At 65.5% G+C, this 53,414-nt stretch carries 65 protein-coding genes, 1 tRNA gene and 1 pseudogene (1 of these 67 running past the window's edge); 15 read left to right on the top strand and 52 right to left on the bottom strand.

What is annotated here, in order from left to right; genetic code table 11:
- Both ACTJI6_RS15990 and ACTJI6_RS15985 read left to right on the top strand, forming a co-directional pair.
- Positions 1-181, top strand: the end of a protein-coding gene (locus ACTJI6_RS15990; protein WP_440802034.1) for a glycosyltransferase family 4 protein. Its footprint begins 923 nt before the window's first position; the window shows 181 of its 1,104 coding nt (coding positions 924-1,104); its start codon lies beyond the left edge, outside the window; its stop codon occupies positions 179-181.
- A gap of 13 nt (positions 182-194) precedes the next feature.
- On the top strand, positions 195-2,399 hold the full coding sequence (locus tag ACTJI6_RS15985) for an amylo-alpha-1,6-glucosidase (RefSeq protein ID WP_440802033.1): 2,205 nt from the start codon (positions 195-197) through the stop codon (positions 2,397-2,399).
- A 167-nt stretch (positions 2,400-2,566) separates the two neighbouring features.
- On the opposite strand, the pseudogene ACTJI6_RS15980 reads toward ACTJI6_RS15985, so the two are convergent.
- Positions 2,567-2,788: pseudogene (locus tag ACTJI6_RS15980) on the bottom strand (transposase domain-containing protein); the annotation flags it as partial.
- 146 nt (positions 2,789-2,934) lie between these two features.
- Here ACTJI6_RS15980 and ACTJI6_RS15975 point away from each other — a divergent pair.
- Positions 2,935-3,447: a hypothetical protein gene (locus ACTJI6_RS15975; RefSeq protein ID WP_440802031.1), complete on the top strand. Its 513-nt coding sequence runs from the start codon at positions 2,935-2,937 to the stop codon at positions 3,445-3,447.
- The gene (locus ACTJI6_RS15970; protein ID WP_440802046.1) at positions 3,417-3,884 is read left to right on the top strand and encodes a transposase; all 468 of its coding nucleotides are present in this window, start codon (positions 3,417-3,419) and stop codon (positions 3,882-3,884) included. Before ACTJI6_RS15975 ends, ACTJI6_RS15970 begins: the two co-directional genes overlap by 31 nt.
- 254 nt (positions 3,885-4,138) lie before the next feature.
- Here the strand turns inward: ACTJI6_RS15970 and opgC are convergent, their stop codons facing one another.
- The 11 genes from opgC to ACTJI6_RS15915 form a co-directional block, all read right to left on the bottom strand.
- Positions 4,139-5,272, bottom strand: a complete 1,134-nt coding sequence (gene opgC, locus ACTJI6_RS15965) for an OpgC domain-containing protein (protein ID WP_440802029.1) — start codon at positions 5,270-5,272, stop codon at positions 4,139-4,141.
- Positions 5,269-7,368 carry a glucans biosynthesis glucosyltransferase MdoH gene (mdoH, locus tag ACTJI6_RS15960; protein ID WP_440802026.1) on the bottom strand — a complete coding sequence of 700 codons (2,100 nt, stop codon included), beginning with the start codon at positions 7,366-7,368 and terminating at the stop codon, positions 5,269-5,271. The genes opgC and mdoH overlap by 4 nt, the downstream gene beginning before the upstream one ends.
- Entirely contained in the window at positions 7,365-8,942 is a 1,578-nt protein-coding gene (locus ACTJI6_RS15955) for a glucan biosynthesis protein (protein ID WP_440802025.1), read from the bottom strand. Before ACTJI6_RS15955 ends, mdoH begins: the two co-directional genes overlap by 4 nt.
- 135 nt (positions 8,943-9,077) lie before the next feature.
- Positions 9,078-11,324, bottom strand: coding sequence for a phosphoenolpyruvate--protein phosphotransferase (gene ptsP / locus ACTJI6_RS15950; protein WP_126156043.1), 2,247 nt, complete (start codon positions 11,322-11,324; stop codon positions 9,078-9,080).
- 63 nt (positions 11,325-11,387) lie between these two features.
- Entirely contained in the window at positions 11,388-12,644 is a 1,257-nt protein-coding gene (locus ACTJI6_RS15945) for an aspartate kinase (protein ID WP_126156042.1), read from the bottom strand.
- Positions 12,645-12,744: 100 nt separating this feature from the next.
- Positions 12,745-13,377, bottom strand: a complete 633-nt coding sequence (locus ACTJI6_RS15940) for an SDR family NAD(P)-dependent oxidoreductase (RefSeq protein WP_440802023.1) — start codon at positions 13,375-13,377, stop codon at positions 12,745-12,747.
- Positions 13,377-13,781 carry a DUF1178 family protein gene (locus ACTJI6_RS15935; protein WP_440802021.1) on the bottom strand — a complete coding sequence of 135 codons (405 nt, stop codon included), beginning with the start codon at positions 13,779-13,781 and terminating at the stop codon, positions 13,377-13,379. The genes ACTJI6_RS15940 and ACTJI6_RS15935 overlap by 1 nt, the downstream gene beginning before the upstream one ends.
- Positions 13,781-15,007, bottom strand: a complete 1,227-nt coding sequence (locus tag ACTJI6_RS15930) for a 3-deoxy-D-manno-octulosonic acid transferase (RefSeq protein ID WP_440802019.1) — start codon at positions 15,005-15,007, stop codon at positions 13,781-13,783. Before ACTJI6_RS15930 ends, ACTJI6_RS15935 begins: the two co-directional genes overlap by 1 nt.
- Before the next feature lie 341 nt (positions 15,008-15,348).
- Positions 15,349-15,513, bottom strand: coding sequence for a hypothetical protein (locus ACTJI6_RS15925; RefSeq protein WP_440802017.1), 165 nt, complete (start codon positions 15,511-15,513; stop codon positions 15,349-15,351).
- Positions 15,514-15,757: 244 nt separating this feature from the next.
- Positions 15,758-15,834 (bottom strand) — tRNA-Arg (locus tag ACTJI6_RS15920).
- Positions 15,835-15,911: 77 nt separating this feature from the next.
- The gene (locus tag ACTJI6_RS15915; RefSeq protein WP_126156038.1) at positions 15,912-17,333 is read right to left on the bottom strand and encodes a sensor histidine kinase; all 1,422 of its coding nucleotides are present in this window, start codon (positions 17,331-17,333) and stop codon (positions 15,912-15,914) included.
- Positions 17,334-17,606: 273 nt separating this feature from the next.
- Between ACTJI6_RS15915 and rpmH the strand changes: the two genes are divergently transcribed.
- From rpmH to ACTJI6_RS15870, 9 genes are all read left to right on the top strand, one after another.
- Positions 17,607-17,741 carry a 50S ribosomal protein L34 gene (rpmH, locus tag ACTJI6_RS15910; RefSeq protein WP_126156037.1) on the top strand — a complete coding sequence of 45 codons (135 nt, stop codon included), beginning with the start codon at positions 17,607-17,609 and terminating at the stop codon, positions 17,739-17,741.
- Between the two features lie 110 nt (positions 17,742-17,851).
- The gene (gene rnpA, locus ACTJI6_RS15905; RefSeq protein ID WP_440802044.1) at positions 17,852-18,202 is read left to right on the top strand and encodes a ribonuclease P protein component; all 351 of its coding nucleotides are present in this window, start codon (positions 17,852-17,854) and stop codon (positions 18,200-18,202) included.
- Positions 18,199-18,462, top strand: a complete 264-nt coding sequence (gene yidD / locus ACTJI6_RS15900) for a membrane protein insertion efficiency factor YidD (protein ID WP_440802016.1) — start codon at positions 18,199-18,201, stop codon at positions 18,460-18,462. The genes rnpA and yidD overlap by 4 nt, the downstream gene beginning before the upstream one ends.
- Complete coding sequence (ttcA, locus tag ACTJI6_RS15895) at positions 18,446-19,321, top strand: tRNA 2-thiocytidine(32) synthetase TtcA (protein WP_440802014.1); 876 nt, start codon at positions 18,446-18,448, stop codon at positions 19,319-19,321. Before yidD ends, ttcA begins: the two co-directional genes overlap by 17 nt.
- Before the next feature lie 88 nt (positions 19,322-19,409).
- Positions 19,410-21,236: a membrane protein insertase YidC gene (gene yidC, locus ACTJI6_RS15890; protein WP_126156034.1), complete on the top strand. Its 1,827-nt coding sequence runs from the start codon at positions 19,410-19,412 to the stop codon at positions 21,234-21,236.
- The gene (locus ACTJI6_RS15885; protein ID WP_440802012.1) at positions 21,233-21,994 is read left to right on the top strand and encodes an MOSC domain-containing protein; all 762 of its coding nucleotides are present in this window, start codon (positions 21,233-21,235) and stop codon (positions 21,992-21,994) included. Before yidC ends, ACTJI6_RS15885 begins: the two co-directional genes overlap by 4 nt.
- On the top strand, positions 21,991-22,641 hold the full coding sequence (yihA, locus tag ACTJI6_RS15880; RefSeq protein WP_440802011.1) for a ribosome biogenesis GTP-binding protein YihA/YsxC: 651 nt from the start codon (positions 21,991-21,993) through the stop codon (positions 22,639-22,641). Before ACTJI6_RS15885 ends, yihA begins: the two co-directional genes overlap by 4 nt.
- A gap of 76 nt (positions 22,642-22,717) precedes the next feature.
- Entirely contained in the window at positions 22,718-23,617 is a 900-nt protein-coding gene (gene argB / locus ACTJI6_RS15875; RefSeq protein WP_164555313.1) for an acetylglutamate kinase, read from the top strand.
- Between the two features lie 79 nt (positions 23,618-23,696).
- The gene (locus tag ACTJI6_RS15870; protein ID WP_126156030.1) at positions 23,697-24,215 is read left to right on the top strand and encodes a SixA phosphatase family protein; all 519 of its coding nucleotides are present in this window, start codon (positions 23,697-23,699) and stop codon (positions 24,213-24,215) included.
- 70 nt (positions 24,216-24,285) lie between these two features.
- Here ACTJI6_RS15870 and ACTJI6_RS15865 read toward each other — a convergent pair whose 3' ends face one another.
- The 18 genes from ACTJI6_RS15865 to rplO all read right to left on the bottom strand — a co-directional run bounded on the left by ACTJI6_RS15865 (position 24,286) and on the right by rplO (position 40,096).
- Positions 24,286-25,074, bottom strand: a complete 789-nt coding sequence (locus tag ACTJI6_RS15865; RefSeq protein ID WP_126156029.1) for an amino acid ABC transporter ATP-binding protein — start codon at positions 25,072-25,074, stop codon at positions 24,286-24,288.
- An 11-nt stretch (positions 25,075-25,085) separates the two neighbouring features.
- Positions 25,086-26,540 (bottom strand): amino acid ABC transporter permease, encoded by a 1,455-nt coding sequence (locus ACTJI6_RS15860; protein ID WP_440802008.1) that lies wholly within the window; start codon positions 26,538-26,540, stop codon positions 25,086-25,088.
- Between the two features lies 1 nt (position 26,541).
- Positions 26,542-27,798, bottom strand: coding sequence for an amino acid ABC transporter permease (locus ACTJI6_RS15855; protein WP_440802006.1), 1,257 nt, complete (start codon positions 27,796-27,798; stop codon positions 26,542-26,544).
- A 107-nt stretch (positions 27,799-27,905) separates the two neighbouring features.
- Entirely contained in the window at positions 27,906-28,922 is a 1,017-nt protein-coding gene (locus ACTJI6_RS15850; protein ID WP_126156026.1) for an amino acid ABC transporter substrate-binding protein, read from the bottom strand.
- A gap of 159 nt (positions 28,923-29,081) precedes the next feature.
- Entirely contained in the window at positions 29,082-29,795 is a 714-nt protein-coding gene (locus tag ACTJI6_RS15845) for an ATP12 family chaperone protein (protein ID WP_440802004.1), read from the bottom strand.
- On the bottom strand, positions 29,792-30,448 hold the full coding sequence (locus tag ACTJI6_RS15840) for an HAD-IA family hydrolase (protein WP_440802002.1): 657 nt from the start codon (positions 30,446-30,448) through the stop codon (positions 29,792-29,794). The genes ACTJI6_RS15845 and ACTJI6_RS15840 overlap by 4 nt, the downstream gene beginning before the upstream one ends.
- Positions 30,445-31,497 carry an RluA family pseudouridine synthase gene (locus tag ACTJI6_RS15835; RefSeq protein WP_440802001.1) on the bottom strand — a complete coding sequence of 351 codons (1,053 nt, stop codon included), beginning with the start codon at positions 31,495-31,497 and terminating at the stop codon, positions 30,445-30,447. Before ACTJI6_RS15835 ends, ACTJI6_RS15840 begins: the two co-directional genes overlap by 4 nt.
- Positions 31,494-31,859 carry a fluoride efflux transporter CrcB gene (crcB, locus tag ACTJI6_RS15830; RefSeq protein ID WP_126156022.1) on the bottom strand — a complete coding sequence of 122 codons (366 nt, stop codon included), beginning with the start codon at positions 31,857-31,859 and terminating at the stop codon, positions 31,494-31,496. Before crcB ends, ACTJI6_RS15835 begins: the two co-directional genes overlap by 4 nt.
- 31 nt (positions 31,860-31,890) lie before the next feature.
- Positions 31,891-33,207 (bottom strand): replication-associated recombination protein A, encoded by a 1,317-nt coding sequence (locus tag ACTJI6_RS15825; protein WP_126156021.1) that lies wholly within the window; start codon positions 33,205-33,207, stop codon positions 31,891-31,893.
- Between the two features lie 48 nt (positions 33,208-33,255).
- Positions 33,256-33,846, bottom strand: a complete 591-nt coding sequence (locus ACTJI6_RS15820) for an acyl-homoserine-lactone synthase (RefSeq protein WP_126156020.1) — start codon at positions 33,844-33,846, stop codon at positions 33,256-33,258.
- Between the two features lie 62 nt (positions 33,847-33,908).
- Entirely contained in the window at positions 33,909-34,520 is a 612-nt protein-coding gene (locus ACTJI6_RS15815; RefSeq protein ID WP_126156019.1) for a helix-turn-helix transcriptional regulator, read from the bottom strand.
- A 317-nt stretch (positions 34,521-34,837) separates the two neighbouring features.
- The gene (gene rplQ / locus ACTJI6_RS15810; protein WP_126156017.1) at positions 34,838-35,257 is read right to left on the bottom strand and encodes a 50S ribosomal protein L17; all 420 of its coding nucleotides are present in this window, start codon (positions 35,255-35,257) and stop codon (positions 34,838-34,840) included.
- Positions 35,258-35,369: 112 nt separating this feature from the next.
- Positions 35,370-36,386: a DNA-directed RNA polymerase subunit alpha gene (locus ACTJI6_RS15805; protein ID WP_103173011.1), complete on the bottom strand. Its 1,017-nt coding sequence runs from the start codon at positions 36,384-36,386 to the stop codon at positions 35,370-35,372.
- 118 nt (positions 36,387-36,504) lie between these two features.
- Entirely contained in the window at positions 36,505-36,894 is a 390-nt protein-coding gene (rpsK, locus tag ACTJI6_RS15800) for a 30S ribosomal protein S11 (RefSeq protein WP_089386342.1), read from the bottom strand.
- A 12-nt stretch (positions 36,895-36,906) separates the two neighbouring features.
- Complete coding sequence (gene rpsM, locus ACTJI6_RS15795; protein ID WP_089386341.1) at positions 36,907-37,275, bottom strand: 30S ribosomal protein S13; 369 nt, start codon at positions 37,273-37,275, stop codon at positions 36,907-36,909.
- Between the two features lie 154 nt (positions 37,276-37,429).
- Positions 37,430-38,101, bottom strand: a complete 672-nt coding sequence (locus tag ACTJI6_RS15790) for an adenylate kinase (RefSeq protein ID WP_126156016.1) — start codon at positions 38,099-38,101, stop codon at positions 37,430-37,432.
- 35 nt (positions 38,102-38,136) lie between these two features.
- Positions 38,137-39,507, bottom strand: a complete 1,371-nt coding sequence (secY, locus tag ACTJI6_RS15785) for a preprotein translocase subunit SecY (protein ID WP_126156015.1) — start codon at positions 39,505-39,507, stop codon at positions 38,137-38,139.
- Between the two features lie 109 nt (positions 39,508-39,616).
- Complete coding sequence (gene rplO / locus ACTJI6_RS15780) at positions 39,617-40,096, bottom strand: 50S ribosomal protein L15 (protein WP_126156014.1); 480 nt, start codon at positions 40,094-40,096, stop codon at positions 39,617-39,619.
- A 192-nt stretch (positions 40,097-40,288) separates the two neighbouring features.
- Here rplO and ACTJI6_RS15775 point away from each other — a divergent pair, with 192 nt between their 5' ends.
- Entirely contained in the window at positions 40,289-40,897 is a 609-nt protein-coding gene (locus ACTJI6_RS15775; RefSeq protein WP_440801997.1) for a hypothetical protein, read from the top strand.
- Position 40,898: 1 nt separating this feature from the next.
- Here the strand turns inward: ACTJI6_RS15775 and ACTJI6_RS15770 are convergent, their stop codons facing one another.
- Positions 40,899-41,627, bottom strand: coding sequence for a hypothetical protein (locus ACTJI6_RS15770; protein ID WP_440801995.1), 729 nt, complete (start codon positions 41,625-41,627; stop codon positions 40,899-40,901).
- Positions 41,628-41,830: 203 nt separating this feature from the next.
- Here ACTJI6_RS15770 and ACTJI6_RS15765 point away from each other — a divergent pair, with 203 nt between their 5' ends.
- Positions 41,831-42,514 (top strand): VPLPA-CTERM sorting domain-containing protein, encoded by a 684-nt coding sequence (locus ACTJI6_RS15765; RefSeq protein WP_440801992.1) that lies wholly within the window; start codon positions 41,831-41,833, stop codon positions 42,512-42,514.
- 67 nt (positions 42,515-42,581) lie between these two features.
- Here the strand turns inward: ACTJI6_RS15765 and rpmD are convergent, their stop codons facing one another.
- From rpmD to tuf, 21 genes are all read right to left on the bottom strand, one after another.
- On the bottom strand, positions 42,582-42,767 hold the full coding sequence (gene rpmD / locus ACTJI6_RS15760) for a 50S ribosomal protein L30 (RefSeq protein WP_103173018.1): 186 nt from the start codon (positions 42,765-42,767) through the stop codon (positions 42,582-42,584).
- Between the two features lie 12 nt (positions 42,768-42,779).
- Positions 42,780-43,358, bottom strand: a complete 579-nt coding sequence (rpsE, locus tag ACTJI6_RS15755; RefSeq protein WP_126156010.1) for a 30S ribosomal protein S5 — start codon at positions 43,356-43,358, stop codon at positions 42,780-42,782.
- A gap of 124 nt (positions 43,359-43,482) precedes the next feature.
- Positions 43,483-43,842 (bottom strand): 50S ribosomal protein L18, encoded by a 360-nt coding sequence (gene rplR, locus ACTJI6_RS15750; RefSeq protein WP_126156009.1) that lies wholly within the window; start codon positions 43,840-43,842, stop codon positions 43,483-43,485.
- A gap of 12 nt (positions 43,843-43,854) precedes the next feature.
- Positions 43,855-44,388 (bottom strand): 50S ribosomal protein L6, encoded by a 534-nt coding sequence (rplF, locus tag ACTJI6_RS15745; protein ID WP_440801990.1) that lies wholly within the window; start codon positions 44,386-44,388, stop codon positions 43,855-43,857.
- A 10-nt stretch (positions 44,389-44,398) separates the two neighbouring features.
- Complete coding sequence (rpsH, locus tag ACTJI6_RS15740) at positions 44,399-44,797, bottom strand: 30S ribosomal protein S8 (RefSeq protein ID WP_126156007.1); 399 nt, start codon at positions 44,795-44,797, stop codon at positions 44,399-44,401.
- 9 nt (positions 44,798-44,806) lie between these two features.
- Positions 44,807-45,112, bottom strand: a complete 306-nt coding sequence (gene rpsN / locus ACTJI6_RS15735) for a 30S ribosomal protein S14 (protein WP_126156006.1) — start codon at positions 45,110-45,112, stop codon at positions 44,807-44,809.
- Positions 45,113-45,129: 17 nt separating this feature from the next.
- Positions 45,130-45,690, bottom strand: coding sequence for a 50S ribosomal protein L5 (gene rplE / locus ACTJI6_RS15730; RefSeq protein WP_126156005.1), 561 nt, complete (start codon positions 45,688-45,690; stop codon positions 45,130-45,132).
- Positions 45,690-45,995 (bottom strand): 50S ribosomal protein L24, encoded by a 306-nt coding sequence (gene rplX / locus ACTJI6_RS15725; RefSeq protein WP_126156004.1) that lies wholly within the window; start codon positions 45,993-45,995, stop codon positions 45,690-45,692. Before rplX ends, rplE begins: the two co-directional genes overlap by 1 nt.
- Entirely contained in the window at positions 45,995-46,363 is a 369-nt protein-coding gene (rplN, locus tag ACTJI6_RS15720) for a 50S ribosomal protein L14 (protein ID WP_010400243.1), read from the bottom strand. Before rplN ends, rplX begins: the two co-directional genes overlap by 1 nt.
- 78 nt (positions 46,364-46,441) lie before the next feature.
- Positions 46,442-46,687, bottom strand: a complete 246-nt coding sequence (rpsQ, locus tag ACTJI6_RS15715; protein WP_440801985.1) for a 30S ribosomal protein S17 — start codon at positions 46,685-46,687, stop codon at positions 46,442-46,444.
- Positions 46,688-46,697: 10 nt separating this feature from the next.
- Positions 46,698-46,904 carry a 50S ribosomal protein L29 gene (gene rpmC / locus ACTJI6_RS15710; RefSeq protein ID WP_126156002.1) on the bottom strand — a complete coding sequence of 69 codons (207 nt, stop codon included), beginning with the start codon at positions 46,902-46,904 and terminating at the stop codon, positions 46,698-46,700.
- 192 nt (positions 46,905-47,096) lie between these two features.
- Entirely contained in the window at positions 47,097-47,510 is a 414-nt protein-coding gene (rplP, locus tag ACTJI6_RS15705) for a 50S ribosomal protein L16 (protein WP_126156001.1), read from the bottom strand.
- Positions 47,511-47,521: 11 nt separating this feature from the next.
- Complete coding sequence (gene rpsC / locus ACTJI6_RS15700; protein ID WP_126156000.1) at positions 47,522-48,238, bottom strand: 30S ribosomal protein S3; 717 nt, start codon at positions 48,236-48,238, stop codon at positions 47,522-47,524.
- Positions 48,238-48,618 carry a 50S ribosomal protein L22 gene (gene rplV, locus ACTJI6_RS15695; RefSeq protein ID WP_440801981.1) on the bottom strand — a complete coding sequence of 127 codons (381 nt, stop codon included), beginning with the start codon at positions 48,616-48,618 and terminating at the stop codon, positions 48,238-48,240. The genes rpsC and rplV overlap by 1 nt, the downstream gene beginning before the upstream one ends.
- Before the next feature lie 5 nt (positions 48,619-48,623).
- Positions 48,624-48,902, bottom strand: coding sequence for a 30S ribosomal protein S19 (gene rpsS / locus ACTJI6_RS15690; RefSeq protein ID WP_126155998.1), 279 nt, complete (start codon positions 48,900-48,902; stop codon positions 48,624-48,626).
- A 3-nt stretch (positions 48,903-48,905) separates the two neighbouring features.
- On the bottom strand, positions 48,906-49,745 hold the full coding sequence (rplB, locus tag ACTJI6_RS15685) for a 50S ribosomal protein L2 (protein ID WP_126155997.1): 840 nt from the start codon (positions 49,743-49,745) through the stop codon (positions 48,906-48,908).
- Positions 49,746-49,838: 93 nt separating this feature from the next.
- Entirely contained in the window at positions 49,839-50,135 is a 297-nt protein-coding gene (locus tag ACTJI6_RS15680) for a 50S ribosomal protein L23 (RefSeq protein WP_126155996.1), read from the bottom strand.
- Positions 50,132-50,752: a 50S ribosomal protein L4 gene (gene rplD / locus ACTJI6_RS15675; RefSeq protein WP_126155995.1), complete on the bottom strand. Its 621-nt coding sequence runs from the start codon at positions 50,750-50,752 to the stop codon at positions 50,132-50,134. Before rplD ends, ACTJI6_RS15680 begins: the two co-directional genes overlap by 4 nt.
- Positions 50,749-51,645 carry a 50S ribosomal protein L3 gene (gene rplC / locus ACTJI6_RS15670; RefSeq protein ID WP_440801979.1) on the bottom strand — a complete coding sequence of 299 codons (897 nt, stop codon included), beginning with the start codon at positions 51,643-51,645 and terminating at the stop codon, positions 50,749-50,751. Before rplC ends, rplD begins: the two co-directional genes overlap by 4 nt.
- Before the next feature lie 10 nt (positions 51,646-51,655).
- Entirely contained in the window at positions 51,656-51,964 is a 309-nt protein-coding gene (gene rpsJ / locus ACTJI6_RS15665) for a 30S ribosomal protein S10 (RefSeq protein WP_089386317.1), read from the bottom strand.
- Positions 51,965-52,238: 274 nt separating this feature from the next.
- On the bottom strand, positions 52,239-53,414 hold a 1,176-nt coding region (tuf, locus tag ACTJI6_RS15660; RefSeq protein WP_440801977.1), incomplete at its 5' end, for an elongation factor Tu.

The following is a 53,414-nucleotide window of genomic DNA, read 5'->3' as shown; positions in this document are numbered from 1 at the left end:
GGGTGAACTGGACCGGGCAAAGGTCCGCGAAACCTTCGAAAGCCGCTTCACGGTCGAGCGGATGGCGAATGACTATGTGGCCCTCTACCGCGAACTGCCCCACATGCGGCGAAACATGCTGCGCAGTGCCGGGATTGCCTCGGTCATGGGGCAGAATGGCGGGCAGCAGATCCATGCCTGAGGAGACAAGCGCCATGACGCATGTTCATGCCGAACAGGGGCTGTTGGCTCCGGGGGCCCCGGACGGGGCCTCGCAGATCCTGATGCCGGTGGCGACCTCGTTGCAGGACCGGCGCCCGCGCACGCTGAAACACGGTGATACATTCGCTGTGTTTGACCACAATGGCGATGCCGTGTCGTGGCCGGGCAGTCCCGAGGGGCTGTTTCACCGCGACACGCGCTATCTGTCGCATTTGCGTCTGACGATCGAGGGCCTGCCGCCGATGCTGCTGTCCTCGACCCTGCGCGACGACAATGCGACGCTGACCTGCGATCTGACCAATCCCGATATTTCGGATGGCAACGGGCAGATCGCGCTGGAACACGACCTGCTTCATTTGCGGCGGTCGCGTTTTCTGTGGCGGGCGGCCTGCTATGAACGCCTTGCGCTGCGCAATTTCGACGAACGCCCGCACCGGATCACCCTGAAACTGGCCTTTTCGGCCGATTTCGCGGATCTGTTCGAGGTCCGGGGCGCACGGCGCGCAAAACGGGGCCAGATGCTGCCGCCGCAGGTCGAGGGCGACCGGGTCACGCTGGCTTATTGTGGGCTTGATGGGCAGCGCCGGACGACAACGCTGCGCTTTGACCCCGCGCCGCAGCAGCTGGGCGCGGATCATGCGACATTCGTTCTGGACCTGAAGCCGGGTCAGGCGTGGACCGTGGTTATGGAAATCGCCTGTGACAGGTCCGATGGCGGACCGCTGCGGCGCAGCTTCGGCACGGCGCTGCGCGATTCACGGACTGCGCTGCGCCGCTCTTCGGGGCGGGCCGCTGCCGTGGACAGTTCGAACGAGATCTTCAACGAGGCGGTGCGCCGATCGGTCTCGGACCTGTATATGCTGGTCACGGATACGCCCGAAGGTGCCTATCCCTATGCCGGCATCCCGTGGTTCAGCACGGTCTTTGGCCGCGATGCGCTGATCACCGGGCTTCAGACGCTGTGGCTGGACCCCGCAATCACCCGGGGGGTATTGCTGCACCTGGCGGTCAATCAGGCAAGCGATTACGACCCGATGGCCGATGCTGAGCCCGGCAAGATCCTGCACGAGGTTCGCTATGGCGAAATGGCCGAGCTGAGAGAGGTGCCGTTCCGCCGCTATTACGGCAGCATCGATTCGACGCCGCTTTTTGTCATGCTGGCCGGCGCCTACCTTGAGCGGACAGGCGATGTCGTGACGCTGCGTCGGCTGTGGCCGCATATCGAGGCGGCCTTGTCCTGGATGGAAAAGGACGGTGATCGCGACGGCGACGGCTTCATCGAATATGGGCGGCGCAACCCCGAAGGTCTGGTCAACCAGGGTTGGAAGGACAGCCACGATTCGGTCTTTCATGCCGATGGCGCGCTGGCCAAAGGGCCGATCGCCTTGGCCGAGGTGCAGGCCTATGCCTATGGCGCATGGCGCGCCGCCGCTGCGATCGCCCGCGCAATCGGCCGCCCCGAGACGCAGGCCGCCGGCTTCGAGCAGCGGGCCGAGGCATTGCGGTCGGGTTTCGACGCGGCATTTTTCGATGACGCTCTGGGGACCTATGTGCTCGCTCTTGATGGCGACAAGCGTCCCTGCCGGGTTCGCAGTTCGAATGCAGGCCATGTGCTGCTGACTAGGCTGGCGCTGCCCGAACGCGCCGAAGCGGTGGTCAGGACATTGACGGATTCTGCCAGCTTCTCGGGCTGGGGGGTGCGCACGCTGGCTTCGACCGAGGCGCGCTATAACCCGATGAGCTATCACAACGGCTCGGTCTGGCCCCATGACAATGCGCTGATTGCCGCAGGTTTCGCCCGCTATGGGTTCAAGCGCGAGGCCGCACGGATCTTTGAAGGTCTGTTTGCCGCATCGACCTATATCGATCTGCGGCGGCTGCCCGAGCTGTTCTGCGGCTTTGCTCGCCAGCACACACGGGGACCGACCTTCTATCCGGTGGCCTGCTCGCCTCAGGCATGGGCCGCGACGGCGCCGCTGTTCATGCTGCAATCCTGCCTGGGCCTTGGCTTTGACGCGGATCAGGTCCATATCCGCTTTGACGGGCCGGTTCTGCCGGCCTTTCTGGAAGAGGTGACCATCCGCAACCTGGTCCTTGATGGCGGCTCGGCGGATGTGATGCTGCGCAGATCGCGCTCGCAGGTGGTGGTCGATGTGCTGCAACGGCGCGGCCCCGTGCGGATCGTAACGACAGCGTGACTTTTCGGGGACAACCCCATGTTCCGTCAGGGCCGGGTGCAGAATGGCCGGTTGATCGTCTGCAGCGCTGCAACGGCGGAGATGTTCATCGCCAGCGATGGCTATGATGTAAGTGTTCAGAGAGGCGAGAGGTTCACTCGTTTCATTGTAAGCGCGACGACTTGGCCCTATGCGGCGAGGCTTGACGGCTGCACGAAGCTCCAGGGCATGAGTTGCTCAATGCGAGCTTTTGAATGGCCGTCGAGGATGGCGCGCAGGGTGGTAGCGAGGTAATCGACGGGGTTCACGTCGTTCATCTTGCAGGTCTCGATGAGCGAGGCGATGACGGCCCGGTTCTCGGCCCCGGCGTCGTGGCCTGCAAAGAGGGCGTTCTTGCGGTTCAGGGCAATCACCCCTTCACTCTGCCCATGTCGGTGAGGAACTGGAGGTTCATTACCGCTGGCATCCTTATTTTGGTCACAAGGTTTGCATTCGGCGCGTTGAGCAACGGGCGACAGGCCAGTTTCTCCAGGTCTTGGGCCCAGCAGGCGTCGTCGTGACGATCGCCAGGTGGATGGTTGATCCGGTTGTTTGCGCCTGCATGACCATGGGATCGCCGCAGGTGGATATGGAGATGAACCTGCAACTGCACCACGTGGTGTCGGACATCACTGGCACCACCGGCATGCGGATCATCCGTGCCATTGTTGCCGGCGAGCACGACCCGGAGGTGTTGGCCGCGTTCCGTGATATCCGCTGCCATGCGTCTGCTGAGGTCATTAAGGCTGCCCTTGTCGGCAATGACCGGGACGAGCACATCTTCGCCCTGAGCCAATCGCTGGACCTCTACGACCTCTATCAGGTCAAGATCGAGGAGTGTGATCGCAAGCTGGAGGCCGCGGTCGCGGGGTTGACCGTCAAGGCCATTGGAGACGTTCCCGCCCTGCCCAAGGCACGGATCAAGCGCAAGCAGGTCAATGCTCCCTCCTTCGATGTGCGAGCGGCCTTTATGGCGTTCTTGGCACAGACCTCACCCAGATCCATGGGCTGGGTCCTTCGCTTGCCCTGAAGCTGGTTGCAGAATGCGGCACGGACTTGCTAGCGTGGAAAAGCGCAAAGCACTTCACGTCCTGGCTATGCTTGGCACCAGGCAACAAGATATCGGGTGGCAAGCTGCTGTCGTCGCGCACCCGGCGCTCCTCCAGCCGAGCTGCAGCACTCTTGCGCCTGGCCGCCACGACGATCGGGCGCAGCGACACTGCTTTGGGGGCGTTTTATCGACGCCTGTCGTTCCGGATTGGCAAGCAAAAGGCGGTGACCGCCACGGCACGGAAGATCGCCGTTCTGTTCTATAATGCTGTGCGCTTTGGCATGACCTACCGCGATGCGGGCGCGGCAGCCTATGAGGAACGACGCCGCAGCCGTGTTCTGGCGAACCTGCAACGACGCGCCAAGACACTCGGCTTTGCCTTGACGCCCTTGCGCGACACTGAGGCTGTTTCTTAGGAAGGCAGCTCAGTTCTTCGCGAGCCAAAAGCCGCGAGGTTCATGCCGGCACCCCTCACAGACAGGGTTGCCACCAGCTGCGTCGGCCACGCCGTTTACGATCGAAACGTAAGCCGTTGCTTCATGCCCGTAAACAAAGCAGGGACGTTTACAGAGCTTGCCTTTGCTTTCAGCAAGCGGGCAGGATTGCAAATCCGTGAAGACCGGTTCGATTCCGGTACCCGCCTCCAAGGTTTCCCTGAAATCCGATGCCGTCAGGCCTTGGTTTCGCGGCGGAAGCGGACGGAGAGCTGCCAGGGCGCGCCGAAGGTCAGCCACAGGGCGGAAATCCACCATAGCGCGACCATCGCCCAGACATCGACCGCCATGCGGCGCGCGATGCCCTGGTCCAGGGGGTTCATCTGGAAGGCGTCGCCCAGCACCGACAGCAGCACGCAGGCCAGGAAGGAAAACAGCCCGCCCCGGCCGATCTGTTGCAGCGCCGTCCCCAGGCGGCTGGCGGCCATGCGCTCCATGATCCCCGCCAGGGGCACGGCGACCAGCCAGCTTGCGCCCATGATCGCCATGTAGCGCGTGCCGTCCAGATCCCACTTGCCGATCTCTCCGCCATAGACCAGGCGCAGCGCGTCCCGCAGAGGCAGCGCGGGTTCGCCGAACTTGGCGGCGATGACGATGGCGCTGCCGAAGGCGAACATGCCCGCCGACAGAATCGTCAGCAGCCGCCTGTGCGGCATTAGGACCGGCATGACCTGCTTGCGGAACAGGCCCATGGCGATGCCCGAGAAGAACAGCATCTGCCAACCGAAGGGATTGAACAGCAGCCCGCCCAGCCGGTGGTTTGGCACGAAGGCGTTCAGGACAGGGGCAAAGCACCACAGGACAAACGATCCCGCCGCGAAGCTGATCGGATGGCGCAGCAGCAGCGGCACCAGCACCGGGACCGAGGCCAGCAGGATCACATAGACGGCCAGCACGTCAAGCAGGTTCGGCTGCAACCACATGCTTGCCAGCACGCCGAAGAACCCGACCGGGTTTTCCAGGATCCACACCGCGTATTGGTGCCAGATCGCGGTGTGGTCCATGTCCAGGGCCAGCAGCCCGGCCGAGACCAGGGCCATCAGCAGCCCGCCGAACACCAGGGCGCGCCACACCTCGAACGCGCGGCGGGCGAAACGCCATTGCGCGGCGCGGCGGCCGTGCTTCGTCTCGACGGACAGCCAGACCATGCCGACCAGGAAGCCCGACAGCAGCACGAACAGTTCCGCCGCGTCGAAGATCGCGAAATTGGCCAGCGTGAACCGCCGGAGGGCCGAAATCGGCATGTGATCCAGCATGATGCAGACCAGCGCATAGCCGCGCAGCATGTCCAGGGCGATCAGCCGGTTCATGAGGGAAGGACGCTCCACTGCCGCAGCAGGGCGGCGTCGGAAACCAGGGCGTCGGTCTCGTCGCGGGTCAGATAGTCCAAGGCCTGCGCCCGGCTGCGGGCATGGGCGATCTTGGCGGCGGCGGTGATGCGGGCCAGGCGCTTGTCCTCGGGCAGGACCGGGTCTTCGGGCAGCAGTGCGACATGACGGCCGATCCGGTCGGTATCGCCGCCGAAATCCAGCAGACCCGCCGCGCCCTTCAGCGGCCGGGGCATGGCCCTGACGACAGCGTTCGCATCCGAGAGGATCGCCGGGGGATCGCGCTCCTCGGGCGTGACCAGCAGGCCGCGCATCCGCGCCCAGCGGCCGAAGACCGGGCTGGCGGAATAGCGCGAGGTGACGGGCGACAGGATCAGCCCCGCCAGGATCGGCGACAGCCAGATCAGTTGCGCGGGCGAGAACTGCGCCAGCACGATCAGCGTGCCGATGCCCAGCATGACATGGACCCAGTGCCGGGCGATCACCACGTTCCAGTCGGGCATGGATCCGGCCCGGACCTGCGCGTTCCAGCCGCTGTCCCGCCCGCGCAGGATCTCGTAGATCTGGCGGGTCTGGATCAGCATCTGCACCGGGGCGATCAGCGCCGAGAGCAGGATCTCGAACAGGGAACTGGCGAAGATCCGAACCGGACCGCCGGAATTGCGTGCCAGGGGGCGGATCCAGGCGCGGAAGGTGGCGATCAGCTTGGGCAGCAGCAGCAGGGCCATGGCGGCCGCGAACAGCCACAGCATCCGCCGGGCGTCGAAGACCGGCCAGTCGGGAAACAGCTGATAGGTGGTCGGGAAGTATTCCGGCGTGGACAGCAGCACCGTCGCGGACAGCACCAGGCCCACCAGGATCAGCGCCAGCCACAGGGGGCTCATCGCGAAGCCCAGGATGCCGATGGCGAAATGGGCCAGTGTGATGGCGCGGGCGCCGCGCATCCCGAACAGGCGGGAATGTTGCAGGTTGCCCTGCGCCCAGCGGCGTTCGCGCGCGGCCATGTCCAGAAGGGTGGGCGGGCAGCCTTCGAAGCTGCCGCGCAGGTCGTGGTCCAGCCGCACCTTCCAGCCCGCGCGGCACAGGGCGGCGGCTTCGACGAAATCGTGGGACAGGATGGTGCCGCCGAAGGGCGGCTTGCCGGGCAGGCGCGGCAGCCCGCAGGCCGAGGCGAAGGCCGACATGCGGATGATCGCGTTGTGGCCCCAGAAATTGCCGGTATCGCCCGACCAGGCGGATACCCCCCGCGCGATCATCGGGCCATAGACCCGGCCCGCGAACTGCGTCAGGCGGGCGAAGATCGTCTCGCCCCCCACCAGGATCGGCATGGTCTGGATCAGCGCCAGCCGGGGATCGGCGTTCATCCGCGCGGACAGCGCCCGGATCGTCGCGCCGGTCATGATGCTGTCGGCGTCCAAGACGACCATCTGTTCATAGCGCCCGCCCCAGCGGCGCACGAAATCGCTGATATTGCCGGTCTTGCGGTCCTCGTTGGTGATGCGGCGGCGATACCAGATCGGCAGGGGCGACAGCTTGCGCGCGGCGTCGATGACCAGCGTCTCGTTCACGGCGATCACCGGGTCACGGCTGTCGGACAGCACGAAGATCTCGGTCCGGCCCGCCATTCCCTCGCGCTCAAGCTCGCGCGCCAGGGCGGTCAGCAGGCCGATGCTTTTCTGCGCGTCCTCGTGATAGATCGGCATCACCACCGCAAGGCGCGCATCGTTCGGGCCATCGGGCGTCGTCAGGCGGGACGCGAACAGCCCGGCCAGCACGTTGCAGAACGAAAAGCCGACCCAGGCGAAGGTGGGCACGAACAGCACCAGCAGCGCCCATTGCATCGGCGTCGGGTTGTCGCCGAAGGTCCGCAGCATCTGCTGGAAACCGACGAAGGCGATGGCCGCGGTGCCGCCAAACGCCACCAGCCGCGCCAGCCAGACGCGCCAGCCGTTCCGCTGGCGTGGAAAGGCCAGCCGCGGCGGCGCGCCGAAATCCTGCACCGGCATGGCCAGAGGAGATTCGGGCGGCGTGGCCGAGGAAACCGCCGGATCGCCGGAACGCGGATCTGCGGGGCTCATGCGGTCCAGCGCGCCAGCCAGGTTTCGCTTTGAGCCACGCCCTCGGGGCTGGTCAGCACCGCCTGCAAATCCGCCAGAGTCGCGGCGCCCGGTTCGAATTCGAAGGCCAGCCGCAGCACGCCCTGATCCACCAAAGGCTTCAGATAGGCATGGATGATCGTCCCCGCCGAGGTCGTGACCTTCGATTCCGGCATCGCGTCGGTGAACAGGGACAGGTCGAAATCCACGATGACGCTGCGCGCGGCGGGGGAATTGATCGACCGCCCGCTGCGCACCTGCCGCACCTTGGCCAGGGGCAGGTCGTTGGCGGGCAGCGGCGCGAAGATCAGGCGATACTGGAATTCGTGGCGCTTGTCGCGGGCCAGCGGCTCCTTGGGGATCCAGCAGCTGACGATATTGTCGTTGAATTCGTTCTCGACGGGGATTTCGACCAGCCGGACCTCGCCCTCGCCCCAGTTGCCCTCGGGTTCGATCCAGGCCGAGGGGCGCAGGTGATACAGCGCCTCGGGATCCTCGAAGGCGTCGAAATCGCGGCTGCGCTGGACCAGCCCGAAGCCGCGCGGATTGTTGTCCACGAAGGACGAGATCTGCAACGTCTTGTGCGCGCCCAGCGTGCGCCACAGCGCCTGGCCGGCGCCGGTATGCATCTGCAGGCCGTCGCTGTCATGGACGGCGGGGCGATAGTCGTCCACCGCGCGCCGGCTGGCGGGGCCGAACCAGAACATCGAGGTCAGGGGCGCCAGCCCGGTGTTTTGCAGATCGACGCGCGGGAACAGCGCCACGCGGGTGCGCACCACCGTCACCGCGCCGGGATTGACATCGAACTGATAGGCGCCCGCGACCGACTTGCTGTCCAGCACCGCATAGATGCGCACCCAGTCCGACCCGTCGGTCGGCTCCTGGATCCAGAAATCGGTGAACAGCGGGAATTCCTCGCCATCGGGGCTGCCGGTCTTGATCGCCAGCCCGCGCGCGGACAGGCCATAGATCGTGCCGCGCGCCACCGCACGGAAATAGGTCGCGCCCTGAAAGACCAGGAATTCGTCCATCACGCCGGGGCGGTTCAGGATCGTGCGCAGGCGAAAGCCCGACCAGCCCATCTGGCCCTTGGTCTGCACATCCGCGCCATCGGGAAAATGCGACGGGTCGAAGTCCAGCATCGAGGGGTCGAATTCCAGCCGGTGCGGCACGCCGTCGCGCACGATGCTGATATTGACCGGCTCATAGAAGATCGCGCCGGGCGGCAGCAGATCCATGCCGAAGCGCGGATTGCCCGCGAAGGGATCGCGGTCGCGGCGGAACCGGATGGCCCGATACTGGTCATAGGTCAGGTTCGCGAAACTGCCCACCTGTTCGGCCACCGGCTGTTCATAGACGCGGGTGGCGCGTTCCGCCGCAAGGGCCGCGACCTCCTCGAATCCGAAGGTGGTCGGCGGCGCGGGCGGAGGGGTGTCGGTCCCTGCCCCGGCTGGCGCCGTTCCGGCCGGTGCTGTCTGCGCCTGCGCGGGCGTGGCGACAAACGCCCCCCCTGCGGCCAGGGCGGTCGCTGCGTTGAGAAAATGACGGCGTTTCATATCAGGTGATGCTTGCCAAAAACCGTTTCATTATAAGGATGCTGCGGTGGCGCAGCAAGGCGCAAGCCGAAGCCCGCGGGGCCAGTCCGGGCTGGCGCGGCAGCCCCGTCCCTGCCCGGTTTCGCGGCTTTCCGCCTATTGCTGCGCCAGCCATTCGGTAATGGGGCGGCGCAGGTTCGGCTGGCCCGAATCCAGCCGTTCGTCGATCAGCTTGCGCAGGTCGGCCAGCGAGACCCTGCGGATCAGGTGCTTGACCGGCCCGATCGAGGCCGGACGCATCGACAGGCGCGGAATGCCCAGGGCGGCGAAGGTCAGCGCCTCGACCGGGCGGCCCGCATCCTCGCCGCAGAAGGACAGCGGCACGCGCGCCTCCTCGCAGCGGGCGATGATCTGGCGCAACAGCAGCAGGAAGGACGAGCTGAGCGTGTCGTAACGCCGCCGCACCCGTTCGTTTTCCCGGTCGGCGGCAAAGAAGAACTGCTTCAGGTCGTTGCCGCCGATGGAAATGAAATCGCACATCTCGAAGAACTTCTTGGGCGCGAAGGCCAGCGACGGCGTTTCCAGCATCGCGCCCACGCGGATATCGCTGGGCATCGGATGGCCGACGCGCTGTTCGCGCGACAGCTCCTGCATGAGGATCTTATAGGCGGCCTCGTATTCGCCGATATCGGCGATGAAGGGGAACATGACATGCAGCGGCCGTCCGACCGACGCGCGGATCAGCGCCTGCAACTGCATCCGCAGCACGCCGCGCTTGTCCAGGCCCACGCGGATCGCGCGCCAGCCCATCGCAGGGTTCGGCTCGTCCTGCGGCTTCATATAGGGCAGAACCTTGTCCGACCCGATGTCCAGGGTACGGAACATCACCGGCTTGCCCTGGGCGTTGTCCATGACGCGGCGATACAGTTCGGCCAGCTCGCCCCGGCGGGGGACGTGATTGCGGATCAGGAACTGCAATTCGGTGCGGAACAGGCCCACGCCCTCGGCCCCCGAACCGGCCAGGGACGGCAGGTCGGCCATCAGCCCCGCGTTCATGTAAAGCTGCACGGTCGTGCCGCAGGTGCCCGTGGCAGGCAGCCCGCGCAGGCTGGCATAGCGGTTCTGCGCCTCGGCCTGCATGGCGATCTTGTCGAGAAACGCCTTGTAGACCGATTCCTCGGGGCGCAGGTGGACAATGCCCTGATCACCGTCGACCAGGATCGTATCGCCGTTCAGCGCCTCGGTCGTGATGCGAGAGGCGTGGATGATCAGCGGGATCGCCAAAGCCCGCGCGACGATGGCCGCGTGGCTGCCGACCGACCCTTCCTCCAGCACGACGCCGCGCAGGCGCCGGCCGTATTCCAGCAATTCGGCGGGGCCGATGTTGCGGGCGACCAGGATCGGGTTGTCGGGCATTTCGGCGCCGGTATTGGTGCCCTGCCCGGTCAGGATGCGCAGCAGCCGGTTCGACAGGTCGTCCAGGTCGTGCAGCCGGTCGCGCAGATAGGGATCGGCCGACATCTCCAGCCGGGCGCGGGCGGCGGACTGTTCCTTTTCCACCGCGGCTTCGGCAGACAGGCCCAGGCGGATGTCCTCTTCCATGCGCTTCAGCCAGCTGCGCGAATGGGCGAACATGCGATAGGTTTCCAGGACGGCGGTATGTTCGCCGTCGCCGCCCATGTCGGCGGCCGCGACCATCTTGTCCACGGTATTGCGCAGCATCGCCACACCCTCGTGCAGGCGCGCGATCTCTCGGTCGGGATCGTCGCCCACCGGGTTGGTGACGACCACGCGGGCCTCGTGCAGCCAGACCCGCCCTTCGGCCGCGCCCTCCTGCCCGGCGGACCCCCGGATCATCAGCGGGAAACGGTGCTTGGGCGGCAGGCTGTCGGCCTGGGTGCCCTGGAAGGCGCCCAGTTCGGTCATTTCGGCCAGCACCATGGCGACGACTTCCAGGCCATAGATCTCGTCTTCGGAAAACAGCCGCGCCTCGCGGCACTGCACGACCAGAACACCCAGCTTTTCGCCGACCCGCTGGATCGGCACGCCCAGGAAGCTGGGAAACACCTCCTCGCCGGTTTCGGGCATGAAGCGGAAACCGGGTTCCGAGGGCGCGTCGGCGGTGTTCACATAGCGCCCGGTCCGGGCCACCCGGCCCACCAGCCCCTCGCCCAGGCGCAGGCGGGTGCGGTGGACGGATTCGGGGCGCAGTCCCTCGGTCGCGCACAGTTCCAGGGTGTTGGGATCGCGGAACAGATAGATGGAACAGACCTGCGTTCCCATCGAATCGGCGATGTGATGGGTGATCTGGTCAAGCCGGTCCTGGCCGCCGCCGGGGGCGCCCAGGATTTCCTTCAACCGTCGCAACAGCTTGCGTGAATCGCTGTCCTTGCGGTCTTGCATCGCCTGCCTTGCCCTGCCTTGCTTTTGCCCGCAGATGCCGTCCGGCACGCCGTGGCGAAGATATCAGGCCGCTTCCAGGCCAAAGGCATCATGCAGCGCCTGCACCGCCAATTCCATATATTTGCGGTCGATCAGCACCGAAATCTTGATCTCGCTGGTGGCGATGACCTTGATGTTGACGTTTTCATCGGCAAGCGCCTTGAACATCTTCGCGGCAACGCCCGCATGGCTGCGCATCCCGATTCCCACGACCGAGACCTTGGCGACCTCGGTATCGACGACCAGTTCGTCATAGGCGATGTGGCCCGCAGCCTTCGCCTCTTCCATGGCGCGCTTGGCGCGTTCGACCTGGTTGATCGGCACCGAGAAGGTCATGTCGGTCACCGAACCGGGGTGATCCTCGTAATCCTTTTCGGAAATGTTCTGGACGATCATGTCGACGTTCACGCCGGCATCCGCCAGGGGCGCGAAGATGGCGGCGGAAATGCCGGGGCGATCCTCGACCGTGACCAGGGTGATCTTGGCCTCGTCGCGGGACGAGGCGACGCCGTTGACGACTTTGGATTCCATGATTTCCTCCTCGGCACAGATCAGGGTGCCCGAATTTTCGTCCGTGTCCTCGAACGAGGATAGCACGCGCAACCGCACCTTGTAGCGCATCGCAAGCTCGACCGACCGGGTTTGCAGCACCTTGGCGCCCAGCGAGGCCAGTTCCAGCATCTCCTCGAAGGCGATCTTGTTCAGCTTGCGGGCCTTGCTGGTGATGCGCGGGTCGGTCGTATAGACGCCGTCCACATCGGTATAGATGTCGCAGCGTTCGGCCCCGAAGGCGGCGGCGAAGGCCACGGCGGTGGTATCCGACCCGCCCCGGCCCAGCGTGGTGATGCGCCCGTCGGGGCCAAGCCCCTGGAAGCCCGCGACGACGGCGACCTTGAAGCCCTCGGCGAATTTCTGGTCGATATTGGCGCGCGGAATGTCCACGAAACGCGCGGCGGAATGCTGCGCGGTGGTGTTGATCGGCACCTGCCAGCCCTGCCAGGACCGCGCGGGCACGCCCATTTCCTGCAAGGTCAGCGCCATCAGCCCGGCGGTCACGTTCTCGCCCGAGCTGACGACGGCATCGTATTCGCGCGCGTCGAACAGCGGCGAGGTCTGCTCGACCCAGCCCACCAGTTCGTTGGTCTTGCCCGACATGGCGCTGACGATGACGATCACGTCATAGCCGCGCTCGACCTCGCGCTGGACCTTGGTGGCGGCGTTCTTGATCCGGTCAAGATCGGCCACGGAGGTTCCGCCAAATTTCATCACCAGAAGCGGCATCGCGGGGTCTCCGACCTGGGGTTGCCTGTTCGGCGCGGCTTTTATGGGCGGGGGGGCGAAACCGCAAGGGCGGAAAAAGGCGGCGGAAAACCGCAGCGGGTCAGAACGGCACGGAACTGCCGTCGAAGGCCCGGAAACAGCCGCTGCTGTCCGTGTCCAGCTCGGCAAAGCGCTGTATCAGCCCCGCTACCGATTGCCGCACGTCGATCTCGGCCCCCGCCCCGCCCATGTCGGTCCTGACCCAGCCGGGGTGATAGATGCCCACCGGAAGGTCCAGATCGGTCGCCAGATTGCGGCCCAGATTCAGCAGAGCGGCCTTGCTGGCGCGATAGGCATAGGATCCGCCCGGCGCGCGCTGATCCGACCCCATGGCGCTGCCGATCAGCGCGATCTTGCCCCCACCGCGCCGCAAGGCGGGCAGGCAGGCCTGGACGGTCAGAAAGGCGCCGGTGACGTTGACCGCGAAAGCCTGAGCCCAGAGTTCGGCGGTCCGCTGGGCATCCGCCGACGCCTCGTCGTTATAGATCCCGGCGTTGCACACCAGCAGGTCAAGGCTCTCGCCCTCCAGCCGGTCCCGCAGCGCATCGAAATCGGCGGGCCGCGTCACGTCCAGCCGCCATTGATCGCCCACCGGGTTGCGGTTGGCGCGGATGACGCGCCGTCCCGCCGCTTCATAGGCCAAGGCCAGCGCATGGCCGATACCCCGGCTGGCGCCCGTCACAAGGATCGTCATCAGTTCGCCTTCTGTCGGGGAATGAAGGGCAAGGGCGCCACCGGCACGCCGTCCTCGATCAGCTTGCGCGCATCCTCGATCTTCGCCTCGCCATGGATCGCGCGGCTGGGGGCGCGGCCTTCGTGCATGGCCCGTGCCTCGTCGACGAATTTCAGGCCAACGTAATCGCTGTTCGCCTCGACCTGCTGGCGCAAGGCGCGCAAGGCGGCCTCGGCAGGGCCAAGGGCCGGTTCCGAGGGCCTGACGGCGACCGAGGGCGCCATCAGGGTCTTTTCGACCTTGGCCGATCCGCAATGCGTGCAGGCAACATGACCGGCCGCCCGAGTCGTCTCGAACGCGTCGGACGAACGGAACCAGCCGTCGAAATCATGGCCCTGGTCGCAGCGCAAAGCATAGCGGATCATCAGTCGAACCTTTCCCCTTCCCTGCCTATATCGGGTCGGCGCGGCCGTCCCGCAAGTTCCCGCAGATGCGCGATCAGGGCCGCCGGATCGCCCGCGCGCACGTCCAGCACCGCGCGGGCCGCCCGCCCCATCCGGCGGGCCTGCGTCGGATCCTCCGCCAGCCGCGCCGCCTGATCGGCCAGTCCCGCCGCATCGACGGACCATGCCCCGCCCGCACCGTCCAGGGCGGCATAGGCATCGCGGAAATTGCCGACATGCGGGCCGTGCAGGATCGCGCAGCCATGGGCGGCGGGTTCCCAGGGCGTATGCCCGCCCCGGTCAGTCAGCGATCCGCCCACAAAGCAGATCCCCGCCGCCGCATACCAGCGGTCCATTTCGCCCAGTGTGTCGGCCAGCAGCACCGCGCCCCCCGTCCCGCCCTGGGATCGCCGGTCGAAGGCCAGGCCGCGCTGCGCCAGCAGGGCCGCCACCGCATCGCCGCGCGGCGGATGGCGGATGGCCAGGATCAGCCGCAGGTCGGGGCGATGCCGCCGCGCCTGCGCCCAGGCGTCCAGAACCGCCGCCTCCTCTCCCTCATGGGTCGAGGCCGCCAGCAATGTCCGGTCTCGGTCCGGTCCGGGCGGGGGCGGCACGATCCCGGCCGGGGTCAGCAGCTTCAGGTCCAGCGGCGGCAGGATGGAGGCGGCGGGCAGCCCCAATCCGCGCAGCCGCGATTCGCTGTCGGGATCCTGCGCGGACAGGGCGGCAAGCCGCCCCAGGGTCGGGCCGATCAACCCCGGCAGGCGCGCCCATCGCGCGGCGGAACGCTGCGACAGCCGCGCGCCGATCACCGCCTGGGGAATGGCGCGCGCCGCCAGGGCCTGCGACCGCAGCGGCCAGAATTCGGATTCGACCGTCACCTGCAATCGGGGCCGCACCCGGTCCAGGAACCGCGCCAGCGCCCCCGGCAGATCCAGCGGCGCCAGGCGCGCGGGCAGCCCCCAGCCCGCGGCCCTGTCCCGCCCCGTGGTGCTGTTGGCCGTCACCAGCACCCGATGCGTCTGCGCCAAGGCCGCGATGACCGGCCGGGCCGAGGTCAGTTCCCCGACCGATGCGCCGTGGACCCAGATATCGGCGGGCGCCACGGCATCCAGGGCCAGCCGCTGCCGCAGGGCCTCGGCCCCGCCCACCAGGGCGCGCAGGCGAAGAGAGGCTTCGACGACATGGGCAAGGGCGCGATAGGACATGGCTTTCCAGACAGGACGACCGTGCCGCTATACCCGACGAAGCCGCCGCCATGAAGGCCGGGCGGAACTGAAAGAATAACCCCACGTTAGCCCTGCAACCGCACAATATCCGAAGGAGGTTCTCATGAAAGGTCTTGTCGCCTGGTGGCTGGGCGTGCCCGTGATCGTCATCATCATCCTGTATCTGACGGGAATCTTCTGAGGCGAGACCCCGACCAACCTGATGAGCCGTTTCCTAGGAAGCGGCCCGTCAGGCAACTTAGATTACGTCATATTTTTTAGACTTTCAGGAATCATTCCCCGCCAGTCGCCCAAGACCGTCCATTCCGAACATCCGATCCTCAATGGAAATCCCGCGATTTCGGGATCAACCTGACATAGCGCGAATGGATCTGGGGGCGATCCGACAGGGCGCGGGCAGATCGTTCGACCCCCGACAGGGGCTGCAATTCGCCCGACAAGCGCGCTAACAGGTCGCTGCTGTCGGCCAGCCCAGGCATCCGCACCGGCTGGTCCTAGTCGATCTCTGACCTGCCACGGATCTTCCGACGATCCGGCATCTGTATCACAGGCGCCAGAGGCCGCAGGACATGAACAGACATACATGACGGCGGCAGATGTATGTTTATGTTTTGCTCCACGCCTCGCGAGATGAATCGACAATTTTCGCGCGGGACGGATGTCTGTGAATACAGTATTGAGAAAAAGAAAAACGGGCCAAGGCAGCGATGCCTAAGCCCTTGTTTCAAATGGCGGACCCGGAGCGATTCGAACGCCCGACCCCCAGATTCGTAGTCTGGTGCTCTATCCAGCTGAGCTACGGGTCCGTCGTAGGGCGGTCATGTAGCCGCCCCCTTTGCGGGATGCAAGGGGGCGCGGCGGAAAAAACGCCGGCGGCCCGATTTTATCGGCCCCCGGCCATCTGCCGCGCGGGAAGGATGGCCATGTCGCGCGGGATATGGATCATGAATTCGCTGCCCTCGGCATCGCTACGCACCAGATCCAGCCGTCCACCATGGCCGCGCACCAGATCGGCCGCGATGGTCAGGCCCAAGCCGGTGCCACCCTTGCGGGCGCTGCCCGCAAAGGGCTTGAACAGGTATTCCCGCGCCTTCTCCGGCAGACCGGGGCCGGTGTCGCCCACGCGGATCCACCAGTCGCTGTCCGTCTCGCCCGCACCGATCTCGACCGTGCCGGGCTGGCCGGTGCCTTCGATGGCCTGGCGGGCGTTTCGGGCCAGGTTCGCCAGCACGCGATACAACTGGTCGCGGTCGGCGCGGATCGTCAGGCTGGGCGGGATGTCGCACAGGAACTCGACCCTCGGGCCGTCGCCGCTGGCCAGGGTCTCGGCCTCGACCACCTCGGTCGCGAGCTGCGCGAGGTTGAACCGCGACAGCGTGGGCGCGGGCTCCTCGGCCTTGCCGAAGGCCAGGGTCGTCTCGCACAGGTTCACCGCGCGGCTGATCGAGTTCACCAGCTTCGGCGCGGCGCGCTTGACCTTGGGATCGCCGCTGTCCTCCAGCCGATCGGCGAAGATCTGCGCGGTGGTCAGGATGTTGCGCAGGTCGTGGCTGATCTTGGCGACCGCCTGGCCCAGCTGCGCCATCCGTTCCTTCTGCTTCAGCGACGACGTGACGGTCTTCTGCAAGGTCTGAAGCGCGGTTTCGGCGTCGCGAAGCTCGATCAGGCGGGCATCGGGGGTGATGATGTGGCGGGCATCCTCGGGCGCCTCGGCATAGGACACCATGTGGCTGATCACGCGGCGGATCGGCACCAGGACCAGCCGCTGCACCGCCACGTTCAGCAGGATCGCCGTCAGGATCGAGAAGGCGGCCGACAGCAGCAGCAGGCGGATGCCGAATTCGATCATGCTGGTGCGCAGGGGGGCGGTTTCCATCGTGATCTCGATCAGCTGGCCCGCCTGGTTGACCGGCGCGCCGATGACGCGGATCACCTCGTTCCGGCGGTTCAGCAGCGTGCCCAGGGCGTCGTCGATGGTTTGGACCAGCCCGTCCTCGCGCAGGTCATAGGTCTGGACGACCGGGCTGGGGATGCGCGACGACAGGACCAGCTGCCGGATGTCGTCGCGGCGCAGCACGACGTTCAGCAGCCCGGCGCTCTGCAACAGTTCGGCCTCCAGTTCGTCGGCCAGGGACTTGTCCGATGCCAGCACGGCAAGGCTGGCGATCTGGCCCCGCTCCAGCCGCGATTCGAGATAGTCCAGCCGGAAGCTGGCCAGGGCCGGAACCAGGATCAGCACTTCGGCCAGCATGACGAAGATGATCGTCAGCGCGGCGAATCGGCCAGAGATCGTATTCAGTTGCATGTAATCTTGATCGTCAGCGCCAAGTCTTGCGCGTGTTTCAGCCCGGCGGGCGGGGTTTGCACATCAAACGAATGTGATCTGTCGCAGGTTCCGGTCGCCCGATAAAGCAGTTTCCGCATGATGACCGCCTTACAGGTTGACGGGGCAGGCGGTCTGATCTATCCAGCGGGCTTCGAACAACCGGCGCGTTCGCGCGCAGGGTGGAATGTCGCCATTCCGCGCCTGCCGCCCGCAAGACCCGCCACCCGCAAGACAAGACCTCGGAGACGCACCATGAAGCGCACCTTTCAACCGTCGAACCTCGTTCGTGCGCGCCGCCACGGCTTCCGCGCCCGCATGGCCACCAGCGGCGGCCGTCGCGTGCTGAACGCCCGCCGCGCCAAGGGCCGCAAGCGCCTGTCGGCCTGATCCCTTGCGGCGGGTCCGTCCCGCCGAACAAAAGGGCCTACGACATGCCGCCCCTGCCCCATCCCGTTGCCGATGCGCGACCCCCGGATGACGGCACGGCGGCATTTCGCATGTCCGCGCCCCGGCTGTCCATGCCCGCCGTCATCGCCAAGCGCGCCGATTTCCTGGCCGCGTCGCGGGCGCTGCGCCAGGGAACGCCGGGCTTTCTGCTGCAAGCCCGTGACCGGGGCGATGGCGATCCGTTCCGCGTGGGCTTCACCTGTTCCAAGAAGATCGGCAATGCGGTGATGCGCAACCGCGCCAAGCGCCGGCTGCGGGAAATCGCCCGGTTGCATCTGCCGCAAGGCGCGCGGCCGGGCTGGGACTATGTGCTGGTGGGCCGCCCCGAGGCCACCGTCAGCCGCGATTTCGCCGCCCTGTGCCGCGATCTGGCGGGCGCGCTGCGAAAGATCCACCCGTGACGCCGCTGGCCCATCTGCTGGCGCTGCCGGTGCGGGCCTATCGGCTGGTCGCCTCGCCCTGGGTCGGGCATGGCTGCCGGTTCCAGCCGACCTGTTCGGCCTATGCCCTGGATGCGTTGGCCCGCCATGGCGCGCTGCGCGGGGGCTGGCTGGCCGCGCGCCGGATCGGGCGCTGTCATCCCTGGGGCGGGTCGGGCTATGATCCGGTGCCCGGCGCCGATCCAGACCACGAAAGGCTGTCCGATGCTGGACGACACTGACGACCTGACCGAGATTCACCCGCTGTTCGCGGGCGCGCCGTCATCCACCGAATTCCGCAAGCTGCGCAAGCGTCTGGTCCGCGAGACCCGCCAGGCGGTCGAGGATTACGGCATGATCCGCCCCGGCGACCGCTGGCTGGTCTGCCTGTCGGGCGGCAAGGACAGCTATACCCTGCTGGCGGTCCTGCACGAATTGAAGTGGCGCGGGTTGCTGCCGGTCGATCTGCTGGCCTGCAACCTGGACCAGGGACAGCCGAACTTTCCGGCCACCGTCCTGCCGAAATTCCTGACCGAGCGCGGCGTGGCGCATCGGATCGAATACCAGGACACCTATTCCATCGTCACGGACAAGATCGCGCCGGGGGGCACGATGTGTTCGCTGTGTTCGCGCCTGCGCCGGGGCAACCTGTATCGCATCGCGCGCGAGGAAGGCTGTTCGGCGGTCGTTCTGGGCCATCATCGCGACGATATCCTGGAAACCTTTTTCATGAACCTGTTCCACGGCGGCCGGCTGGCGACGATGCCGCCCAAGCTGCTGAACGAGGACGGCGACCTGACCGTGCTGCGCCCGCTGGCCTATGTGGCCGAGGCGGATTGCGAGCGGTTTTCGCGGGCGATGAACTATCCGATCATCCCTTGCGACCTCTGCGGCAGCCAAGAAGGCTTGCAGCGCGTGCAGGTGAAACGCCTGCTGGATGAATGGGAGACGCGGACGCCGGGGCGCCGCCAGGTGATGTTCCGGGCGCTGATGAACGTGCGCCCCTCGCATCTGCTGGATCCGAAGCTGTTCGATTTCGCGGGCCTGTTCCCAGGCGATCCTGCCCCGCCCAAGGGCGACGTTCCCCGGCTGCGGGACTGACCCCACCCCCTGCGCGGACCCAATTCCGCTTGACCTTTAAGCGCCCCTTCTGTTGAAGCGGCGCGACGGACGCGATGAGGCTGTAAGCATGCAAGACAACAACCGCAATCTGATCCTGGCGACGGTGCTGTCGTTCCTGGTGATCCTGGTTTGGTACACGGTCTTCGCGCCCGAGCCTCCGGTCCAGACGGAACAGCCGGTCGCGGTGGAAACCCAGACCCAGGACGTGCCGCTGGCCAATCCCGAAAGCAGCACCCTGCCCGCCGACCTGGGCGCGGCCCCCGCCGATGCCGCCCCACAGGCGGGCCGGGTCCAGATCCAGACGCCGTCGCTGTCGGGGTCGATCTCGCTGCTGGGCGGGCGCATCGACGACCTGCTGCTGACCCGCTATCGCGAGACGCTGGACGACAGTTCGCCCAATGTCCGCCTGCTGTCGCCCTCATCGCCCACCGAGGCGATCCAGACGGGCGCGGCCAAACCCTATTACGCCGTCTATGGCTGGACCCCCGGACCGGGCGTCGATCCGGCGCTTGTTCCCGGCCCCTCGACCATCTGGTCGGTGGAATCGGGCGAGACGCTGGCCCCCGGACAGCCGGTCACGCTGGCCTGGGACAACGGCGCGGGCCAGATCTTCCGGCGCACCTTCTCGGTCGACGACAACTATCTGTTCACCGTCAGCCACGCCTTGCAGAACAACGGCGACGCCGCCTTCACCGCCGCGCCCTATGGCATCATCGCCCGCCACGGCCGCCCGGATACGCAGAACTTCTTCGTGCTGCACGAAGGCGCGGTCGGGATGCATGATGGCACGCTGATCGAACTGAAATACAACAAGATCGCCGAACTGGACCCGGTGGACCGCGAAGGCCGCGCCGAAGTGACCCAGGTCCAGGCGAACGGCTGGATCGGCTTCACCGACAAATACTGGATGACCACGCTGGCCCCGGCGCCGGGCCAGGCCTTCACCTCGGTCGTGAAATATGCGGAAGGCGCGGGCATCTATCAGACCGAAGCCCGCTATCCGATGCAGACCGTCCAGCCGGGCACCCAGGTCAATGCCGACAGCTATCTCTTCGCGGGCGCGAAGGTCTGGGAAACGATCAACGCCTATCAGGAAAGCCCCGGCATCCAGGGCTTCGTGGATTCGATCGACTGGGGCTGGTTCTATTTCCTGACCAAGCCGATCTTCCGCCTGCTGCACTGGCTGCACGGCATGATCGGCAACATGGGCTGGTCGATCATCGCGCTGACCTTCGTGCTGAAGATGCTGGTCTTCCCGCTGGCGCGCAAATCCTACATCTCGATGGCGAAGATGAAGGAATTGCAGCCGCAGATGGAGGAACTGAAGAACCGCACCGGCGACGACCGCATGAAGTTCCAGAAAGAGATGATGGAGCTTTACAAGCGCGAGAAGGTGAACCCCGCCGCGGGCTGCCTGCCGGTGCTGCTGCAAATCCCGATCTTCTTCGCGCTGTACAAGGTGATCTTCGTCACCATCGAATTGCGCCATGCCCCCTGGGTGGGCTGGATCCGCGACCTTGCCGCGCCCGATCCGTCCTCGCTTCTGAACCTGTTCGGGCTGCTGCCCTTTGCCCCGCCGGCCCAAGGCACGCTGCTGCATTCGCTGTCGCTGCCCGCGCTGGCGATCGTGCTGGGCATCAGCATGTGGATCCAGCAGCGGCTGAACCCGGCCCCGGCGGATCCGGCGCAGAAGATGATCTTCGCCTGGATGCCGTGGATCTTCATGTTCATGCTGGGCGGCTTCGCATCGGGGCTGGTGCTGTACTGGATCACCAACAACCTGATCACCTGCGTGCAGCAATACACGATCATGTCGATGCACGGCCACCGGCCCGACCTGTTCGGCAACATCAAGTCCTCGCTGCCGTCGCGGCCGCGCAAGGACAGCAAGTGACCGCGCGCCTGGCCCATATCCGCCGCCACCCGATCAAGTCGGTCGGCGGCGAGGGGCTGGACCGCGTGACCCTGGCCGCCGCACGCCGCCTGCCGGGCGACCGCGAATGGGCGGTGCTGACGCAGGCGGGCGAACGCAACGCCCAGGCCAGCCAGACGGGCGGCGAACCTGACCGCTGGCTGCCGAAATCCTGCTTCGTGCGCGGTGTGCAATCGCCGCAGGTCCAGGCGATCAGCGGCGGCTGGGCCGACGGACGACTGGTGCTGCGCCAGCCCGCGCAGGCCGACCTGAGCATCGACCCGGAAACCGAGGGCGACCGGCTGGTCGACTGGCTGCGCCCGCTGTGGCCTGCCAATGCCCCCGCCCCCACCCGGCTGGTGCGCGGCGCGGGCATCTGGACCGACCAGAAATGGCCGTGGATCTCGATCCTGTCGCTGGCGAGCCTGGCCGATCTGGAAGCCCGCACCGGCCAGCCCCTGGGCATCCACCGCTGGCGCGGCAACCTGTGGGTGGACGGCTGGGCGCCCTGGGCTGAACGTGATCTGATCGGCCACGTCATCCGCATCGGCAGCGTAGAGCTGCGCGTCACCGACCAGATCGGCCGCTGCGACGCCACCACGGCCAATACGGACAGCGGGGAACGCGACATCGACATGCTGGCAACGCTGGAACGCCTTTACGGCCATACCGATTTCGGCATCTTCGCCGAGGTCGTGACCGGCGGAGAGATCGCCCTGGGCGACGCGGTGGCGGCATGAAGGTCGCCTTTCCCGTCGCCCCCGAACCGGATGCCGAAACCGCCGAGGCCGCGCGCCTGCTGTTCGCCGGGCCTGTCGATTTCCTCAAAGGCGTGGTCGCCATGGACGGTCTGCCCCCCGCCGACCGTCCCGAGGTCTGCTTCGCGGGGCGCAGCAATGTGGGCAAGTCCAGCCTCATCAACGCGCTGACCGGCCGCAAGGGGATCGCGCGGGCCTCGAACACGCCCGGCCGGACGCAAGAGATCAACTATTTCACCCTGGGCGACCGCAGCTATCTGGTCGACCTGCCCGGCTACGGCTTCGCCAAGGCGCCGGTCGCCGTGGTCGCCAAATGGCAGGCGCTGCTGAAGAACTATCTGGCGGGCCGCCCGACCCTGCGCCGCGCCTTCTGCCTGATCGATTCGCGGCATGGCGTGAAGCCGGTGGACCACGAGATCATGACGCTTCTGGACAAATCCGCCGTACCGTTCCAGGCGGTGCTGACCAAGATCGACAAGCTGGGACCGAATGCGCTCAAGCCGGTGATCGAACAGGTCGAGGCCGAATTGCAAAGGCATCCGGCCGCCTTTCCGCAGATCGTCGTCACATCGTCGGACAAGGGCCAGGGCATCGCCACGCTGCGCGCCATCATCGCGGGCCTGGACTGAACGTCTGGACTGATCCGCCGTTGCGTCCTAGGGTCCGCCCGTCAGACAGGGGCCTTCAAGGATGAGAACGCAAGACATGAACCGGGATTGGACCGCCACCGCCAGAACCCTTTCCGAGGCCCTGCCCTATCTGCAACGCTATTCCGGGGCGGTCGTGGTGGTGAAGTTCGGCGGCAACGCCATGGGCGACGACGACGCGATGGCGGAATTCGCCCGCGACATCGTGCTGATGAAACAGGTCGGCATGAATCCGGTCGTCTGCCATGGCGGCGGGCCGATGATCAACGAACTGCTGGCCAAGCTGGGCATCGAAAGCACATTCGTGCGCGGCAAGCGCGTCACCACCAAGGAAACGGTCGAGGTGGTGGAAATGGTCCTGTCCGGCCTGGTCAACAAGCGCATCGTCCAGGCGATCAACGACGCGGGCGGTCGCGCGGTGGGCATCAGCGGCAAGGACGACGACCTGATGGTCTGCGAGGCCGACGACCCCGAACTGGGCTTCGTCGGCCGCCCGGTCGAGATGAACGTCCAGATCATCCGCGACCTTTACAAGGCGGGCATGATCCCGGTGATCGCCCCGGTCGCGACCGGCATGGCCGACAACGAGACCTTCAACGTCAACGGCGACACGGCGGCGGGCGCCATCGCCGGCGCGCTGCGCGCCGACCGGCTGCTTCTCTTGACCGACGTGGCGGGCGTCAAGGACAAGAACGGCCAGGTTCTGACCCAGCTTCACCCCGACCAGGTGCGCGCCATGATTGCCGACGGCACCATCGCGGGCGGCATGATTCCCAAGACCGAAACCGCGCTGAAGGCGTTGGAGGACGGGGTGCGTGCCGTGGTGATCCTGGACGGGCGGGTTCCGAATGCCAGCCTGCTGGAACTCTTCACCGAACACGGCGCGGGCAGCCTGATCCGGTCGACCCCGCCCAGCACCCGTCCGCGTGGGCTGCGCCAGGGCGAGGCATCCCTGTAAATCCACGGCCTGCCTTGCCGAAGGCGCAGCGCCTGTGGCAGGCTGCGCCCAGAACAGGCACATGGGGGGCAGATCGCTTATGACACCGCTTGGACATCGACGGCTGATCCTGACCCGCCACGCCAAATCGGCCTGGGATGATCCGAACCTGGCCGATCACGACCGCCCGCTGAATGACCGGGGCCGCCGCTCGGCCCTGGCGCTTGGCGACTGGATGGCCTCGCGCGGATACGAGCCTGAAGAAGTGCTGTGTTCCTCGGCCGCCAGAACCCAGGAAACCTGGGCGATGATCGCCAGCGCCCCCCTGGAGGTCCGCCCGCTGCTGCGGATCGAGGCCGGGCTGTACCAGGCCGGGCCGGAAAAGATGCTGTCGATCCTGAAGACCGCGACCCAGCCCACGGTGATGATGCTGGGCCACAATCCCGGCATTTCGGAACTGGCGGCGCTTCTGCCCGCGCGCCTGCCGATGGATCCCGATTTCCGCCGCTATCCGACCGGCGCGACGCTGGTGGTCGATTTCCAGGTGGACGATTGGGCCCAGGTCGAACCCGGCCAAGGCAGCGTCATGGATTTCGTGCGCTTGGACGGACGCAACTGATTCTGCTTTATCTTCTGTGTTCAAGTATCCCACAGGGGGGCGGGGGGACGTGAAGTCCCCCGGCCTTTCTTCAATGTCCCAGGATCTGCGACAGGAACAGCTTGGTCCGCTCGGATTTCGGATTGTTGAAGAATTCCCGCGGTTCGTTCTGTTCGACGATCTGGCCCTGGTCCATGAAGATCACCCGGTTGGCAACGGCCTGGGCGAAGCCCATCTCGTGCGTGACGCACAGCATGGTCATGCCTTCCTCGGCCAGCTCGATCATCGTGTCCAGGACCTCCTTGATCATCTCGGGGTCAAGGGCGGACGTTGGCTCGTCGAAAAGCATGATCTTGGGCTGCATGCACAGCGACCGGGCGATGGCCACGCGCTGCTGCTGACCGCCGGACAACTGGCCCGGATACTTGTTCGCCTGTTCGGGGATCTTCACCTTTTCCAGGAACCGCATCGCCGTCTCCTCGGCCTGGCGGCGGGGCACCTTGCGGACCCAGATCGGCGCCAGGGTGCAGTTTTCCAGAACCGTCAGATGCGGGAACAGGTTGAAATGCTGGAACACCATGCCGACTTCGGATCGCACCTTGTCGATGTTCTTGATGTCGTTGGTCAGTTCGATCCCGTCCACGACGATATGGCCGGACTGGTGTTCCTCAAGCCGGTTGATGCAGCGGATCAGCGTCGACTTGCCGGAACCGGACGGCCCGGCGATGACGATCCGCTCGCCCCGGTGGACGGTCAGGTCGATGTCGCGCAGGACATGGAACGATCCATACCATTTGTTCATGTTGCGGATGTCGATCGCGACCTCGTCGCTGACCTGCATCTGGGTGCGGTCGATGGGGCGGGTGGTGGTATCGCTCATGGGCGGTGTCCTTACCTGTGGCCGCGGGCCAGCCGGCGTTCGAGATACATCGAATAACGCGACATGCCGAAGCAGATCAGAAAGAAGATGAAGCCGACGAAGATATACGGCTCCCAATAGATGCCTTTCCAGCTGGTGCTGGCGCGCACCGCGTCGGACATGGATTTCAGCGGGTCGTAAAGGCCGACGAAGGTCACCAGGGTGGTGTCCTTGAACATGCCGATGAAGGTGGACACGATGCCGGGGATGCTGATCTTCAGCGCCTGCGGCAGCACGATCAGCCGCTGCGCCTTCCAGTAATCCAGGCCCAGGGCGTCGGCGGCCTCGTACTGGCCCTTGGGCAGGGCGGCCAGGCCGCCGCGGATCACCTCGGCCATGTAGGCGGCCGAGAACAGCGTGACCATGATGATGACGCGCAGGATGATGTCGAAGGTCACGGTCGGCGGCAGGAAATAGTTCAGCAGCAGGGACGCCACGAACAGCAGCGCGATCAGCGGCACGCCCCGGATGAACTCGATGAAGATCACCGCCAGCGACTTGACCAGGAACATGTCGGACCGCCGCGCCAGCGCCAGCACGATCCCCAGGGGCAGCGACATGGCGATGCCCGCGACGCCGATGGTGATCGACAACAGGAACCCCCCGAACCGATCCGAGGCCACCGCCGGGATCGCCAGCGAGACCAGGCTTTCCGCGTCCGACGCGGCCTCGCCCGCGTAGAAATACCACCAGACCAGCGGCACGACCAATGCCACGACCGTCGCCAGCAGGCCCGACACCCTGCCCAAGGCCAGCCAGGCGATCCAGCCCAGCAGCGGACCGGCCAGCACCATGATCGGTCCCCAGGCCGAGCCGCCCCACAGGAACCAGACCCCCATCAGCGGATAGAGGACCGAAAAGATCAGCAGCCAGGACACATGCCGTTCGGACACCGCCAGCCCGCCGATCAGCATGACGGCGGCAAAGACCAGCCAGGCGGCGGGGGCGTTCAAGGTGACCATCAGCCACAGCGTCAGAACCGTCGCCAGTCCCAGCACGATGCGGCGGATGCCGGGCGATTCGGAAAACAGAACCGGCGCCAGCGCCAGGAACAGCAGGCCAAAGGCCATGGTCGGGCGCCAGTACAGCGCGGGCGGATAGAAGCCATAGACATACTGGTTCCAGCGTTCGCGGATCACCGCCCAACAGGCGCCCCGCGCGCCCTCGCCCCAGGTTTCGGCGATGATCTGGCGGCATTCGGACAGGCTGTTCGCGTTCCAGACGGAATGGGCGAACCAGTCCCAGAAATGGCTGACCAGGAACCAGACGATCAACACGCCGATGATCGTCAGCACCGTGTTCACCGGACCCGAGAACAGGTTCTGCCGCAGCCAGTGGACCGCGCCGGCCTCGCGCGCCGGGGGATCGGACGGGGGCAGCATGGTGTCGCGGACGAAGGGCACGGTCTGGGCGTGGGTGTCGCTCATCTCACCGCTCCTTCAGTTTGACGCGGGCGTTGAACAGGTTCATCCCGGCCGAGATGATCAGGCTGAGAACCAGATAGACGCCCATCATCAGCACGATGGATTCCAGTTCCCGCCCCGTCTGGTTCAGCGTCGTGCCGCCCAGCGTGCCCTTGATGTCCATATAGCCCACGGCGATCGCCAGAGAGCTGTTCTTCATCAGGTTCAGATATTGCGAGATCAGCGGCGGAATGATCACCCGCAGCGCCTGCGGCAGGATCACCAGGCTCATGGTCCGGCGCGGGCGCAGGCCCAGGGCGAAGGCGGCCTCGGATTGGCCGCGATTGACCGCCAGGATCCCGGCGCGGACGATTTCCGCGATGAAGGCGCCGGTATACAGCGTCAGCGCCAGCCACAGCGCGACCAGTCCGTTCTGGACGTTGATGCCGCCCGAGAAGTTGAAGCCGCGTAGTTCCGGGGTTTCGAAATGCAGGCCGAAATACCAGATCAGCAGCAGCGACGGCACGGTCATGACCGCAAGGCTGGCCCACCAGGTCGTCGGGCGGCCGCCGGTCTGGTCCTGCACGCGCTGCGCCCAGTCCCGGATCATGCGTCGGGCGATCCACCCGGCGATCAGCACCACGACAAAGGCGATGGTCGCCCAGTTGAAGGTGATCCGCGCGCCCAGATCCAGGCTGCCGGGATCGTTGGTCATCGCCAGCGTGGGGATCGCGGTATAGCGGTTGGTCAGCGCCACATGGTCGAACAGGATCATGCTGGCCGCCGGATCGTCGCCGCGAAAGGCGTTGGGCGGCGGCATCACTTCGGTGAAGACGGCAAAGACGATCAGAATCCACAGCAGCAGGGGAACGTTGCGGAACGCCTCGACATAGACGGTCATCAGCCGCGCGATCAGCCAGTTGTTCGACAGCCGCGCGACCCCGGCGACGATGCCGACGAAGGTGGCGGCGATGCAGCCCAGGATCGACACGATCAGCGTGTTCAGCAGGCCCACGAAGGCCGCGCGCAGATGCGTATCGTCCGAGGTATAGGGAATCGGCGTCTGCGGGATGTCGTATCCCGCCCGCTGCCACAGGAAGCCGAAATTGAAATCCTTGCCCAGGGCCGCCAGGTTGCGGATCGTGTTGTTGACCAGCCACCAGGCCAGGGCCATCACCAGGATGAAGACGATCACCTGGAAGGTCATGGATCGATAGCGCCGATCGTAGATCAGCATACTGGGCCGGAACGGCGGATTACCCGGCGCTGACATGTCCGTCATTCGATTTTACCCCTGTAGCCGGTCATGCCTTTGCGGCGTTTCGTGCGACCGGTCTTTTCATTATGGGAAAGGGGCGCGATTGCGCCCCCTTCGGTCTTGTGCAGATCTTAGCGGAAGGGCATCGCGTACATCAGGCCGCCCTGGGTCCATTGCGCGTTCAGGCCGCGCGCCAGACCAATCGGGGTCTGTTCGCCGATATTGGCCGCGAAAATCTCGCCATAGTTGCCGCTGGCCATGATGGCGCGCTTGGCCCATTCCTTGTCCAGTCCGATCATCGCGCCCAGATCGTCGGTGACGCCCAGCAGACGCTGAACCTCGGGGTTCTGGGACGAGCTGGTCAGTTCCTCGATATTGGCCGAAGTGATGCCGTATTCCTCGGCCGCGATCAGCGCGTACAACGTCCAGCGCACGATATCGCCCCAGTTGTTGTCGCCGTGGCGCACCGCAGGCCCCAACGGTTCCTTGGAGATGATCTCGGGCAGGATGATGTGGTTTTCCGGGTCGGCGAAGGCCGCGCGGGTGGCGGCCAGGCCGGATGCGTCGGTCGTATAGGCGTCGCAGGCGCCGGCCATGTATTGCTGCTCGCCCTCGGCGTTGCTGTCGATGTTGACGGGCTGATAGGTCATGTTGTTGGCCTTGAAGTAATCGGCCAGGTTCAGTTCCGTCGTGGTGCCGGTCTGGATGCAGACGGTCGCGCCTTCCAGTTCCTTGGCCGAGGTCACGCCCAGATCCTTGCGCACCATGAAGCCTTGGCCGTCATAGTAATTGACGCCGATGAAATCCAGCTTCAGGTCGGTGTCGCGCGAAAACGTCCAGGTCGAGTTCCGGGCCAGCAGGTCCACCTCGCCCGAGGACAGCGCGGTAAAGCGCGTCTGGCCGGTGGTGGGGACGTATTTCACCTTGCTTGCATCGCCCAGCACGGCGGCGGCGACGGCCTTGCAGATATCGACATCGAAGCCCGTCCAGTTGCCGTTCGCATCCGGCGCCGCGAAGCCGACAAGGCCGGTGTTCACGCCGCAGTTCAGCTCGCCACGCGCCTTCACGTCGGCCAGCGTGTCGGCCATGCCGGCCCCCGCCATCAGCGTGGCGGCGGCGACGGTGCCCAGAAATACCGAAGTCTTCATGTCTACCCCTTTGTTGGTTGCCGTCCCGGCCCCGCCCGGACGTCACCCGGACCTTTGCGGCCGAGCCTTCGCGAAAGCCCCCGGAAGGGGCATCCCATAGGCGACATAGTGCCGATCCTTCCCGATGCGTCAAGCGTGACGCCCGGCGGACGGGCACATTCAACCCGTGCGCGACAGGCGCCACAGCCGTTCGGCGTCCAGCATCGCCGCCCTGCGGCTTTCGGCGGCAAGGCGCGCCTCGTCGTCCTGGCCCCATTGCTCGGCCTGGAAATCCTCGTCGATGCGGGACAGGCGGAAGGCCGTATCCGCGTCGATCCGGCCCCGGATGACGGCCAGGCCCAGGACCAGCGAACCGGGCAGCGTCACAAGATCGTGCAGCGCGGTCAGGCCGAAAGCGTCCAGTACGGCGACATGGCCGTGCAGCCGGGTCAGGGCTTCAGGGTCCTGGGCGATGGGGATGACGCCGTGGGTGATGCGCAGGGGCGCGCGCAGATCGGTCGCTGCCCAGTCGACCAGCGGATCCCACCCCTCGGCCTGGCGCCGCGCCAGTTCCGCAGGCTGGTCCGCGCGATAGGACAAAAGATCGGTGCCGCTATAATCGGCAAGCATGCCCGCGACATCGGCAAACTGAGGCGTCACCTTTTCGATGGCGGAATTGGCGGCGCGCGTCAGCGGCATGGTGTTCGGATCGATCACATCCGCCTGCGCGTCCCATTCCGCCGCCACAGCCGCGGCCAGGGCCGCGGTCGGCAGCAGCAGCGGCAGCTTGCCAGGGGTGCGCAAGGGGCGGTCGTCCAGCGCGATCCCGAACCCCTTGTCGGCGGGCCGAACCGAAGCCGCCTTCCAGAACCGCCGCGCTTTCCATTCGCTCATGCCGCCCACCTTGCCACTGCCTGGCCCAAATCCGTGAAATCGTCCGCCACCAGCACCGCGCCCGAGGCCGCCAGCCGGTCGCGGGCGTGATAGCCCCAGCCAACGCCGAACGCCGCCATTCCCGCCGCCCGCGCCATGTCCATGTCGAAGCTGGTATCGCCGATCATCACCGCGTCCCCGGCCGCCACGCCGGTCTCGGCCAGCGCGGCCAGAAGCATGGACGGATGGGGTTTCGACGGGTGGTCATCCGCCGTCTGAAGGCTGACGAACCGGCCTTCCAGCCCATGCGCGGCGATCATCGCCGCCAGCCCGCGCCGCGACTTGCCCGTGGCCACCGCCAGCAGCAGGTCGTCGCGCGCGGCAAGCCCGTCCAGGCAGGCCAGCGCACCGGGATACAGGGGCGCGGCCTGGGCCAGCCGCGCCTGCATGAAGGCCCTGCGATAGGCATCGGCAATCAGCGCCTGGGTCGCGGCATCCTGGCCGGGGGCCAGATGCGCCACCGCCACCGGCAGCGACAGGCCGACGATCTGCAACACCGCGTCGCGCGGCAGCGGGGTCAGCCCGGCCGCCTGGAATGCCACCGTCATGGCGCCGTGGATATGGTGCTGGCTGTCGACCAGCGTGCCGTCGACATCGAAGACGACCAGCTTCATTCGACATCCGCGAAAGGATCGTCCGGCACGTCGTTTTCATGCCATCCCAGCGTCTTCCAGGTCCGCGCCATGTGGTCGGGCAAGGGCGCGGTCAGGGTGATGCGCTTCTTGGTGATCGGATGGTCGAAGGACAGGCTGCGGGCGTGCAGGTGCAGCTTCTTGCTGATCTCTCCGCCCAGTTGCGCGCCCCAGCCGTCGCCCAGGTTTTCCTGCCCCGAGCCGCCATATTTGCCGTCGCCGACGATGGGATGGCCCAGTTCGGCCATATGCGCGCGCAACTGATGGGTCCGCCCGGTGATCGGCACCAGGGCGCACCAGCTGGCCCGCGTGCCAAGGGCATCCAGCACGGCATAATCGGTGGTGGCGCGCTTCGCGCCCTCGGTCGCGTCGATGTCGCGGGGGTGGACGGCGATCATCTTTTCATTGTCGCCGCGCCCGCCCCCGCCCTTGACCAGGCCGAAACGGATCGTGCCCATGCGCGGATGCGGCACGCCCGCCACCGCCGCCCAATAGATCTTGCGGGTGGTGCGGGACCGGAACGCCTCGGACAAGGCCCGCGCGATGCGGTCGGTGCGCGCCAGCAGCAGCACCCCGGACGTATCCTTGTCCAGCCGATGGACCAGCTTGGGCCGGTCCTTGTAGCCGAACATCAGCGCCGTGGTCAGCCCGTCCACATGCCGGTCGCCCTGCCCGCTGCCGCCCTGGCTGGGCAGGCCCGGAGGCTTGTTGAGCGCGATGATATGGTCGTCCTTCCACAGCACGGCGGCCTGGATCATCTGCTGATCGCCGTCCGACACGCGCGGACCCAGCGGGCGGCTGGCGCGCGCGGGCGCAGGGGCTGTATCGGGCAGCGGCGGGATGCGAACCTCCTGCCCGGCCTCGATCCGGGTCGCAGGCTTCACCCGCCCGCCGTCGATGCGCAACTGACCCGTGCGGCACAGCTTCTCGATGGCGATCTGTCCCAGTTGCGGGAACTTCTTCTTCAGCCAGCGGTCAAGGCGCTGATCGCCTTCATCCTCGCCGACGCGGATGGTCTGGACGCCGCTCATGCGAAAATCCCCCGGCCAATGGCCATGCCCGCAAAGACCGCCCCCAGCGACAGCAGCACCGATCCCGCGACATACAGCGCCGCCGAGGCCGCCTGCCCGCGTTCCCACAGGGTCAGCGCGTCCAGCGAAAAGGCCGAAAAGGTCGTGAAGCCGCCCAGGACGCCGGTCAGCAGAAGGGGCGCCCAAGCCCCGCCGCGCACCGTCAGCACCACGGCCAGCAGGCCCATGATCAGGCTGCCCGCGACATTGACGGCGATCGTCGCCAGCGGAAAGCCTTGCACGGGCATCGCGCGATACACGCCAAGGCGCGCCGCCGAACCGATGGCGCCGCCAAGGGCGACCTGAAGATATGGGTTCATCATGGGCCGGTCCTGTGCCGGGACGCGCGCAAAGTCAACCGCCGCGCTTCAGCCGCTGCGACACGAACCAGTCCAGCCGCTTCTTCAGTTCCCGTTCGAAGCCGCGTTCGACCGGGACATACAGAACCGGGCGCTTCATGCCGTCGGGGAAATAGTTCTGGCCGGAAAAGCCGTCCTCGGCGTCGTGGTCATAGGCGTAACCCGCGCCATAGCCCTGTTCCTTCATCATCTTGGTGGGCGCGTTCAGGATATGGGCAGGCGGCATCAGACTGCCGGTACGCCGCGCTTCGGCTCGGGCGGCCTTGTAGGCGACGTATCCGGCATTCGACTTCGGCGCCAACGCCAGATAGATCACCGCCTGCGCCAAGGCCAGCTCGCCCTCCGGCGATCCCAGCCGTTCGTACAGCGCCCAGGCATCCAGGCAGTGCCGCTGCGCCGCCGGGTCGGCAAGGCCGATATCCTCGACCGCCATGCGGGTGATGCGGCGGGCGAGGTATCGCGGATCCTCGCCCCCCTCCAGCATCCGGCCCAACCAGTACAGCGCCGCGTCGGGGTCCGATCCGCGCACCGATTTGTGCAGGGCGGAAATCAGGTTGTAATGCTCGTCGCCCGACTTGTCGTATTTCGCCGCCCGCCGCATCAGCCGCTGCGCCATGGCGGGCTGGTCGATCGGCTTGTCGGTCTTCCAGGCCGCCACCTGCTCGATCAGGTTCAGGGCGGCGCGGCCGTCGCCATCGGCCATCTCCAGCAGCGCCTCGCGCGCCTCGGCCGTCAGGGGCAGCTTGCGGCCCAGTTCCCGTTCGGCGCGTTGCGCCATCAGTTCCAGATCGCGCAGCGACAGACGTTCCAGCACGACGACCTGGGCCCGCGACATCAGGGCGGCGTTCAGTTCGAAAGAGGGATTTTCGGTCGTCGCACCGACCAGAAGGATCGTCCCGTCCTCCATATAGGGCAGGAAACTGTCCTGCTGCGCCTTGTTGAAGCGGTGGATCTCGTCCACGAACAGCAGTGTGCCGCGCCCTTGGCTGCGGCGCAGCTTCGCGGCCTCGAACACCTTGCGCAGTTCGGGGACGCCGGAAAAGATCGCGCTGATCTGCACGAAGGCCAGGTCGGTCTCGTCCGCCAGCAGGCGGGCGATGGTGGTCTTGCCGACGCCCGGCGGACCCCACAGGATCAGCGACGACAGGCTGCCCGAACCCAGCATCGACCCCAGCGGCCCGTCCGGGCCAAGCACCTTGTCCTGACCGATCACATCGCCCATGCGCACGGGGCGGATGCGGTCGGCCAAGGGTCGCACCGCCGGGGAGGGCGGCGGATCGGACAAGGGGCTGGCGTCGAACAGGTCGGGCATGATGCCGTCAATGTAGGATGGCCGGACGGCCGCGAACAGCCCCCGCCGTCAGTGCATCTTCGGCGCCAGGTTGATCGCCACGCACTGGAAGTTGGCGTCGTCGATCCACATCACCCGGCCGATCGCTTCGGCTTCCAGGCCGCAGCGCCCGTACCAGCGGGGCCAGGACGCGCCGGTCAGCGCGATCAACCTGGTGGCGCCCAGTTCGCGCGCGGACGCAGTCATCGCCTCGACCATCTTGTAATGGACCTTGCGGCGATACATCTGCGGGATGTCGTGGCTGACGAAAACGCGCGAGCATTCCCAGACCTGCGGATCGACAGGGGCCTCGCCGTCCAGCAGATCCTGCGGGATCGACCCGCCCAGGATGCCCTTTTGCGCGTCGCGGATCATATAGCTGTAGATCCCGCAGCGCGCCGTCGTCGGCGTCAGGCGGAAGCCCGCCAGAACCTCGCCCTTGTCATGGACCGCGATCCAGCGGCTTTGCGGCGTGTCATACTGGTCGAATTCCATGTCCTCGGCCTCGGGCAGATCCCAGTTCTTCTGGATGATGAAGCTCTGCTTGCGGGCGCGGAACAGCTTGGCGAACAGTTCGCCATGGTTGTGAAGGTTCGAAAAGGAAAGCGTGGTCGTCTGCATTGTCATTCTCCTGGGGTGTAAGGACAGCCCCTCGTTGCGTCCCGGATCCCCTGGGCGAACGCCTAAAGCAGGCGGTATTCCTTGGCCCTCTGCAACGCCTCGGCGGTCGTGCGGGCCTTCAGTCTTTCCCGGACTGAGATCAGCCTTGCCTTGAACGCGCTTTCGGTGATGCCAAGCTTGGCCGCCGCTGCCGCATGACGATCGCCCTCCGCGACGCAACGAAGGGCATCTTTCTGAGCCTTTGTCAGGCTCGCCGGCGGCTCCGTTGAATCGTGAAGCCGACGTACCGTGGTCGAGATCTCGGCGATCTCGTCATCCGTGAATTCGCGGTCGTCGCGGGCGAAGCTGGCGATGGTCCGGGAACTGATCGGCCCGCAAGAGACCGTCAGCCCGAACGTCAGGCCGTGGTTTGCCGCGTCCTTCAGGATGCTGAACGGATCCGGGATCGGCAGACTGGACCAGCGGCAGGCCCCCGTCGTCGAAAATCCCCAGGCGATCGTCGGATCGCGCAGCGCGTAGCCATTCTGGGAATAAAAATCCGCCCATTCCTGCGCGTATGTCTGAAATTGCATCAACGGGGCGGCAAAACGGATATGCAGCCCCACGAAATAGCCCGCCGGGGCAAGCTTCCCCAGTTTTTGCAGGCCAGCATTGATATCGGCGCGTGATGACATGACTTTTTAGACAAATTGCGTTCGAGGGCGTCAACGTACAAAGTAGTCTTGGAGCATAATAGTTGCCATATCCTTAATGGGATAGGAGATCCCGCCTATACGGCTGTCTCGCGACGTTCTGACGCTGCCCGTCTATCTTCGCCAGCAACTGCTGGCGATGCCCCCTGACGGCGGATGAGCGGCAAGACGCCGCCCGCGCGATTTCCAAGGCTATCAGCCCTCTGGCGCCCAGCCAACTGTGCCGCAACATCACGAAAAACGCCCCGCAACCGGATGGGCTGCGAGGCGTCTGATTCGCTCAGCCGACAGATGCGGCGTTATTCGGCCTCGGCAGCCTCGGCCTCGACGCGGGCACGGTCGGCCGCGCCCTTGGCCGAGGTGTCGCGGTCCACGAATTCGATGATCGCCATCGGCGCCATGTCGCCATAGCGGAAACCGGCCTTCAGGACGCGGACGTAGCCGCCCTGGCGGTCCTTGTAACGCTCGCCCAGAACGTCGAACAGCTTGGCGACATACTGGTCCTGCTTCAACTGCGCGGCGGCCTGGCGGCGGGCGTGCAGATCGCCGCGCTTGGCCAGCGTGATCAGCTTTTCGATGATCGGGCGCAGTTCCTTGGCCTTGGGCAGGGTCGTCTTGATCTGCTCGTGCTCGATCAGCGAGCCGGCCATGTTGGCGAACAGCGCCTTGCGGTGTTCATGGGTGCGGTTGAGGCGGCGATAGCCACGGGCGTGACGCATGATGATTCTCCGTTAACGTCTTTTGCTTTGTCCGGCGGCCCATGCGTGCGGGCCGCTCTCCTTGGGGCGGGATGCCCGGTCGTGCGGGGGCGGCGAACCGCCCCCGAATCCGTCAGAACTGGTCGTCGAAACGCTTGGCCAGATCCTCGATGTTTTCCGGCGGCCAGTCGACCACGTCCATGCCCAGGTGCAGGCCCATACCCGACAGCACTTCCTTGATTTCGTTCAAGGACTTGCGGCCAAAGTTCGGCGTGCGCAGCATCTCGGCTTCGGTTTTCTGGATCAGGTCGCCGATATAGACGATGTTGTCGTTCTTCAGGCAGTTGGCCGAACGCACCGACAGTTCCAGTTCGTCCACCTTCTTCAGCAGGCGCGGATCGAATTCCAGCCCGTCCTCGGCATCCTGGCGGTTGGCCGATTCGGGTTCGTCGAAGTTCACGAAGACCGACAGCTGGTCCTGAACGATGCGCGCGGCATAGGCCACGGCGTCCTCCGGGGTCAGCGAACCGTCGGTCTCGATCTTCATCGTCAGCTTGTCATAGTCCAGTACCTGCCCCTCGCGGGTCGGCGTGACTTCATAGCTGACGCGCTTGACCGGAGAGAAGATCGCGTCGATCGGAATCAGCCCGATGGGTGCATCCTCGGGGCGGTTCTTGTCGGCCGCGACATAGCCCTTGCCGGTCTGCACCGTCAATTCCATGTTCAGGTCGGCGCCGTCGTCCAGATGGCAGATGACGTGATCGCGGTTCAGGACGGTAATCCCGGCGGTTTCCTGGATATCGCCGGCCTTGACCTCGCCCGGTCCCTTGGCCGACAGGGTCAGGCGCTTCGGCCCTTCCACGTCCATCTTCAGCGTCACGCCCTTGAGGTTCAGGACGATGTCCGTCACATCCTCGCGGACGCCCGCGACGCTGCTGAATTCGTGCAGCACGTTGTCGATCTGAACCGAGGTGATTGCCCCGCCTTGCAGCGAGGACAGCAGCACGCGGCGCAGCGCGTTGCCCAGCGTCAGGCCGAAGCCCCGCTCCAGCGGTTCGGCGACCAGCGTGGCGGTGCGGGTGGCATCCGCACCCGGCTTGACAACCAATTGCGTCGGCTTGATCAGCTCGGCCCAATTCTTGTGGATCATGCGTTTGCCTCCATTCTTGCTTCCGCCCCATGTCCGTGGTCGGAAACGCCCGAGGTTGAAAACGGAAAAGACCGGACCGCGCGAGAGACGCGCGATCCGGGGAATCGCTACCTGAAAATCAGACGCGGCGGCGCTTCGGCGGGCGGCAGCCGTTATGCGCGATCGGGGTCACGTCGCGGATCGCGGTGATGTTGAAGCCGACCGAGGCCAAGGCGCGCAAAGCCGATTCGCGGCCCGAACCGGGGCCTTGCACTTCGACTTCCAGGGTGCGGACGCCGTGTTCCTGCGCCTTGCGGCCCGCGTCTTCGGCGGCCATCTGCGCGGCATAGGGGGTCGATTTGCGCGAGCCCTTGAAGCCCATGGTGCCGGCGGACGACCACGAGATCGCATTGCCCTGCACGTCGGAAATCAGGATCTTGGTGTTGTTGAAGCTGGAATTCACATGCGCAACGCCGGTGGCGATGTTCTTGCGTTCCTTGCGCTTCATGCGGGTCTTGTCGCGTGCCATGTCCGTTACCCCTTATTTCTTCTTGCCAGCGATGGGTTTTGCCGGGCCTTTGCGGGTACGGGCATTGGTGTGGGTGCGCTGGCCGCGGACCGGCAGGCCGCGACGGTGACGCAGGCCGCGATAGGAACCCAGGTCCATCATGCGCTTGATGTTCATCTGCCGTTCGCGGCGCAGATCGCCCTCGACCGTCAGGTTCGCGTCGATATATTCGCGGATTTGCAGCACTTCGGCATCCGACAGATCGTTCACGCGGCGGGCGCGGTCGATGCCGACGGCCTCGCAGATCTGTTCGGCATACATCGGGCCGATGCCGTGGATATAGGTCAGGGCGATCGGGACGCGTTTCCCGGTCGGAATGTTGACGCCAGCAATACGAGCCACGCGTTTTCCTTTATCGGTTGCGGTTCCGTAGCGCCGGAACCTTTTTTCACAACGTAAGGCCCGAAAGCCGTGCCTTCGGGCCGCTGATGGGCCACCCCTTCGACGGGTGATTCTCTTGCGAGATGCCGTGACTTAAAGGCCGTGGCCCATGGCGTCAAGTGCCGGTCGCGATTTCGCTTGACACAGGCAGCACACGGCCGATCTGGCGCGCAACCTCGTCCATTTCGGCCAGCCCGTCGACCGGGGCCAGCTTCCCCTTGGCATAGTAATAGCCGATCAGGGGCGAGGTCTTCTTGTAATATTCCAGCAGCCGGGTCTTGAGGCTGTCCTCGTTGTCGTCGGCGCGGCGGCGCAGGTCGGTCGAGCCGCAGACATCGCAGACGCCATGCTTGGCGGTGGGCTTGGTCTCGTCGTGATAGACCTCGCCGCAATTGCCGCAGGTGTAGCGGCCGGTGATGCGGCGGACCAGGGCTTCGTCATCCACCTGCATTTCGATCACGGCATCCAGCACCATGCCGGTTTCGTCCAGAAGCTGCCCCAGGGCGTCCGCCTGGGCCAAGGTGCGCGGGAATCCGTCGAAGATGAAGCCGTTGCCGCCTTCGGACAGCTTTTCGCGGATCAGGCCGATGACGATCTCGTCCGTCACCAGTTCGCCCCGGTCCATGACCTCGGCCACGCGCTTGCCCATCTCGGTCCCCGAGGACCGGGCGGCGCGCAGCATGTCGCCGGTGGACAACTGGACCAGCCCGCGTTCCTCGACCAGCTTGCGGGCCTGGGTTCCCTTGCCGGCACCCGGCGGCCCCAGCAGAATGATATTGATCGTCATCGTTGGTCTGTCCCCCTCGTCGGCCCGTCGGGCCGTTAGCGGCGCGACGGTGCGCGACGCGGCTTTGCGCTTCCCTCTTTGCGTTTACCACGCAACTGGGATTTCTCAATCAGGCCTTCGTACTGGTGGGCCAGAAGATGGCTTTGCACCTGGTTGATCGTGTCCATCGTCACCGACACCACGATCAGGACCGAGGTGCCGCCGAAGTAGAAGGGCACCGACCACTGGTGGCGGATGATTTCCGGCAGCAGGCAGACGGCCGCCAGATAGGCCGCGCCGATCACCAGCACGCGGTTGACGACATAGTCCAGGTATTCCTCGGTCCGCTTGCCCGGCCGGATGCCCGGAATGAAGCCGCCCTGGTTCTTGAGGTTGTCGGCCACGTCGTCGGACTTGAAGCTGACGTTGTGGGTATAGAAGAAGGCGAAGAAGACGATCATCGCCGCGAAGAAGATCAGATACAGCGGCTGGCCCGGCCCGAAATAGGCCAGGATCGTCGACATGATCGGCCCCGTCTGGTTGCCCGAGAAGGTGGAGATCGTCACAGGCAGCAGCAGCAGCGAGGATGCGAAGATCGCCGGAATCACGCCCGCCGGGTTGACCTTGATCGGCAGGTGCGACGACTGGCCGTCATAGATCTTCATGCCGACCTGGCGCCGGGGATACTGGATGCGGATCTTGCGCAGCGCGCGCTCCATGAAGACCACGAAGGCGATCACGGCGACGACCATCAGGATCACGCCCAGGATCACCGGGGTCGAGATCGCGCCCGACCGGCCCTGCGCAAAGAAGTTCGCCAGCGCCGCCGGGATTTCGGCCACGATGCCCACGAAGATGATCAGGCTGATGCCGTTGCCGATGCCGCGCGCGGTGATCTGTTCGCCCAGCCACATCAGGAACATGGTGCCGCCGACCAGGGTGATGACCACAGACGCCTGGAAGAACAGGCCCGGATCATGGGCCAGCCCGCCCGCCTCCAGCGACTTGGCCAGGCCATAGGCCTGGAACAGCGCCAGGGCCACGGTGCCATAGCGCGTGTACTGGTTGATCTTCTTGCGCCCCTGTTCGCCTTCCTTCTTCAACTGTTCCAGCGAAGGCACCATCGAGGTCAAGAGCTGCACGATGATCGAGGCCGAGATATAGGGCATGATGCCCAGAGCGAAGACGCCCATCCGGCCCAGGGCGCCGCCGGTGAACATCGACAGGATGCCGCCGATGCCCGCCTGTGCCTGGTCCATGAAGTTGCGCAGCGCGGCGCCGTCGATGCCCGGCACCGGGATATAGGTGCCCAGCCGATAGATGATCAGCAGCCCGATCGTGAACCAGATACGCTGGCGAAGTTCCGTGGCCTTGCCGAATGCGCTCCATGAAAGGTTCGCGGCCATCTGTTCTGCGGCTGACGCCATGTGTTTTACGTCCCGTGTCATGACAGCGCCGCCGACCCGTTTCCGGGGACCGGCGGCGCCAGGAAAACCTGTTCGCTATCTATGGGGCGGGAAGGCCCCGATCAACAGCTTATTCCGCCGCCGCTTCGGTCGCGACCGGCAGCGACACCTTGCCGCCCGCCTTCTCGACCGCCTCGACCGCCGCTTTCGACGCGCCGGTGACGCTGATGGTCAGGGCCGAGGTGACTTCGCCCTTGGCCAGCAGGCGGATGCCGTCCAGCTTGCGGCGCACCAGGCCCGAGGCGACCAGAGCGTCCTCGGTCAGGTCGGCCTTGGCGTCGATCTTGCCCGCGTCGATGAAGGACTGGATCTGGCCCAGGTTCACCACCGCAAAGGATTTCGCATTCGGCTTGGTAAAGCCACGCTTGGGCAGACGGCGGTACAGCGGCATCTGGCCACCTTCGTAACCGTTCAGCGCAACGCCCGAACGCGAGGTCTGGCCCTTGATACCCCGGCCGGCGGTCTTGCCCTTGCCCGAGCCGGGACCGCGCGCCACGCGTTTCTTCTTGCGGTTGGCGCCCTCGTTGTCGCGGATTTCATGCAGTTTCATGTCGCTTCTCCTAAGCCGGACGCACCCCCGAAGCGATGATGGGGCGGACACGGCATGTCGTGTTTCGTGAATCGGTGCCCATCGGCACCCGCGGGCGTATAGACGGAACGTCGGGCTGCGGCAAGTCCCGCCTTGCGCGGTCCACAAGCGGATGTGAGTTGCCCTTGCCGATGCCGGGCTTATCAGGAAACCATGACCCGCCCTGCCCTTTTCCTTGCCGCGCTGCTGTCGGCTCCGCTTGCCGCCCAGGCGGAACCCGCCTTCTGCACCGCGCGCATCAACGCCCGCGACGTGCCCCTGGCCTATGACCGGGACGAGCCGGGCCTGCGCGATCATTTCAGCCGCCGCGAGATCCTCTTTACCTCATGGGGCCGCGACACCTGTCCCAGCTATGTGGTGCTGCGCAGCCTGACGCCGGATCTGACGGACGATGAACGCGGCCCCTTCTGCCTGCGCCACGACAAGGCCAGCGATTCGATCATCGGTTACGACCTGGGCCGCCGCGATGCCTATGGCCGCTGCGAAACGCCCGCTAAGACGGTCTGCCAGCGAGTCAACCAGACCAAGAACGCCGCCGTCGCCATCACCGGGGCGGCCGCGCGCGGGGCCATCAACGGCGCCCGCGCCCTGCCCGACGGATCGGGGGCGGTGATCCTCAGCGGATCGCAGGGCTATATCTCGGGCGTGCTGTCCTCGATCGGCGGGGCGGCGGCGGCCATGGCTTCCTCTCCGGCGATCGTGGCGGGGGCGGCGGTATCGGTGGTGGCCGTCGGCGGTGCGGTCTACGCCTGCCGGGAATAGGCTAGAACTCCAGCCAGGTGCCGATCTTGAGGGCCGGTTCGCTGGGACCGGCCAGCGGCGCGACGATCCCGATCTCCAGCCGCGCCGGTCCCGCCAGGTCGTAGACCGCCGAACTGGCCAGCCTGGCCGAGAAGTCGCTGTCCTTGCGCGCCTCAAGCCGCAACTGGTTCACCAGGGCCCAGGCTGGCGAGGGGCGAATGCCGACCGTCAGATCCAGCTTGGTCACGATCTCGGGCGTCAGATAGGCGTATTCGACCTGAGTCATGCCCTGTCGGACCCTGACCTCCTCGGTCTTGCCCGCCACCTTGACGCGGGCCTCGGCGGTCAGCCAGCCGCCGTCCCACAGGCCCGAAAAGCCGCGCCCCCACATTAACGCAGCCTGGCTCAGCGGCAGCAACTGGCCGTCCCGCCGGATGGCGCCGAAACCCAACGCATAGGACAGCCTGTTCGGCCCCTGCCCGCCGTCCAGGGACTTCTGGTACCAGGCCATCGCAGTGGTTTCGCCGACATCGGTATGGCTGATCTCCAGACCCAGGGTGCGGCGTCGTGCCAGCCCGTATTCGGCATAGAACCCGGTAAAGGAGTTGCCCTCCCGGTCCCGTTCGCCGGTCAGCGCGATGAAGGCCTGCCCCGGTTCGCGCGGCCAGGGACCCGCCTGGGCCGGTCCGGCCATCGCCCCCGGAAAGGCGCAAGCAAACAGGGCGGGCACCAGATGCTTGCCAAGGGACATGGAACGCTCCTGACTCGGGACACGGAGTCCAGTCTAGATACAACCATCTGTTGTGGCGATCCGCCGCATACACGCCGCGCCGCTGCGTGCTTCCGCGGCAACACCCCGTCGCCGATGGCCTGTCCAAAAAGACAGGCCAATTCCAACAAGATTTGATCACCGGCGTGCTATTCTTGCCGCGTCACAAGTTCGCGGAGGAGTTCATGAAGCATTACGTCCTTGCGGCGCTTGCAAGCGCCGCGTTTGCCACGGCGGGTCAGGCCGCCACGCTGATCGACGGAAGCACGGCCGGATATTACAACAATGGCATCGGCACGGCGCTTGACGGCAGCAATCCTTTCGGCGGCAGCTGGATGTTCCCTGGCCCCAATGTCACTCAGGGCGATCCCTCGCTGGCCATTCCGGCGGGCAGCCCGCCCGACCTGACGCCGGCCGCGGCCGCTCTGGGGGCATGGCTGACGACGCCCGCGACTCCGGGCGGCACCTGGTCCGCGGGTCCGGTCGCCATTCCCGCGAGTTGGGCGATCAACACCGAGACGGCAATCATCTATGAGCTGGATGGCGGCAGCGGAGGGCTGAGCAATGTGCTGGCGTCCTTCGGGGTCGATAACGGTCTGTTCGTCTGGCTGAACGGCACGTTCCTGGGCGGGCATCTCAATGCGGGCGGGGTTTCGGCAGGTGAATTCACCCTGTCGTTGGGCAACCTGGGCAGCGGCCTGCACCATCTGCAAATCCTGCGCGAAGACCACGGAGGCGCCACCGGATACAGCGTCACGGTCACGGGCGATGTGAATCCGGCGCCGGTTCCGCTGCCTGCCTCGGGCCTGCTGCTGGCAGGGGGTGCCGCCGCGCTTGGCGCGTTGCGCCGCCGGTCGCGCCGCGCCTGACCCGATTGCCGACAAACGAAAACGCCCCGGATTTCTCCGGGGCGTTTTTGTTCGCGGTCCTTGCGGATTACGCTTTTTCTTCGATGATCGTCACCAGATGCGGGATCTTGGCGACCATGCCGCGGATCGAGGGGGTATCCTCCAGCTCGCGGGTGCGGTTCATCTTGTTCAGGCCCAGGCCCTTCAGCGTCTCGCGCTGGATGGCGGGGCGGCGGATCGGGCTGCCGATCTGCTTGACGACGATGGTTGCCATACGCCTGTCTCCTTACGCTTCGACGGTTTCGGCGGCGGCTTCGGCAGCAGGCTTGTTGTCCTGCGGCAGGATGTCGGCCACCTTCTTGCCGCGACGCTGCGCGACCGAACGGGGGCTGGCTTCCTTCTTCAGGCCGTCCAGCGTCGCGCGGATCATGTTGTAGGGGTTCTGCGACCCTTGCGATTTCGCAACGACATCCTGCACGCCCAGCATCTCGAACACGGCGCGCATCGGACCGCCGGCGATGATCCCGGTCCCCGGAACGGCAGTGCGCATGATCACCTTGCCCGCGCCATGGCGGCCTTCGATGTCATGGTGCAGCGTGCGGCCGTCGCGCAACGGCACGCGGACCAGGCTGCGTTTCGCCTGCTCGGTCGCCTTGCGGATGGCTTCCGGCACTTCCTTGGCCTTGCCCTTGCCGAAGCCGACGCGGCCGCGCTGATCGCCGACGACCACCAACGCCGCGAAGCCGAAGCGCTTGCCGCCCTTGACGGTCTTCGAGACGCGGTTGATCGCGACCAGACGATCCTGGAATTCCGGGTTTTCCTCGCGCTCTTCGCGGCGGCCCCGGCGGTTGTCACGTTCTGCCATATGGCATTCCTTGCATTCTGGCGCGCGATCCGCGCCGGTTGATGTCAATCCTGGTGGGCCACAGGATGATGGCCCCCGGATCATCGGGGCGGCGCGCCCTTGTAGGAAGGCGCCGCCCGCAGGATCAGAACTTCAGACCACCTTCACGGGCAGCGTCGGCCAGAGCCTTCACCTTGCCGTGGAAGATGAAGCCGCCACGGTCGAAGACGACCTCCTCGATCCCGGCGGCTTTCGCCCGCTCGGCGATCGCGGTGCCGATCTTGGCCGCGGCCTCGACGTTGTTCTTGCCGACCAGACCGAAGTCCTTCTCCAGCGTGCTGGCCGAGGCCAAGGTCACGCCGTTCAGGTCGTCGATGACCTGGACCGAGATGTTCTTCGACGAGCGGTGGACCGACAGACGCGGACGGCCGTTCGACATCGCCCGCAGCTTGTTGCGGACGCGCAGGCGGCGCTTTGCGAACAGCTCTTGCTTTTTCAGTGCCATTTCATGCGCCCCTTACTTCTTCTTGCCTTCCTTGCGGAAGACGAACTCGCCCTTGTAGCGGATGCCCTTGCCCTTGTAGGGCTCGGGGCGGCGCCACTCGCGGATGTTCGCGGCCACCTGACCAACAAGCTGCTGGTCGATGCCTTCCACAACGATTTCGGTCTGCTTCGGCGCCGTGATCGTCACGCCGTCCGGCGTTTCGAAGTTCACGTCGTGCGAATAGCCCAGAGCCAGCTTCAGGGTCTTGCCCTGCATCGTGGCGCGGTAGCCCACGCCTTGGATTTCCAGCTCTTTCTTGAAGCCTTCCGACACGCCGACCGTCAGGTTTTCCACCATCGAGCGGGTCAGGCCCCACTGCTGGCGGGCGCGTTTCGAGGTGCCGCGCGGTTTGACCGCGACCGCGCCTTCGTCCAGCACCAGATCCACATCGTCGGTCGCCGTGAAGCTGCGGGTGCCTTTCGGACCCTTCACCTCGATCGTCTGACCCTTGATCTCGGCCGTCACGCCCTTGGGCAGCACGACCGGCTTCTTACCAATCCGAGACATTCTGCCCTCCTTAGAACACGGTGCAGAGGACTTCGCCGCCGACATTGGCATTGCGAGCCGCTGCATCCGACATGACGCCCTTGGGGGTCGAGACGATGGACACGCCCAGACCCTGACGGACCTGCGGGATTTCCCGAGCGCCCGCATAAACGCGGCGGCCCGGTTTCGAAACGCGCGACAGTTCCCGGATGACCGGGGTGCCGTCGTGGTACTTCAGACCGATTTCCAGTTCCTTGTGACCGGCATCGGTGGTGACTTCTTCATAGCCGCGGATGTAGCCTTCGGCTTTCAGCACGTCCAGAACCCAAGCGCGCAGCTTGGAGGCCGGGGTGCGCACGGTCGATTTGCCGCGCATCTGCGCATTGCGGATGCGGGTCAGCATATCGCCGAGAGGATCGTTCATCGACATTGTGCCCCCTTACCAGCTGGATTTGACAAGGCCGGGGATCTGACCGTTCGAGCCGAGCTCGCGCAGCATGATCCGCGACAGTTTCAGTTTGCGGTAATACGCGTGCGGACGGCCGGTCAGTTGGCACCGGTTGTGCAGACGCGTTTCCGACGAATTGCGCGGCAGCTCGGCCAGCTTCAGCGAAGCCTTGAACCGCTCTTCCATCGGACGGGACTGATCGTTGATGACCTCTTTCAGAGAGGCGCGCTTGGCGGCGAACTTCGCGACCAGACGCTCGCGCTTCTTCTCGCGCTCGACCATGGATTTCTTTGCCATATCTCTTACCTCCGCGATCAGCTGTTGAAGGGCATGTTGAAATGCTTCAACAGCGCTTTCGCTTCGGCGTCGGTCGGCGCCGTGGTGCAGATGATGATGTCCATCCCCAGAACTTCGTCGACCTTGTCGAAGTTGATTTCCGGGAACACGATGTGCTCCTTCAGGCCCATGGCATAGTTGCCGCGGCCGTCGAACGAGGTGCCCTTCACGCCGCGGAAGTCGCGGACGCGGGGCAGCGCGATGTTGATCAGGCGGTCCAGGAATTCGTACATCCGGTCGCCGCGCAGGGTCACCTTGGCGCCCAGCGGCATTTCCTCGCGGACGCGGAAACCGGCGATCGAGTTCTTCGCCTTGGTGATCACGGCCTTCTGGCCGGCGATCAGCGACAGTTCCTCGGCGCCCTGCTTGACCTTCTTGGTATCCTTGACGGCCTCGCCGATGCCCATGTTCAGGACGATCTTGTCCAGACGCGGGATCTGCATGTCGTTTTTGTAGCCGAATTCTTCCTTCAGCGCGGCCCGGATCGTGTCGCGGTAAACCGACTTCAGGCGCGGCGTGTATTTGCTTGCGTCCAGCATCAGATCACGTCTCCCGTGGTCTTGGCGAAACGGACCTTCTGGTCGCCTTCCACGCGGAAGCCGACGCGGGTCGCTTTGCCGTTCTTGTCCAGCAGCGCCAGGTTCGACAGGTCGATCGGCATCGCCTTCGGCGTGCGGCCGCCCTGGGTCGTCTGGGTCTGACGCTGGTGACGGATGGCGATGTTGATGCCGTCGACCACGGCCTTGTTCTCTTTCGGGAACACGGCGGTGATTTCACCCTGCTTGCCCTTGTCCTTGCCGGCCAGCACGACGACCTTGTCGCCCTTTTTCAGCTTGGCAGCCATTACAGCACCTCCGGCGCAAGCGAGATGATCTTCATGAAGTTCTTCGCGCGCAGTTCGCGGACGACCGGCCCGAAGATACGGGTGCCGACCGGCTCGCCCTGGTTGTTCAGGATGACGGCGGCGTTGCGGTCGAAACGGATGGACGTGCCATCCTCGCGCTTCACTTCCTTGGCGGTGCGAACGACGACGGCCTTGCGGACATCGCCCTTCTTCACCCGGCCCCGCGGGATGGCTTCCTTGACGGACACGACGATGATGTCGCCCACCGACGCATAGCGACGGTGCGAACCACCCAGGACCTTGATGCACTGAACCCGGCGAGCGCCGGAGTTGTCAGCAACATCCAGATTGGTCTGCATCTGGATCATTTGGTTTCTCCCGACCTTTGGGGACCGGCCTTATTCCGGCCCCAGGGTTTCGATCATTTCTGATCTGTGATGATGGACTTACGCGGAAACCGCGTCGTCCGTCAGGACAGTCCAGCGTTTCGTCTTCGAGATGGGGGCGCATTCGACGATGCGAACCTCGTCGCCCACCTTGAACTGGTTGTTCGCGTCATGCGCCCGATATTTCTTGGACGAACGAACGGTCTTGTGCAGCAGCGGATGCTTGAAGCGGCGCTCGACCAGAACGGTGATGGTCTGCTCGTTCTTGTCGCTGGTGACGCGGCCTTGCAGGATGCGTTTGGGCATGGGCCGCTCCTCAGTTCGCTGCGGCGGCTTCGGCCGCCTTCTGGTTCAGAATGGTCTTCACACGGGCCACGTCGCGGCGCACGGCGCGCATCCGGGCAGTGCTTTCAAGCTGGCCGGTGGCCTGCTGGAAGCGGAGGTTGAAGGCCTCCTTCTTCAGCGCGATCAGTTGATCCTTCAACTGGTCGGGCGTCTTCGACGTCAGATCCTGCGCTTTCATGCGCTGTTCCTTTCAACATCACCGGAGAGCCCCTGCACGCAGGGCCACCCTGATTCCCGGTGGAGTTTCGTGATGAAGGCCGTCCCATACAGGCAACGGCCCTTTCCTGCAAGCCCTTTCCCGAATGGGCATGGGAAAACCCCGCCAGTCACCCGGCGGGGTCTGTTTCGAACGGGGGCAATGCCCCTGCCCTTACCAGTCTTCGCGCGCGACGATGCGGGTGAGGACCGGCAGCTTGTTGGCGCCCAGACGCAGCGCTTCACGGGCGATCTCGTCGGACACGCCGTCAATCTCGAACATGATGCGGCCCGGATGAACGCGGGCGGCCCAGAAATCGACCGAGCCTTTACCTTTACCCATCCGCACTTCGGTCGGCTTCGAGGAAACCGGCACGTCCGGGAAAATCCGGATCCAGACCCGGCCCTGACGCTTCATGTGGCGGGTGATCGCGCGGCGGGCCGCTTCGATCTGGCGGGCGGTCACACGCTCGGGCTCGGTGGCCTTAAGCGCGAAGGATCCGAAGTTCAGGGCGAAACCGCCCTTGGCTTCACCATGGATCCGGCCCTTGTGCTGTTTGCGGAACTTCGTCCGTTTCGGTTGCAGCATGATAAAGCTCCTTAACGCGCGTCGCGGTCACGGCGCGGACCACGCGGAGCCGGACCTTCCTGAGCCTCGGCGGCCTTGCGGTCGCGGGCCTGGGGGTCGTGCTCCATGATCTCGCCTTTGAAGATCCAGGTCTTCACCCCGATGATCCCGTAAGGGGTCGTGGCTTCGGCCAGCGCATAGTCGATGTCGGCGCGCAGGGTGTGCAGCGGCACACGGCCTTCGCGGTACCATTCCGTCCGTGCGATCTCGGCGCCGCCAAGACGGCCCGACACGTTCACGCGGATGCCCAGGGCGCCCATGCGCATTGCGTTCTGCACCGCGCGCTTCATGGCGCGGCGGAACGAGACCCGACGCTCGAGCTGCTGGGCGATCGATTCCGCGACCAGGGCGGCATCGACTTCCGGCTTGCGCACTTCGACGATGTTCAGGTGAACTTCGGACTTGGTGAAGTTCGCCAGCTTGTTGCGCAGGACTTCGATATCGGCGCCTTTCTTGCCGATGATCACACCCGGACGCGCGGCATGGATCGTCACCCGGCACTTGCGGTGCGGACGCTCGATGATCACGCGGCTGATGCCGGCCTGCTTGGCTTCCGTCTTGATGAAGTCCCGGATCTTCAGGTCTTCAAGCAGCAGGTTGCCATAGTCCTTGTCGTCGGCGTACCAGCGGCTGTCCCAGGTGCGGTTGACCTGGAGGCGCATACCGATCGGATTGACCTTCTGACCCATTACGCTTGCTCCTCGACTTGGCGCACCTTGATGGTGATTTCCGAAAACGGCTTCATGATCTTGCCATAACGGCCACGCGCCCGCGGACGGCCGCGCTTCATCACCAGGTTCTTGCCAACCCAGGCTTCGGCGACGACCAGGTTGTCGACATCCAGCCCATGATTGTTCTCGGCGTTCGCGATCGCCGATTGCAGGCACTTCTTCACGTCGCCGGCGATCCGCTTGTGCGAGAAGGTCAGGTCGGCCAGGGCCTTGTCCACCTTCTTGCCGCGGATCAACGCTGCTACCAGGTTCAGTTTCTGCGGCGAGGTGCGAAGCATCTTGGTCTTCGCGAACGCCTCGTTCTCCGCCACGCGGCGCGGATTGGTTTCCTTACCCATGACGATTACTTCCTCTTGGCTTTCTTGTCCGCCGCGTGGCCGTAATAGGTCCGCGTGGGCGAATATTCACCGAATTTCTGGCCGATCATTTCCTCGGTGACGGCAACGGGGATATGCTTCTGCCCGTTATAGACGCCGAAGGTCAGGCCGACGAATTGCGGCAGGATGGTCGAGCGGCGCGACCAGATCTTGATGACGTCGGATTTCCCCGAGTCGCGGGCCTTTTCCGCCTTCTTGAGCACATAGGCGTCAACAAAGGGGCCTTTCCAGATAGAACGTGCCATAGGTCAGCGCCCCTTCTTCTTCGCGTGACGCGAACGCAAGATATACTTGTCGGTCGCCTTGTTGCTGCGGGTCTTCTTGCCCTTGGTGTCCTTGCCCCAGGGCGTGACCGGCGTGCGGCCACCCGAAGTCCGGCCCTCACCACCACCATGCGGGTGGTCGATCGGGTTCATCGCAACACCGCGAACGCTGGGACGGATGCCCTTGTGGCGGTTGCGGCCGGCCTTGCCCAGGTTCTGGTTCGAATGGTCGGCATTCGACACGGCGCCGATGGTCGCCATGCATTCCTGGCGGACCAGACGCAGCTCGCCCGAGGACAGGCGGATCTGGGCATAGCCGCCGTCGCGGCCGACGAACTGGGCATAGGTGCCTGCCGAGCGGGCGATCTGGCCGCCCTTGCCGGGCTTCAGCTCGACGTTGTGGACGATCGTGCCGATCGGCATGCCGCTGAACGGCATGGCGTTGCCGGGCTTCACGTCGACCTTGGCGCCCGCGACGACCTTGTCGCCGACGGCCAGGCGCTGCGGCGCCAGGATATAGGCGCGCTCGCCATCCTCATAGCCGATCAGGGCGATGAAGGCGGTGCGGTTGGGATCGTATTCGATCCGCTCGACCACGGCGGCCATGTCGAACTTGGTGCGCTTGAAATCGACGATGCGATACAGGCGCTTCGCCCCGCCGCCCTTGCGGCGCATGGTGATCCGTCCGGTGTTGTTCCGACCGCCGTTCTTGGTCAACCCCTCGGTGAGGGACTTGACCGGGCGACCTTTCCAAAGCTCCGAACGGTCGATCAGAACCAGCCCGCGCTGGCCAGGCGTCGTCGGTTTATACGACTTCAATGCCATCTTTCTGTCTTCCGTTGCTTTGGACCAGGGTGGTCCGTTGTCGTCAAAAGATCGCGGCCCCGGTTGCCCAGGGCCGCAGATTCCCGCCTGCTATCAGAGTCCGGTGGACACGTCGATAGTGTTGCCCTCTTCCAGGGTCACATAGGCCTTCTTCACGTCGCTGCGACGGCCCAGGATGCCCCGGAACCGCTTCTGCTTGCCCTTGGTGATGGTGGTGTTGACCGCCTTCACCTTGACGCCGAACAGGGCCTCGACCGCCTGCTTGATCTGCGGCTTGCTCGAGTCCTTGGACACCTGGAAGACCACGCCGTTGTTTTCCGACGTCATGGTGGCTTTTTCGGTGATGATCGGCTTGACGATCACGTCGTAATGTTCGGCTTTCGCGCTCATTTCAAACGAGCCTCCAGAGCTTCGACACCCGACCGCGTGATCACCAGCGTATCGCGCTTCAGGATGTCATACACGTTGGCGCCCATCGACGGCAGGATGTCCACGCCTTCGATGTTGCGGGCGGCGCGGGCGAAGCCTTCGTTGACCTCGGCCCCGTCGATCACCAGCACGCGCTTCCAGCCGTTTTCCTTGACGGCCTTGGCGACAGCGGCGGTCTTCGCGTCGGCAAGGTTCAGATCCTCGACGATCACCAGTTCACCGGCCGTGGCCTTCGCGGACAGGGCATGGCGCAGGCCCAGGGCGCGCACCTTCTTGGGCAGGTCGAAGGCGTGCGACCGGGGGGTCGGGCCTTTGTAGACGCCGCCGTGGCGGAAGATCGGCGCCTTGCGGGAACCGTGGCGGGCGCCGCCGGTGCCTTTCTGGCGATAGATCTTCTTGGTCGAATAGCTGACATCCGACTTGCCCAGCACCGAATGGGTGCCCGCCTGCGCCTTGGCGCGCTGCCAGCGGACGACGCGTTGCAGGATGTCGCCGCGCGGCTCCAGCCCGAAGATCTCGTCCGCCAGCTCGATTTCACCGGCCTTGCCGGTGTCCAGCTTGATCACATCGAGTTTCATTGTTTATCTCCTTCGGGCGCAGCATCCGCACCATCAGAAGCCTTGTCGGCGTTCGGATCGGCAGCTTCCTTGTCGGCCTCGATCGAAGCCTGCGCCTCGGCCAGGGCGGCCTCCTCGGCGGCGGCGGCTTCGGCGGCGGCAGCCTCGCGGGCGGCCTCCTCGGCGGCGGCGGCTTCGGCGGCGGCGGCTTCGGCCAGGCGGCGGGCTTCGTCAGCGGCCGATTTCAGCGCGGCGGGATAGATCACGTTCTCGGGCGCCGCTTTCTTCACGGCGTCCTTGATGGTGACCCAGCCGCCCTTCGAACCGGGAACCGAGCCCTTGACCATGATCAGGCCACGGTCGGCATCGGTGCGCACGACTTGCAGGTTCTGCGTGGTGACACGGACGGCGCCCAGGTGACCCGCCATCTTCTTGCCCTTGAACACCTTACCGGGATCCTGGCACTGGCCGGTGGACCCATGCGAACGGTGGCTGATCGACACACCGTGCGAGGCGCGCAGACCGCCGAAATTGTGACGCTTCATGGCGCCCGCAAAGCCTTTACCGATCGAGGTGCCGGCGATGTCCACGTACTGACCGGCGAAGTAATGGTCAGCGGTGATTTCCTCGCCCACGTTGATCAGGTTTTCCTCGGCCACGCGGAATTCCGCGATCTTGCGCTTGGGCGCAACGCTGGCCTTGGCAAAGTGGCCGCGCATCGCGGCGGTGGTGCGCTTGGCCTTGGCGGTCCCGGCGCCCAGCTGGACGGCGGTATAGCCGTCGCGCGCGACGGTGCGCTGATCGACGACTTGCAGGTTGTCCAGTTGCAGGACGGTCACGGGAACCTGACGACCGTCTTCCAGGAACAGACGGGTCATGCCCAGTTTCTTGGCGATGATACCAGTACGCAGCATGGTCGCCTCCTTACACCTTGATCTCGACATCCACGCCGGCGGCGAGGTCGAGCTTCATCAGAGCGTCAACGGTCTGCGGGGTCGGATCGACGATGTCCAGAAGGCGCTTGTGGGTGCGGATTTCCCACTGGTCGCGCGACTTCTTGTCGATGTGCGGGCCGCGCAGAACGGTGAATTTCTCGATCTTGTTCGGCAGCGGAATCGGGCCGCGGACGGTCGCGCCGGTGCGCTTGGCGGTGTTGACGATTTCCTGGGTGCTGGCTTCCAGCACGCGGTAATCGAACGCCTTCAGCCGGATGCGGATATTCTGACTTTGCATAGTCATCCCTCTGACGGGGAGTTCCAGTCGAGAGGCTGACGACGCACCACGCGGCGCCAGCATCGGACCGTATAAAAAAGTGCAAGGCCGCCCAGAAGGCGGCCGCGCGCAGGACAGGCGAATCTCGTCCTGGGGCGGATCCGGCTGCGATGGGGGCCTATAGCCGTTTTGGCGGGCCAGCGTCAAGGCCGGATCGCCGGAATCGGCGCCTTCCAATAAACAAGGCCGCCTCCTTGTGGGAGACGGCCCTTTTGGGTGTGGTGTTTGGGTCAGATCACTTGATGATCTTCGAGACCACGCCGGCGCCGACGGTGCGGCCGCCTTCGCGGATCGCGAAGCGCAGCTTTTCCTCCATCGCGATCGGCGCGATCAGCTCGACCTCGAACTTCAGGTTGTCGCCCGGCATCACCATCTCGGTGCCCTCGGGCAGCTTCACCGTCCCGGTCACGTCCGTCGTGCGGAAGTAGAACTGCGGGCGATAGTTCGCGAAGAACGGCGTGTGGCGGCCGCCTTCCTCCTTGGTCAGGATATAGGCCTCGGCCTCGAAGGTCGTGTGCGGGTTCACCGATTTCGGCTTGCACAGCACCTGGCCGCGCTCGACACCGTCGCGGTCGATGCCGCGCAGCAGGACGCCCACGTTGTCGCCGGCCTCGCCGCGATCCAGCAGCTTGCGGAACATCTCGACGCCGGTGCAGGTGGTCTTCTTGGTGTCGCGGATGCCCACGATCTCAAGCTCGTCGCCCACGTTCACCGCGCCGCGCTCGATCCGGCCGGTCACGACCGTGCCGCGGCCCGAGATCGAGAACACGTCCTCGATCGGCATCAGGAAGGGCTGGTCCACGGCGCGCTCGGGCGTCGGGATGTATTCGTCGACCGCCGCGATCAGCGCGCGGATCGAATCCTCGCCGATCGCCTGGTCGCGGCCTTCCAGAGCGGCCAGCGCCGAGCCCTTGATGATCGGAATGTCGTCGCCCGGATAGTCGTAGGAGGACAGAAGCTCGCGCACCTCCATCTCGACCAGTTCCAGCAGCTCCTCGTCATCGACCTGGTCGACCTTGTTGAGGTAGACGACCATGTAGGGGATGCCCACCTGGCGGCCCAGCAGGATGTGCTCGCGCGTCTGCGGCATCGGGCCGTCGGCGGCGTTCACCACCAGGATCGCGCCGTCCATCTGCGCCGCGCCGGTGATCATGTTCTTCACATAGTCCGCGTGGCCGGGGCAGTCCACGTGGGCGTAGTGGCGGTTTTCCGATTCGTATTCCACATGCGCGGTCGAGATCGTGATCCCCCGAGCCCGCTCCTCGGGCGCGCCGTCGATCTGGTCATAGGCGCGGAATTCGCCGAAATACTTCGTGATCGCAGCCGTCAGCGTCGTCTTGCCGTGGTCAACGTGACCAATCGTGCCAATGTTGACGTGCGGTTTCGTCCGTTCAAACTTTGCCTTTGCCAT

Source organism: Paracoccus sp. 22332, assembly GCF_052045125.1.
GTDB lineage: Bacteria > Pseudomonadota > Alphaproteobacteria > Rhodobacterales > Rhodobacteraceae > Paracoccus > Paracoccus haematequi_A.
The sequence above is the reverse complement of the archived record's forward strand: the minus strand, read 5'-3'. Positions and strand labels throughout refer to the sequence as shown.

What these genes read in the sequence shown, in the direction of transcription:
- ACTJI6_RS15985 (WP_440802033.1), top strand. Translation starts at nt 195, where the DNA reads ATGACGCATGTTCATGCCGAACAGGGGCTGTTGGCTCCGGGGGCCCCG.
- opgC (WP_440802029.1), bottom strand. Translation starts at nt 5,272, where the DNA reads ATGAACCGGCTGATCGCCCTGGACATGCTGCGCGGCTATGCGCTGGTC.
- mdoH (WP_440802026.1), bottom strand. Translation starts at nt 7,368, where the DNA reads ATGAGCCCCGCAGATCCGCGTTCCGGCGATCCGGCGGTTTCCTCGGCC.
- ACTJI6_RS15955 (WP_440802025.1), bottom strand. Translation starts at nt 8,942, where the DNA reads ATGAAACGCCGTCATTTTCTCAACGCAGCGACCGCCCTGGCCGCAGGG.
- ptsP (WP_126156043.1), bottom strand. Translation starts at nt 11,324, where the DNA reads ATGCAAGACCGCAAGGACAGCGATTCACGCAAGCTGTTGCGACGGTTG.
- ACTJI6_RS15945 (WP_126156042.1), bottom strand. Translation starts at nt 12,644, where the DNA reads ATGCCGCTTCTGGTGATGAAATTTGGCGGAACCTCCGTGGCCGATCTT.
- ACTJI6_RS15940 (WP_440802023.1), bottom strand. Translation starts at nt 13,377, where the DNA reads ATGACGATCCTTGTGACGGGCGCCAGCCGGGGTATCGGCCATGCGCTG.
- ACTJI6_RS15935 (WP_440802021.1), bottom strand. Translation starts at nt 13,781, where the DNA reads ATGATCCGCTATGCTTTGCGCTGCGACCAGGGCCATGATTTCGACGGC.
- ACTJI6_RS15930 (WP_440802019.1), bottom strand. Translation starts at nt 15,007, where the DNA reads ATGTCCTATCGCGCCCTTGCCCATGTCGTCGAAGCCTCTCTTCGCCTG.
- ACTJI6_RS15915 (WP_126156038.1), bottom strand. Translation starts at nt 17,333, where the DNA reads ATGCAACTGAATACGATCTCTGGCCGATTCGCCGCGCTGACGATCATC.
- rpmH (WP_126156037.1), top strand. Translation starts at nt 17,607, where the DNA reads ATGAAGCGCACCTTTCAACCGTCGAACCTCGTTCGTGCGCGCCGCCAC.
- rnpA (WP_440802044.1), top strand. Translation starts at nt 17,852, where the DNA reads ATGTCCGCGCCCCGGCTGTCCATGCCCGCCGTCATCGCCAAGCGCGCC.
- ttcA (WP_440802014.1), top strand. Translation starts at nt 18,446, where the DNA reads ATGCTGGACGACACTGACGACCTGACCGAGATTCACCCGCTGTTCGCG.
- yidC (WP_126156034.1), top strand. Translation starts at nt 19,410, where the DNA reads ATGCAAGACAACAACCGCAATCTGATCCTGGCGACGGTGCTGTCGTTC.
- yihA (WP_440802011.1), top strand. Translation starts at nt 21,991, where the DNA reads ATGAAGGTCGCCTTTCCCGTCGCCCCCGAACCGGATGCCGAAACCGCC.
- argB (WP_164555313.1), top strand. Translation starts at nt 22,718, where the DNA reads ATGAACCGGGATTGGACCGCCACCGCCAGAACCCTTTCCGAGGCCCTG.
- ACTJI6_RS15870 (WP_126156030.1), top strand. Translation starts at nt 23,697, where the DNA reads ATGACACCGCTTGGACATCGACGGCTGATCCTGACCCGCCACGCCAAA.
- ACTJI6_RS15865 (WP_126156029.1), bottom strand. Translation starts at nt 25,074, where the DNA reads ATGAGCGATACCACCACCCGCCCCATCGACCGCACCCAGATGCAGGTC.
- ACTJI6_RS15860 (WP_440802008.1), bottom strand. Translation starts at nt 26,540, where the DNA reads ATGAGCGACACCCACGCCCAGACCGTGCCCTTCGTCCGCGACACCATG.
- ACTJI6_RS15855 (WP_440802006.1), bottom strand. Translation starts at nt 27,798, where the DNA reads ATGACGGACATGTCAGCGCCGGGTAATCCGCCGTTCCGGCCCAGTATG.
- ACTJI6_RS15850 (WP_126156026.1), bottom strand. Translation starts at nt 28,922, where the DNA reads ATGAAGACTTCGGTATTTCTGGGCACCGTCGCCGCCGCCACGCTGATG.
- ACTJI6_RS15845 (WP_440802004.1), bottom strand. Translation starts at nt 29,795, where the DNA reads ATGAGCGAATGGAAAGCGCGGCGGTTCTGGAAGGCGGCTTCGGTTCGG.
- ACTJI6_RS15840 (WP_440802002.1), bottom strand. Translation starts at nt 30,448, where the DNA reads ATGAAGCTGGTCGTCTTCGATGTCGACGGCACGCTGGTCGACAGCCAG.
- ACTJI6_RS15835 (WP_440802001.1), bottom strand. Translation starts at nt 31,497, where the DNA reads ATGAGCGGCGTCCAGACCATCCGCGTCGGCGAGGATGAAGGCGATCAG.
- crcB (WP_126156022.1), bottom strand. Translation starts at nt 31,859, where the DNA reads ATGATGAACCCATATCTTCAGGTCGCCCTTGGCGGCGCCATCGGTTCG.
- ACTJI6_RS15825 (WP_126156021.1), bottom strand. Translation starts at nt 33,207, where the DNA reads ATGCCCGACCTGTTCGACGCCAGCCCCTTGTCCGATCCGCCGCCCTCC.
- ACTJI6_RS15820 (WP_126156020.1), bottom strand. Translation starts at nt 33,846, where the DNA reads ATGCAGACGACCACGCTTTCCTTTTCGAACCTTCACAACCATGGCGAA.
- ACTJI6_RS15815 (WP_126156019.1), bottom strand. Translation starts at nt 34,520, where the DNA reads ATGTCATCACGCGCCGATATCAATGCTGGCCTGCAAAAACTGGGGAAG.
- rplQ (WP_126156017.1), bottom strand. Translation starts at nt 35,257, where the DNA reads ATGCGTCACGCCCGTGGCTATCGCCGCCTCAACCGCACCCATGAACAC.
- ACTJI6_RS15805 (WP_103173011.1), bottom strand. Translation starts at nt 36,386, where the DNA reads ATGATCCACAAGAATTGGGCCGAGCTGATCAAGCCGACGCAATTGGTT.
- rpsK (WP_089386342.1), bottom strand. Translation starts at nt 36,894, where the DNA reads ATGGCACGCGACAAGACCCGCATGAAGCGCAAGGAACGCAAGAACATC.
- ACTJI6_RS15790 (WP_126156016.1), bottom strand. Translation starts at nt 38,101, where the DNA reads ATGACGATCAATATCATTCTGCTGGGGCCGCCGGGTGCCGGCAAGGGA.
- secY (WP_126156015.1), bottom strand. Translation starts at nt 39,507, where the DNA reads ATGGCGTCAGCCGCAGAACAGATGGCCGCGAACCTTTCATGGAGCGCA.
- rplO (WP_126156014.1), bottom strand. Translation starts at nt 40,096, where the DNA reads ATGAAACTGCATGAAATCCGCGACAACGAGGGCGCCAACCGCAAGAAG.
- ACTJI6_RS15775 (WP_440801997.1), top strand. Translation starts at nt 40,289, where the DNA reads ATGACCCGCCCTGCCCTTTTCCTTGCCGCGCTGCTGTCGGCTCCGCTT.
- ACTJI6_RS15770 (WP_440801995.1), bottom strand. Translation starts at nt 41,627, where the DNA reads ATGTCCCTTGGCAAGCATCTGGTGCCCGCCCTGTTTGCTTGCGCCTTT.
- ACTJI6_RS15765 (WP_440801992.1), top strand. Translation starts at nt 41,831, where the DNA reads ATGAAGCATTACGTCCTTGCGGCGCTTGCAAGCGCCGCGTTTGCCACG.
- rpmD (WP_103173018.1), bottom strand. Translation starts at nt 42,767, where the DNA reads ATGGCAACCATCGTCGTCAAGCAGATCGGCAGCCCGATCCGCCGCCCC.
- rpsE (WP_126156010.1), bottom strand. Translation starts at nt 43,358, where the DNA reads ATGGCAGAACGTGACAACCGCCGGGGCCGCCGCGAAGAGCGCGAGGAA.
- rplR (WP_126156009.1), bottom strand. Translation starts at nt 43,842, where the DNA reads ATGGCACTGAAAAAGCAAGAGCTGTTCGCAAAGCGCCGCCTGCGCGTC.
- rplF (WP_440801990.1), bottom strand. Translation starts at nt 44,388, where the DNA reads ATGTCTCGGATTGGTAAGAAGCCGGTCGTGCTGCCCAAGGGCGTGACG.
- rpsH (WP_126156007.1), bottom strand. Translation starts at nt 44,797, where the DNA reads ATGTCGATGAACGATCCTCTCGGCGATATGCTGACCCGCATCCGCAAT.
- rpsN (WP_126156006.1), bottom strand. Translation starts at nt 45,112, where the DNA reads ATGGCAAAGAAATCCATGGTCGAGCGCGAGAAGAAGCGCGAGCGTCTG.
- rplE (WP_126156005.1), bottom strand. Translation starts at nt 45,690, where the DNA reads ATGCTGGACGCAAGCAAATACACGCCGCGCCTGAAGTCGGTTTACCGC.
- rplX (WP_126156004.1), bottom strand. Translation starts at nt 45,995, where the DNA reads ATGGCTGCCAAGCTGAAAAAGGGCGACAAGGTCGTCGTGCTGGCCGGC.
- rplN (WP_010400243.1), bottom strand. Translation starts at nt 46,363, where the DNA reads ATGATCCAGATGCAGACCAATCTGGATGTTGCTGACAACTCCGGCGCT.
- rpsQ (WP_440801985.1), bottom strand. Translation starts at nt 46,687, where the DNA reads ATGCCCAAACGCATCCTGCAAGGCCGCGTCACCAGCGACAAGAACGAG.
- rpmC (WP_126156002.1), bottom strand. Translation starts at nt 46,904, where the DNA reads ATGAAAGCGCAGGATCTGACGTCGAAGACGCCCGACCAGTTGAAGGAT.
- rplP (WP_126156001.1), bottom strand. Translation starts at nt 47,510, where the DNA reads ATGCTGCAACCGAAACGGACGAAGTTCCGCAAACAGCACAAGGGCCGG.
- rpsC (WP_126156000.1), bottom strand. Translation starts at nt 48,238, where the DNA reads ATGGGTCAGAAGGTCAATCCGATCGGTATGCGCCTCCAGGTCAACCGC.
- rplV (WP_440801981.1), bottom strand. Translation starts at nt 48,618, where the DNA reads ATGGGTAAGGAAACCAATCCGCGCCGCGTGGCGGAGAACGAGGCGTTC.
- rpsS (WP_126155998.1), bottom strand. Translation starts at nt 48,902, where the DNA reads ATGGCACGTTCTATCTGGAAAGGCCCCTTTGTTGACGCCTATGTGCTC.
- rplB (WP_126155997.1), bottom strand. Translation starts at nt 49,745, where the DNA reads ATGGCATTGAAGTCGTATAAACCGACGACGCCTGGCCAGCGCGGGCTG.
- ACTJI6_RS15680 (WP_126155996.1), bottom strand. Translation starts at nt 50,135, where the DNA reads ATGAGCGCGAAAGCCGAACATTACGACGTGATCGTCAAGCCGATCATC.
- rplD (WP_126155995.1), bottom strand. Translation starts at nt 50,752, where the DNA reads ATGAAACTCGATGTGATCAAGCTGGACACCGGCAAGGCCGGTGAAATC.
- rplC (WP_440801979.1), bottom strand. Translation starts at nt 51,645, where the DNA reads ATGCTGCGTACTGGTATCATCGCCAAGAAACTGGGCATGACCCGTCTG.
- rpsJ (WP_089386317.1), bottom strand. Translation starts at nt 51,964, where the DNA reads ATGCAAAGTCAGAATATCCGCATCCGGCTGAAGGCGTTCGATTACCGC.